We start from the raw sequence: 56,269 nt of genomic DNA, 5'->3' as shown, positions 1-56,269 counted from the left end.
CGCCGTGTCCTCCTGGGCATGGCCGCCACCGGTGCCGCCATCGCCGGCAGCACCCTGACCTGCCCGGCCATGGCGGCCGCCGCCGAGCAAGTCACCACCGCACCGCGCAGCGACAAGACCCAGGACCACCACGATTTTTTCGGCCAGCACCAGAGCGGCATCGTCACCCCACGCCCGGCCTGCGGCATGCTCGTGGCGTTCGATGTCCTGGCCAGCGACCGCGAAGACCTGGAGCGCCTGTTCCGCACCTTGAACGAGCGCATCGGCTTCCTGATGACCGGCGGCACCGTACCCCAGGTCGACCCGAAGCTGCCGCCCACCGATTCCGGCATCCTCGGCCCGGTGGTCACGCCGGATAACCTGACCATCACCGTGTCCGTCGGCGCATCGTTGTTCGATGAGCGCTTCGGCCTGGCCGCCGTCAAACCCAAGCGCCTGATCCGCATGGTGGGCTTCCCCAACGATGCGCTGGAACCGGCGCAGTGCCACGGCGACCTGAGCCTGCAATTCAGCTCCAACACCCCGGACACCAATATCCACGCCCTGCGCGACATCGTGAAAAACCTGCCCGACCTGCTGCTGGTGCGCTGGAAGCAGGAAGGCAGCGTGCCGCCCCAGGCACCGGCCAAGCCCGGCGAACCGGCACAAAGCGCGCGCAACTTCCTGGGTTTCCGCGACGGCTCGGCCAACCCCAACTCCAACGACAACAAGGCCATGGACCAAATTGTGTGGGTCCAACCCGGCAGCGACGAACCGAACTGGGCGGCCCATGGCAGCTATCAGGCGGTGCGCATCATCCGCAACTTCGTCGAACGCTGGGACCGCACGCCGCTGCAAGAGCAGGAAAGCATCATCGGCCGCGTGAAGACCAGCGGCGCGCCCATGGATGGCCAGAAAGAATCCCAGGTGCCCGACTACAGCAAGGACCCGGAAGGCAAGCTGACCAAGCTCGATGCCCATATCCGCCTGGCCAACCCGCGCACCCCGCAGACCCAGGCCAACCTGATCCTGCGTCGGCCGTTCAACTACTCCAACGGCGTCAATAAAAACGGTCAGCTGGACATGGGGCTGTTGTTCATCTGCTACCAGGCTGACCTGGAGAAAGGCTTTATCAGCGTGCAAACCCGGCTCAACGGCGAACCCTTGGAGGAATACCTCAAGCCGGTCGGCGGCGGGTATTTCTTCACCTTGCCGGGGGTCACGGGGCCCAAGGATTTCATCGGGCGCACGCTGCTCGCTGCAACGCCTTTTCAAACCACTGCCCACACCTAAAACAAACCAGAGCGGAACACGTCCCATGAAGAAGTCGACTATCGCGTTGTCGTTGTTAATGACCCTTTCGCCGCTGGCAGCGTTTGCCGCTACCGCGCCGTTGGACCTGGTAGGCCCGGTGTCGGACTACAAGATCTACGTCACCGAAGAAATCGGCGAACTGGTCACCCAGACCCAGGCGTTCACCGACGCCATCAACCAAGGCGACCTGGCCACCGCCAAGAAGCTCTACGCGCCGACCCGTGTGCACTATGAGTCCATCGAGCCGATCGCCGAGCTGTTCAGCGACCTGGATGCATCGATTGACTCCCGGGTCGATGACCACGAAAAAGGCGTGACCGCCGAAGACTTCACCGGTTTCCACCGCATCGAGTACGCGCTGTTCTCCCAGAACACCACCAAAGGCCTGGAAGCCCTGACGGCCAAGCTCAACACTGACGTCAACGACCTGAAAACCCGTGTCGACGGCCTGACCTTCCCGCCGGAGAAAGTCGTCGGCGGGGCCGCTGCGTTGCTGGAAGAAGTTGCCGCCACCAAGATCTCCGGTGAAGAAGACCGCTACAGCCACACCGACCTGTATGACTTCCAGGGCAACATCGACGGTGCGAAGAAAATCGTCGACCTGTTCCGTGGCCAGATCGAGAAACAGGACAAGGCTTTCCTGGCCAAGGTCGACAAGAACTTCGCCAGCGTGGACAAGATCCTGGCCAAGTACAAGACCAAGGACGGCGGCTTCCAGACCTACGACAAGGTCAAGGAAAACGACCGCAAGGCGCTGGTGGGCCCGGTCAACACCCTGGCCGAAGACCTGTCGACCCTGCGCGGCAAGCTGGGCCTGAACTGATACGACCTCCCGCGCCTGGCGCGGGAGGTCGTCGGCTCAACGGGTTGGCTGGAAGCCGTTCAGTGGCGTGCCAAAAGGCGCGCCGCTACGCGGGTCAATCGCATACCAGCGGCCGTTGTATGGCGTGGCGTGCATGTCGACCTCCCGATAACGCCCCGCCTTGCCCGCTGTCGGTGTCACCACGGGCGCCTCCGCGCCGCTCGCCTGCCCGGCTGCAACCAGCAGATACGCACGCAATTTCTCCTCGGCGGTCACCAGGTGTGGGACCGTCTTGCCCCACTTCATTGCCCCACCCGCCAGCAACGCCGGCAGTTTTACCAGTCCCTTGGTCGCGGCATTGATCATCTGCGGGTAACCATCCAGCGGGTTCAGCGCCGCACTGGTAAACAAACCGGACTGCTTGATGAAGTCAAATGCTCGATCGCTGAAACTCGCTCCAGCTTTCACCTGGGGCACTGCAATCGCCGATGGCTTGAGTCGTGTAACAAGCTGGGTCAGGCGGCTGGGCACCAGGGCCCTGGCAGAGCGGATCAGCGCCCGGGCCTGGCTACCCGCACCAATGGCCACGCCGACTACATCCAGTGCCAGGTTGGTCAGACCTGCGCTGATATTGCCTTGTTTGAACTCCTGATACGCCCCCACGAACGGCACGAACCCCAATAGAAAGGCATGATCGCGTGCCCGCGCCTCACGATGCTTCTCCAGCGGCAGTGACTCGCTTGCGCGTTGCAACATGCTTTCGGTGGGCTCGTAAAAGTTGTCCTGGGCGATCCTGTTGACGATGCTCGCTGTTTTTCGCGAACTGTAGGTGTCCGGGACGAACGATTCCGGCGTATGGCTGAGAGGTAATTCTCGCGCAGCAAATGCGCCGCCCAACGCCGACACGATCACCGCCTGGAACGCTGGGTTGGGATCAGGATGGGAGCCGTTGGCATAGGCGTCCAAATCAAGGTTCATCTGCGCGCCGCGCACCACCGGTAAATACACCAGGCCGTGGGGTGATGGAAAACCCTCGCGGTGAATGACGCCGTCGAGCTCCATCGCGTCGGTTAGATCCGTACGCTTGATGATCTTGCCGTTGGCGAACACCTCGAAATGCACGACCGTGGGTCCATGCTCAACGCGCATCAGGGTGCCGTGGCGCGCCCTGCTGGCGTCTTTGAGTGCGTCGGTCTCCTTGGCCTGGATCTCCCCGGTTTCCCGGCGCAAGGTGAAAAGTTCGACCTTGCCCAGTTCAAGCAACTTGCGATCCTCCAGAGGCAACTCGGCAAACATCAGCTTAAGCTTGGTGGCGTACGCGTCCTGGAGCTTTTTCCGGTGCTGGAGCACCGAGTTTTCCAGCAACTTATCCAGCTCGGGCAGACGGCGAATACGTGTATCGAGCCTGGCCCGCGCCGCCTCGGTTACCTGGGGGGGCCGCGCGTGCTGGTAAGGCGTTTTCGCCGCCGCCGGGAAAGCAGGCATGTCGTCACTGAGCACCCATTTGCCCGGTGCCAGGTCGCCGGTCATATAGGTCTCCACCAACGAGCGGGTGCGCGGTTCCGAGATCGGCAGGTTGCGACGATCCTCTGCACTGGCCACATGCACGGTCATGCCTTCCACTTCGGCCTGGGTGATACCAGGAAGCACGCGCAGCAATTCCTTGATCGCCAGCGCCTTGCGCGTCGGCAGTTCACTGCTCGCAGCCGTGAAGGCGGTGGCGACGTCTTCGCGCTGGCGGAAAAATACCCGCGCAGCCTCCTGGATATCCCCCGACGAGTATTCACCGTCACTGCGCTGCCTGATACAGCCGTTCAACACCCCCCAATCAGCGATGACTTTCAAGGCATTGAGTTGCATCAGCGTCGCCTGCGCGTCACTGACGGGTTCCAGGGTGGTCAAGTCGGTGACCTGCTGTTCATTCATCATCCTCGACGTCCCTGGCGCATTGTGATCGGCCAATGCGCAGCCCAGGCGCAGCTCCATCCAGGCCGGCGTGCCGATACTCACGGACTCGGGCACGTCGCGCACGAGCATTTCCGGCGCCGCCTGCGCCAGGCACACCTGGGCAGCCAACACCGCCAGCTTGGGTTCCAGGCCTTTGTTGTGCTGAAGGTGGCGCTCGATATCACGGCGTACCTGACTGAACGAGCGCCCCATGTTCGTTGGCTGGTAGATCGAATAGCCAGCCACTTCCCCGGGCTTGTCGGACATCGAGGGATCGACGTGCAGCTTGATCGCGGCGGTTACCAGTTGCTGGAGCAGCGTCCTGGGCAGCGTCGAGTTAGCGCCCTGGCCCACCTGCCAGCGCAGCGCGCCAGCCATTTGCTCGCCGAACGCCAAGGCATCCGGGCTGTCCAGCAGCCTGTCCAGGTGAGCCTGCGGGTCGGCCTGCAACGCCTGCAATGTGACCCCGGACAATGCGCTGAACCCACGAGCCAGGGGACCGCGCAGGCGGATGTCGGCCATGGTGCCCATGTGCTTTTGATCGTCTGCGGTCAAGGTGCCCGGCTTCCAGTCCCGGGGCAACAACGCGCCGTAGTCCCCCAATGGCGGCGGCGTTGGCAAGGCAGTGCGCAACCAGGCAACCAGGTTGCGCGTTTCACTCACGGTACGCGCCGAGCCCAAGCCCTTGAAATCCAGGAGCTGGCGCATGTCGTAGCGTGGCGTCGAGTACAGGGCGTTGCCCAAGGGCACGCTGAGCGCCGCCAGTGCCTCGAGCTCATCGTTCAGTTCCGGTACGGCTTCCACATAGCGGGTCAGATTCACCCAACCGCCTACCGGACTCAGGCGCTCAAGCCTGCCTTCAGACACCCTGAATGGCGCACCGGCCCAGGCAAAGCCCTCCTGCTCCAGCAGGCGAACCATTTGCGGGCACGTGACAAACCGCTGCAAACGCTCCACCGCAGCCTGGCTATGCCGGGGCAATGACGATGCCGGTGAAAGCTCGGTCTCATGATCCGACCAGTCCGTACGCGCAGTGTCCGGCAGTTCTTCAAGTTCTGCTTCAAGGCGATCGGCCAGGGCAAGGCGCTCCTCCAGTTCGCTGATCACTTGCCAGGTCTGCTCAAGGTTGCCGACAGTGATCTGGCCGAGCCCTTGGCGCGGCAGCCACAATGCGTCGTCTGACCCGATAAAAGGCAGCCCCTGGTCCGAGGGGTCCAGCAGTTCTCGAATCGGCCTCAGGGTGCGGGAAACTTCGTTCCAGCCGGAGTTATCGGTCAGGCTGAATCTGACGGCGCTGCGTACACCATTATGGTTGGCATAACCCTCGATATGATCGCGGTGAAAGGTCAGGGTCGCAGGTTCAAGGCGCTGCTCGGCAATCCACTGTTGCAACGCTGGTCGGTTCAGCAGGTGTTGGTACAAGCGCGTTGCCATGCCCGGACTGCTGTCCGGCGGCACCTCGACCATCGTGTAGCCGCTGCTTTCAGCGGCGGCAACGCGCTCAGCCAACTGAGTGTCGGCGGCGGCAGTGCGGGCCTGATCCCGGGGAGGCAGTCGCGTCCACGGGCCAGCCGCGGCCGGCGTTGCATCGGCAGTGGATCGCCGCCTGCGCAGGGCGGGTGGTTGAGTCGGTATGGGATCAGGCGCAGCAGGCACTGCGCTGGGTGGGGTGGGAAACTCCGGAACGGATGGGCGGCTGTGAGGCAGTAGCATCAACATAGTCATCGCTCTCTCGGATGAGTCCATTAAGAATGGATCCGTCCATCCGTGAACGGTGAGAGGCACTGTAAAGACGCTTATCCCAGGCTGGATATAGGAACTGTCCGATACCCTCTACGATTGCATTGCTGATGATTTCACAAGGCGGCTTAAAGGATTCGGTACAGCAATCGCTCAATCCTCACCCGGCTGACGCGACGCAGGAACTTGCCCACCGCCTGCGGATAATCCACCAGGGTTTGCAAGTCCTGGTAACGCTCGATCCGCGTGGTGTGCTGGAAGATCTGCGCCAGTTCCGTGCGTCGCGGCTCCAGCCACTGGCCTTGGGGGTCATCGACGAGCAAGGCGTTTTCCAGGTCGAGACGAAACGCCCGTGGGTTGAGGTTGTTGCCGGTGAGCAAGGTGTAGCGCTGATCGACCCACATGCCCTTGAGGTGGTAGGTGTTGTCGCCGTCGCGCCACAGGTGCAGGTTCAACTGGCCGCTGTCGATCACCGGTTGATGACGCTTGGCAAAGCGGCGCAGGCTGATTTCATACAGGTACGGCAGTGCCGAGATCACCTTGAAGGGTTCGCTGGGCGGGATGTAGAAATCGTTGGCGGTCTTGTCGCCGACGATGATGTCGACCTTCACCCCACGCGCCAGGGCGCGGTTGATCTCCCGGGTCACCGGCAGCGGCAGGTTGAAGTACGGCGTACAGATGGTCAGTTGGTGCTGGGCGCTGGCGATCAGCTCGAGGATCACGCGGTTCAACGGGTTGTTCTTGCCCACGCCGAGCAACGGGCTGACAGACAGGTGGCCGTTGGGCAACTGCCCTGCCGTGGTGTCGTAGGCCGCGTGCTTGAGACGGCTGCGCAGGTCGCCGATGTCGTTGCGCAGGCTGCGGGTGGTCGGCGGGTTGGGCAGGTCGAGGCGGTGCACGGCCTTGGAGGTCACCAGGCCGTGTTCCACCAAGTGCTGCATGGAATCCGCCAGGGGCTGGCTGTGGATCAGGTGGTAACGGTCGAAGCGGTATTTATCGAACTTGTGCAGGTACACGTTGTTCAGGCTGGCACCGCTGTACAACACGCTGTCATCGATCACAAAGCCCTTGAGGTGCAGCACACCGAACAGCTCGCGGGTTTGCACCGGTACGCCGTACACCGGCACTTCACTGGCATGGCGCTGCGTCATGGCCTGGTACCAGGCGCTGTTGCCCGGTTGCTTGCCGGCGCCGATCAGCCCGCGCTGGGCGCGCAGCCAGTCGACTACCACCACGATGTCCAGTTCCGGCCGTGCGGCCTTGGCGGCGTGCAGGGCGTCGTAGATCTCCTGCCCTGCCTCGTCCTGCTGCAGGTACAACGCGACGATGTAGATGCGGCGGGTGGCCGTGGCGATGTTCTCCAGCAGGCAGCGACGGAAAGCGTCAGCGCCGGACAGCACGTCAATGGCGTCGGGAGTCAGGGGAAAACCGCGCAGTTTGGGCAACAGGGAGCGTTTGAAGAACGACGGCATAAGGCTCGCAATGGGTCGAATCCGAAGAGGCCCCGAGCTTACACCATGGGGGTGCTCAGGTCTCGCAGTGGCAGAGAGTAAAATTCTTGTTGACCAAGAAGAACGATCGTTCTACTTTTGAAGCCATGAACGATATGACTCATAACGAAACACGCGACATTATCCTCGACGTCACCGAGAAGTTGATCTATCGCCACGGCATCGCCGCCACCGGCATGGACTTCCTGGTGAAAACCGCCGGCGTCTCGAGAAAAAGCATTTACCGTTACTTCGCCAATAAAGATGAGCTGGTGATCGCGGCCCTGCAGCGCCGTGACGAGCGCTGGATGCACTGGCTGCGCGGCGAAGTGGAGCGCGTCGATGGCAGCGGCGCACGCTTGCTGGCGCTGTTCGACGCGCTCAAGGCCTGGTTCGGCTCGGCGGATTTTCGCGGCTGCGCCTTTATCAACACCAGTGGCGAAACCGGCGACCCGCACGACCCGGTCCGCCTGCTGGCCAAGGCCCATAAACAGAAACTGTTCGAGTACGCATTCGAACTGTGCCAAGCACATGGTACCCCCGACCCCGAACGGCAGGCCGCGCAACTGCTGATCCTGATCGATGGCGCCATTACCGTTGCCCTGGTCATGGGTGATTCAACAGCTGCCGATAATGCGCAATGCATGGCGCGAACGTTATTGGGACTGTGAACGCACCCGCCTGGCAACTTTCGATAACGCTGTATGGTTTTAAGGAGCCGCCTGATGTCATCTACCGCAGAAACACGTCCGCCCTTGCCGCCGTTTACCCGTGAATCGGCGATTGAAAAAGTGCGCCTGGCCGAAGACGGCTGGAATTCCCGCGACCCGCACCGGGTGTCGCTGGCTTACACCCTGGACACGCAATGGCGTAACCGTGCCGAATTCGCCCATGACCGCGAAGAGGCCAAGGGTTTTCTCACGCGCAAATGGGCCAGGGAGCTGGATTATCGGCTGATCAAGGAGCTATGGGCCTTTACCGACAACCGCATCGCCGTGCGCTATGCCTACGAATGGCACGACGACTCGGGTAACTGGTTCCGCTCCTATGGCAATGAGAACTGGGAATTCGACGAGAACGGCCTGATGGCCAATCGTTTCGCGTGCATCAACGACCTGCCGATCAAGGAGAGCGAACGCAAGTTCCACTGGCCGCTGGGACGGCGCCCGGATGATCATCCGGGGTTGTCCGAACTCGGGCTTTGACTGAAGCCGCAAGCTTGAAACTTCAAGCTTGCGGCTCATTGCTCAATCCTGATTGAGGCCCACCCGATACAGCACGCCATCGTCCTCATCCGTCAGCACATACAGAAAGCCATCCGGCCCCTGCCGCACATCGCGAATGCGTGCCTTCAAGCCGCCCAGCAAGCGCTCCTCATGGATAACCTTGTCGCCATCGAACTGCAGACGAATCAGTTCCTGGCTGGCCAGCGCACCGATGAACACGTTGTGCTGCCACGCCTTGAACCGGTCGGCGTCGTAGAAGGCCATGCCACTGATGGCCGGTGATTTCTCCCACACATGGTGGGGCGCTACGGTGCCTTCTGCGGTCTTGCCCTTGGCCTCGGGAATCGGTGTCAGCGAATAGTTGATGCCGTGAGTCGCCAGCGGCCAGCCGTAGTTCTTGCCGCGCTCGATAATGTTGATTTCATCACCGCCGCGCGGCCCGTGTTCGTTTTCCCAGAGCGTGCCACTCCATGGGTTCAGCGCCAGCCCTTGCGGATTGCGCTGGCCGTAGGACCAGATCTCGGAACGTACCCCGGCTTGACCGACAAACGGGTTGTCATCGGGCACGCGGCCATCCGGGTAGATCCGTACGACTTTGCCCTGCAGCTTGTCCAGGTCCTGGGCGGTCGGGCGGTCGTTGTTTTCCCCCAGGGTCACGAACAGGTAGCCATCGCGGTCGAAGGCCAGGCGCGAACCGAAGTGGTTGCCGGTGGAGAGTTTCGGCTCCTGGCGCAGGATCACGTTGAAATCGGTCAAGCCACTCATGTCCTTAGCCAGGCGCCCGCGCCCCACTGCGGTGCCGGCCGTACCGCCCTTGCCACCGCCTTCGGCGTACGTCAGGTAGACCATGCGGTCCTGCTTGAAGTCCGGCGACAGCACCACATCGAGCAAACCGCCCTGCCCCTTGGCCCACACCTCAGGCACGCCGGTCAACGGCGCAGACAGCTTGCCGTCCGGACTGACAAGGCGCAGGCGCCCCGGACGCTCGGTCACCAGGAACCCTTGCTGGTCGGGTAGAAACGCCACGGCCCACGGGTGATCGAGGCCTTTGGCGATCGGGGTCGCGGTGATGCTGCCTTGTTCACTGGGGAACTGCTGCCCATCGGCGGCATAAACGGCCGTCTGCGCAAGCAGGGTGGTGGCGCACAGGGTGGCGAGCAGGGTTTTGCGTATAAACATAAGACAGCGTCCTTACCGGCGATTGCCGTTGGCATCATAGGTGGGGGCTTTGGAGTCGGTGGCTGGGCGGCTGGGGGCCGCATCGCGTTGCGGGTAGCGATTGCCGATACCACCGTTTTCCAGGGTCGGTGCGCGCGGCGTCGGCACGGTCTGAATACCACGCACCGCCGGCGTATTGGGCTGGGTGCCCTGCATGCTGTTGGGATTGGCCCGGTGGATCGGGCCGGTATTGGAATCGCTTCTGCCGGGCAGGTTTTGCGCGAGGGCAACTGGCCCAAGTGCCAGGCCCAACACCAGCACCGCGAGATGACGCACACAGCTGTTCATGACAAAGCCTCTCTGGGGCGAGGAGTACGTGCTTTCGATACCACGCTACGCCCTGGGTTCGGCTTTCGTAACTAAATAGTTTCTGATCAGGTGTAACGAGATCTGTCCGCGCATCTGCCCGGCGAAACTTTTCACGCAGCCTTCGAGTCACCAGAACACAGCTTCTTGTTAAGGAATCGCACGTATGCCACGGGCAATCTGGAAAGGCGCCATCAGTTTCGGCCTGGTTCATATTCCGGTATCGCTGGTCTCGGCCACGTCCGCACAGGGCGTGGATTTCGACTGGCTGGACAAGCGCAGCATGGACCCGGTGGGGTACAAGCGCATCAACAAGACCACCGGCAAGGAAGTCACCAAGGAGAATATCGTCAAGGGCGTGGCGTTTGAGAAAGGCCGCTATGTGGTGCTCAGTGAAGAGGAAATTCGCTCGGCCCACCCTAAATCGACCCAGACCATCGAGATCATCGCCTTCGTCGACAGTGACCAGATCCCGCTGCCGAACATCGACACCCCCTACTTCCTGGCCCCGGACAAACGCGGTGGCAAGGTCTACGCGCTGCTGCGCGAAACCCTGAACAAAACCCGCAAGGTCGCCCTGGCCAACGTGGTGCTGCATACCAAGCAGCACCTGGCGGCAGTGATGCCCCTGGAGTCGGCGCTGGTGCTGGTGATGCTGCGCTGGCCCGCCGAGGTGCGCGGCCTGGATGAACTGGAACTCCCCAGCGACGTGACCAAACCGAGCCTGGCCAAGGGCGAGCTGGACATGGCCAAGCGTCTGGTGCAAGACATGAGTGCAGACTGGCAGCCCGAGGACTATCGCGACAGTTTTCAGGAAAAAATCATGGCGCTGGTGGCGAAGAAGGCCAAGGCCGGCAAGATCGAAGACGTCGAATCCCAGGAAGGCAGTGAGGAGCGCAAGTCGGCCGATGTGATCGACCTGACCGAGTTGCTCAAACGCAGCCTGGCCGGCAAACCGACGACGAAAAAACCGGCGGCAAAAAAAGCCGGCAAAAAGGCCTCTTGAGCCTGCCATCTACAGGAGAACCCCATGGCAAAGCCCCTGAGCGAATACAACCGTAAACGCGATTTCGAGGTCACCGCCGAGCCATCAGGCAGCTCACCGGGCCGTAAACGCAAGGCATCGGCACTGAGCTTCGTGATCCAGAAGCACGATGCGCGCAACCTGCATTATGACTTTCGCCTGGAACTGGACGGCGTGCTGCTTAGTTGGGCGGTGCCCAAAGGCCCGAGTCTGGACCCGAGCCAGAAACGCTTGGCTGTCCATGTTGAAGATCATCCCATCAGCTATGGCGGATTCGAGGGCAGTATCCCGGCCGGCCAATACGGCGCCGGCGACGTGATCGTGTGGGACCGCGGTGTGTGGAAGCCCCACGACGACCCGCACAAGGCCTATGCCGCCGGCAAACTCAAATTCACCCTGGTCGGTGAGAAGCTCTCGGGTGACTGGGCGCTGGTGCGTACGCGCCTCAAGGGCAGCGGCGACAAGGAGCAGTGGCTGCTGATCAAGGAAAAAGACCAGCAGGCACGCCCCGCCGCCGACTACGACATTGTCCAGGCCCAACCCAAAAGCGTGCTCAGCGGCGCATCCGTGGGCAAAACCAAGCCCAAACCACGCGCAAAAACACAGAAAGCCACAGCCGCCTTACCCGATCAATTCGCGCCGCAATTGGCAACCCTGGTTGACCGCGCGCCCGAGGGCGATTGGCACTACGAAATCAAGTTCGACGGTTACCGCATGCTCGCCCGCATACGCGACGGCGAGGTTCGCCTGTTCACGCGTAACGGCCACGACTGGACCGAACGCCTGCCACGCCAGGCCAAGGCCTTGCACGCCCTCAAGCTCAAGGACAGCTGGCTCGATGGCGAGGTGGTCAGCCTCAATGGTGATGGCCTGCCGGACTTTCAGGCGCTGCAAAATGCCTTTGATATCGGCCGCAGCCTGGACATTGTCTACTACCTGTTCGACGCGCCGTTTTTAAACGGCAGCGATCAGCGCCAGGCGCCGCTGGAGGAGCGTCGCGCCGCGCTCAAAGACGCCTTGTCCGGCAGCCGCAGCAAACTGCTGCGCTTCTCCGAAGCGTTTGCCGCCAACCAGCAGGATATTTTCGAAAGCGCCTGCGACCTGGCCTTGGAAGGCGTGATCGGCAAGCGCAAGGGCAGCCCCTACGTCTCCACTCGAAATACCGATTGGATCAAGCTCAAATGCCGCCTGCGCCAGGAGTTCGTGATTGTCGGCTACACCCGCCCCCAGGGTTCGCGCAGTGGTTTCGGCGCGCTGCTGCTGGCAGTCAATGACGATGGCGGGCTGGTCTACGCCGGGCGGGTGGGCACCGGGTTCGACCAGGCCTCATTGAAAAACATCTACGCCCAACTCACCCCTCTGGAGCGCAAGGCATCGCCTCTGGAAAAACCCCTCACCGCCGCCCAGGCACGGGGTGTGCACTGGGTGGAACCGCGCCTGGTCGGCGAAGTGCAATTTGCCGAGTGGACCCGCGAAGGCGTGGTGCGCCAGGCGGTCTTCGTGGGGTTGCGCACCGACAAGCCCGCAGGGCAGATCATCCATGAACAGCCGCGCACGGCAAAATCCCTCAAAGCGCTGAAAAGCCAGAAGCCCAGCAGCGGCGTGAACATCACTCACCCCGAGCGCGTCATCGACCCGCAAAGCGGCACACAAAAACAGCAATTGGCGCAGTTCTACGAAGGCATCAGCGAATGGATCCTGCCCTTCCTGCGCCATCGCCCCGTGTCCCTGCTCAGGGCTCCGGAAGGCATCGAGGGCGAGCAGTTCTTCCAGAAGCACGCGGAGCGCCTGGCGATTCCGAACATCAAGCAACTGGACCCGGCACTGGATCCAGGCCATGCGCGCCTGATGGAGATCGACACGACGAAAGCGCTGATTGGGGCCGTGCAAATGGGCACCCTCGAACTGCATACCTGGGGCGCCACCTCGGACAAGATCGAAACCCCGGACCTGTTTGTGCTGGACCTTGACCCGGACCCGGCGCTGCCCTGGAAAACCATGCTGGAAGCCGCTCAGCTCACCTTGTCGGTACTCGACGAGCTGGGGTTGGAAGCCTTCGTCAAGACCAGCGGCGGCAAAGGCTTGCACCTGGTCATACCGTTGGCGCGGCGGGATGGCTGGGACAGCGTAAAGGCCTTTGCCAAGGCCATTGCCCATTTCATGACCGAGCAACTGCCCGAGCGCTTCACCGCCACCTCCGGGCCGAAAAACCGTGTAGGCAAGATCTTTATCGATTACCTGCGCAATGCACGAGGCGCGAGCACCGTGGCGGCTTATTCGGTGCGCGCACGCCCTGGGCTGCCGGTGTCGGTGCCGGTCAGTCGCGAGGAATTGAAGGGCTTGCGCGGCGCTCAGCAATGGACGGTGGCCAACCTGCACCAACGCTTGCACGGGCTGAAGGTTGATCCTTGGGCCGGCTACGCCAATCGGCAGAAGATCAATAAAAAAATGTGGGAAAAGTTGGGCGCAAAGCCACCGGAGTGACTAACGCCCGGGTCGACTTCAAATCAGTATGAAGATGAGTGCCAGTGCCGCGAAGATCGCCCATTTTTCCAGGTAGTAACGTGTGCGGTTGCGTTTTTTCAGCTCTTTACCACGCAAGCGAATCTTGTACAGCCGGTTAAACGCGCGATTGAGCCCGCCGGTCTTGTCGCCTGCATCGTTGGGCGAGCCTGCAGCGGCCATGACGTTACGACTGAACCAACGGTTGAACGTGGCAGCCCAGCGATATTTCATCGGCCGCTCGATATCGCAAAACAGGATGATGCGGTTCTGCTGCGTGGTGTTTTCGGCGTAGTGGATGTAGGTCTCGTCAAACATCACTGCCTCACCGTCACGCCAGTAATAGTTCTCGCCGTCCACATTGATATAGCAGCCCGGATCATTCGGGGTCACCAGACCCAAGTGATAACGGTACGAACCGGCGTAGGGGTCACGGTGGCGCACCAGCTTGGAACCCGGTGGCAACTCGGCGAACATTGCCGCCTTGATCGAGCCGATGCCCTGTAACAGCTCGGTGGTACGCGGGCACAGCTTCATCGCCGAAGGATGGCTTTCGCCGTACCATTTCAGGTAAAAGCGCTTCCAGCCAGACTTGAAGAACGAGTTGAAACCTACATCGTTGTACTGGTCCGAGCGCTTGATTTCACCCTTGTGCATGAGGTTCAAACCCTCCTCGCGAATCTCCTTCCAATGCGCCTCAAGGGGGCTCAAGTCAGGAAAGTCACTGGGTGACAGGTAGGGGCGGCCGGGTAGCCTGGAGCACAGGTACAGCAAGCAGTTGATCGGGGCCAGGAAGGTCGAATGATCACTGAGTTGGCGGCCCAGCTTATGCCGCACCCGACCACGCATGTGTACATACGCAATGGAGGCAACGTAGAGAACAACAATGATGAGTTTCAAGGAATTTCGTTCACATGTCAGAAGAAAACAGGCTGCTCCTGCGCGCCCACAACGGCTGAGGATGGATAGCAGCGTCTGAAATCACAATTCACACAATTGGCACGACCGGCTGAGTAATGACCCGATACGTGGTCCGTGGCAGTTATTTAGCCACAGTTTGTAACCAAAAGTTAATCAAGAATTGTGAAAACCTGTCTAGTGAATGTGCCAGGCAGACGCCTTGACGGGCAGGCCTTGGGGCACGGCAACCACCGATCATCGAACGGCGAAAGATGGTAAAAGGCTGCACCGCCGGCAACGTCCGGCAATTACCCCTCAGCAAAAAGGAATTTGTATGTCAGCCCTTTCAGATCCGGATAGTCAAGCCCTTCAAGGCGCCTGGGAGCAAACCTCACTCGAAGACAGTGGCGTACTCAATCCCATCGATGCCCACAGCGCTCCGGGTGCTTTAACCACCATCAGCGGCGACCGCTTCGAAGTGAAGACCGTCAGTGGCGAGGTGTTGTTGGCGGGCCGGTTTTTCCTCGACAGCAGCACGGTTCCCAAAAGCATTACCTGGGTGGACGCCCTGGGCGATGACGCCGGTAAGCACCTGCCCGCCAGCTATCGCCTTGAGGGGGATTCATTTGTGTTCATTGCTGCGGATGAAGGTATGCCCAGGCCCATCGTGTTCAGTACCGGCCCAGGCCAAACCATGCGCACTTTCGTGCGCCGCGCTTGATGCTGTGCGCCATCCGAACGCGCGACAGCATTTTCACAAAGCCTTCACTTTCAGCCCTATAGGGTGAAGCCTACCTACTCCAGTAAATCCCTTGGCCCGCCAGTGCGCGGGCTTTTTTTTGCCTGGTGCGAATCGGCTCAGGCGGGACGCCTGGTGGCGGCCAGCGTGAAGCACAGGGGCAACTGGGCAGGCTGGTGCTCGTACTGGTCGTAAAGTTCTTCGCGATTGGAGTGGGCATATTCCTGCAGATGGTCGATCTGCAATTGCGCAGCAATCGCCGCGCTCACCACATCCCCCAGGGTGTGCACATACCAATAGGAGGTCGGCCCCGCCACTTCGCCCTGCCCCTCATAGACAATCGACTCCTGCAGCACAAAAGGCTCACGCTGGAAGTACGAACTGGCCGGCAACAGTGGGTCTGGCGCGCGCGGGTCGAACATTTCCAGAAACGGGTGGGTTTCATACATCACCAGCGTGCCACCGGGTTTCAAGGTCCTCGCAACATGGCGCATGAACAGCGCCACATCCGGCATCCAGCCCAGCACGCCGATAGTCACCAAGGCAATGTCGAAGCGCTCGTGCAAGCGGGATGGCAACTGGTGGATATCGCTTTCGATGAATTCCGGGTTGTGGGGCGAAACGTCGGCAAGCTCACGGGCCTGCTGCAGGAACGCCCGGGATTGATCCACACCGACCACCGAGCACGCGCCCAGGCCAAACAGCGACAGGCTTTCGCGACCGTTATTGCAGCACACCTGCACCACCTCTTTGCCGGCAACGCCGATGTCTTGCAACAGCCCGGTAAGGGTGGGGTCCAGGCACGAAAACCCAGGGTCGCGGACCCCGTTAAGCAGGGCGCTCCAGGTCTCGGTGGTTTTATGCAGGTCGGCGGATTGATCCCAGGCGTCCTTGTTGCAGGCAATCGCCTGTTGAGCTGAGGGCATGTCCATTGCGTCTCCAGATAAGTCATACGGCGAGGCAAAGAAAATAAGCCACAAGCCCGCAGATTAAAACCCCAGCAGCAGGCGAAACTAAATGAACTGCGCGCAGGTCACTAGCGCAATGAGTGTTCAGCCTTTGAACGCCCCCTGCGAAGTCCTGATCGTGGCCAAACACGCCGACCTGCGTAATACCCTGTCCCTGGACAGCCTGAATTTTTTCCTGGCGGATGTGCGCGACGGCCTCGGCCCGTACCTGGCCATCTACTTGCTGGCGGTGCACAAGTGGGATCCGGCCAGTATCGGCGTAGTCATGACCCTGGCAGGTATCGCGGCGCTGATCACCCAGGGCCCGGCGGGTGCCCTGATCGACCGCACACGCAGCAAACGCGCTGTGATTGCCGTTGCCGCCCTGCTGGTGACCGGCAGTTGCCTGCTGCTGCCCTTCGTCAGTTCATTCAGCCTGGTTGCCTTGACCCAGGCGGCCAGTGCCATCGCCGCCTCGGTGTTCGCCCCGGCGATCTCCGCAATTTCCCTGGGCATTACCGGGCCACGTGCGTTCACCCGGCGCACCGGGCGCAACGAAACCTTCAACCATGCCGGCAACGCTGTGGCGGCGCTGTTGGCCGGTGGCCTGGCGTACCTGTTCGGACCCGTGGTGGTGTTCTACCTGATGGCCTTTATGGCAGTGGCCAGTGTCGTCGCGGTCAGTTGCGTCTCCGCCAAGGCGATCGACCATGAGGTGGCCCGGGGCTTCGACCCTGCCCACCACAGCGACCATGAGCAGCCGTCCGGCATTGCGGTCTTGCTGGCCAACCGGCCGTTATTGCTGTTTGCCGTCTGCTGCGCCCTCTTCCACCTGGCCAATGCGGCGATGCTGCCAATGGTCAGCCAGAAGCTCTCGCAGATCAACCTGCAGATGGCCACGCCGCTGACCTCGGCCTGTATTGTCGCCGCACAATTGGTGATGGTGCCGATGGCCTGGCTGGTGGGCAGCAAGGCCGACGTGTGGGGGCGCAAGCCGCTGTTGCTGTTCGGCTTCATGATCCTGCCGCTGCGTGGCGTGCTCTATACCCTGTCCAGCGATCCCTACTGGCTGGTGGCAGTGCAGATGCTCGACGGTATCGGCGCGGGGATCTTCGGTGCGCTGTTCCCGGTGATCGTCAAGGACCTGACCCAGGGCACCGGGCGTTTCAACGTCAGCCTGGGGGCGCTGTCCACCGTATTTGGGCTGGGCGCGGCCTTGAGCAGCAGCCTGGCCGGTTTTGTGGTGCAGCAGGCCGGCTACAATGCGGCCTTCCTCACCCTGGCCGGGGTGGCGGGCGTCGCGTTGGCGCTGTTATGGCTGGCGATGCCAGAGACGCTGGCCAAACCCTTCTTCGCGCCTCACGCAACTGCGGCCTGATATAAGCGACACTGTGCGCCGAACCCAAACAGCAAATGGAGTTGCCCCTATGAAGAAATACTTCCTGTATCCGCTACTGCTTCTGCTCGCAGGATGCAGCACGGGGCCCTATCTGCATCCGGAGTCGACGGTGGGCAGCAACGCCCTGCTTTCGCGCACCTGCCCCGGCCCGAAAGCGGCGATGAGCTATGCCCCACTGGCAGAAGAACTCAACTGGGTTCATGTGCTGGTCTATGTTGCGCCACCCGGCACATCCAGCTGGCCGGGTAACCAGCGCTCAACCGCTGCTGAACTGCGCCTGTTCGGACGGCTCTACCCATCCAATAACACAGCAGCCGTCAAACAGGCCGACCCGACGCTTTGGGTCAGTGCAGCGTCGCCCGTTGTCACGGTCACCCTGGCGAATGGGCAAAGCTATCCTGTCACCATTGAACAACTCAAAACCGGTTTCGACCCCAGGAAAACATTCCACAGCGGGTTCAAAGGGACAGCGTTGGGCCAAGGCGACATGGATGATTTCACGCTTACCTTCCCGGACATATTCGTCAACGGTGAAAAAGTCCCTATGGCACCGATTCACTTCAAGAAACGCGAAGAGCGTTATGCGCCTGTGTTTAATTGCTGACGGGCCGGGTTTCTGGCGCTCAGCCGACTCTGTTATCGTGCGTCCTTCGACCGCAATGGAAGCATCGAAGAATGAATTCCTGGAAGACGCTGGCAATCGCCCTCATGGCATCGATCAGCACCAACGCTATGGCATGGTATGTGGAGAACCCGGTCGAGAGAGCGCTGAGCGCCACCACCCTGTTCCCGACCATTGTCCTCGGCGGGACCACGGCATTTACGGTCTACTCGCCCTCAGTAATGAAAAAAGCGAAGGATGATGCCCTTACATTCATTGGCTCCGAGGGCGAAATTCGCGGCGCTCAGTTTGAGCAGGCATCTCTACACTACCGCTCGGCCCCTCACACGCGCCCCATGACCGACATGCAGCTCGCGCAGGCAATCGCAACAACTTACTGAGCGCGGCTTCGTCGAGAATGGCTTGCCACATTCAAAGCGCTGAACATCCGTCGTCGGCCGCCATACAACTGTCGCCTGACATATGCGATAATGCGCGCCAAATTCCAACACACATCCCCCATTTTTTGCTCAGCGACCGGGTTTCGCGCCTTGATGTCGCTGTTGATGCATGCCTGAAGGCTCCTGCCGCCACGCTCGCAACCCATTGATAGGTAAAGTAATTGATCTCCACAGCTAACATCACCATGCAGTTCGGCGCCAAGCCGCTCTTTGAGAACGTCTCGGTCAAGTTCGGCGCCGGCAACCGGTATGGTCTGATCGGTGCCAACGGTTGCGGCAAGTCGACCTTCATGAAAATCCTCGGCGGCGACCTCGATCCGTCCGGCGGCCAGGTCATGCTGGAGCCGAATGTGCGCCTGGGCAAGCTGCGCCAGGACCAGTTCGCCTACGAAGAATTCACCGTGCTCGACACCGTGATCATGGGGCACGAGGAGCTGTGGAAGGTCAAGGCCGAGCGCGACCGTATCTACTCGCTGCCGGAAATGAGCGAAGACGACGGCATGGCCGTGGCCGAGCTGGAAACCGAATTCGCCGAGATGGACGGCTACACCGCCGAATCCCGTGCCGGTGAACTGCTGCTGGGCCTGGGTATTCCCCTGGAACAGCATTTCGGCCCGATGAGCGAAGTGTCCCCCGGCTGGAAACTGCGTGTGTTGCTGGCCCAGGCGCTGTTCTCGGACCCGGAAGTGCTGTTGCTCGACGAACCGACCAACCACTTGGACATCAACACCATCCGCTGGCTGGAAAACATCCTGACCCAGCGCTCCAGCCTGATGATCATCATCTCTCACGACCGTCACTTCCTGAACAGCGTGTGCACCCACATGGCTGACCTGGACTACGGCGAGCTGCGCCTGTTCCCGGGCAACTACGACGAGTACATGACCGTGGCGACCCAGTCCCGCGAGCAACTGCTGTCGGACAACGCCAAGAAGAAAGCGCAGATCTCCGAGCTGCAGTCCTTCGTCAGCCGCTTCTCGGCCAACGCCTCGAAAGCCAAGCAGGCGACCTCCCGTGCCAAGGCGATCGACAAGATCCAGCTGGCCGAGGTCAAGCCTTCGAGCCGCGTGAGCCCGTTCATCCGTTTCGAACAAACCAAAAAGCTGCACCGCCAGGCGGTCATCGTCGAGCGCATGGCCAAAGGTTTCGACGGCAAGCCGCTGTTCAAGGACTTCAGCTTCCAGGTTGAAGCCGGCGAGCGCGTGGCGATCATCGGCCCGAACGGTATCGGCAAGACCACCCTGCTGCGCACCCTGGTCAACGAACTGACCCCGGATGCCGGCAGCATCAAGTGGACCGACGCCGCGGAGCTGGGCTACTACGCCCAGGACCACGCCAGCGACTTCGAAAACGACATGAGCCTGTTCGACTGGATGGGCCAGTGGACTCAAGGCGAGCAAGTGATCCGTGGCACCCTGGGGCGCATGCTGTTCTCCAACGACGAGATCCTCAAGTCGGTCAAGGTGATCTCCGGTGGTGAGCAAGGCCGCATGCTGTTCGGCAAGCTGATCCTGCAAAAACCGAATGTGCTGATCATGGACGAACCGACCAACCACTTGGACATGGAATCCATCGAGGCGCTGAACCTGGCGCTCGAGAACTACCCAGGCACGCTGATCTTCGTCAGCCACGACCGTGAGTTCGTATCGTCCCTGGCCACCCGCATCATCGAGTTGAGCGCCAACGGCGTGATCGACTTCAGCGGCACCTACGACGACTACCTGCGCAGCCAAGGCGTGGTGTTCTAACAGTAGCGACCTGAAACCCTGGGAGCATGCTTGTTGTGGCGAGGGAGCTTGTTGTGGTGAGCGGGCTTGCCCCGCTCACCACAAAAGCCCGCTCGCCACAGTAAGCCGGTTTCTCAGCCGAAGTAGTTAGCCTGCTTCCTTTTCCCCCAAGCCCTTGCCATGATGCGTTCACCGCCCGCCCGCGAACGAGTGCCCATGTCCAACGCCTCCTCCTCCCTGTCGATCACCCTGCAGATCGTCTCCATCGTCTTCTACACCTTCATCGCCTTTATCTGCATCGGCCTGCCGATTGCGGTAATCCCGGGCTATGTCCATGAGCAACTGGGCTTCAGCGCGGTGGTGGCCGGGATTACCATCGGCTCGCAGTACCTGGCAACTCTGCTCAGCCGTCCCATGGCCGGGCGCATGTCCGACAACGTCGGCACCAAGCGCGCGATTGTGCTGGGGCTGGCGGGCATCCTGGTCAGCGGTGTGTTGACGTTCTTCGCCACCCTGGTGGACAGCCTGCCCAGCCTGAGCCTGGGGATTCTGATACTCGGCCGGCTGTTGCTGGGCGTGGCCCAAGGCCTGATCGGCGTGGGCACCATCAGTTGGTGCATGGGCCAGGTCGGGGCGGAGCACACGGCGCGGTCGATTTCGTGGAATGGCATTGCCTCCTACGGCGCCATCGCCATCGGCGCGCCGCTCGGAGTGGTGATGGTCGCCGAATATGGCTACACCAGCCTGGGTATCGCGCTGTCGGTATTGGCGGCGCTGGGCCTGGTGCTGATCCGCAATAAACCCTCGGTGCCGGTGGTACGCGGCGAGCGCCTGCCGTTCTGGGCGGTGTTCGGGCGCATTGCACCCTTTGGTGCCAGCCTGTGCCTGGCGTCCATCGGCTACGGCACCCTGACCACCTTTATCACCCTGTATTACCTCAATCGCGGCTGGGCCGGCGCGGCGTACTGCCTCACGGTGTTTGGCGTGTGTTTTATCCTCTCGCGGCTGCTGTTCATCTCCGCGATCAGCCGGTTTGGCGGCTTCAGGGCGGCGATTGCCTGCATGATCATCGAGACCCTGGGCCTGACGCTGCTGTGGCTGGCACCCTCCACCGGCGTAGCCTTGATCGGTGCAGGGCTGACCGGCTTTGGCTTGTCGCTGGTGTACCCGGCGCTGGGCGTGGAGGCCATCAAGCAGGTGCCCAACAGCAGCCGCGGTGCGGGCCTGAGTGCCTATGCGGTGTTTTTCGACCTGGCCCTGGCGATTGCCGGGCCGTTGATGGGCGCCGTGGCGTTGAACCTGGGTTACAGCTGGATCTTCTTCTGCGCAGCGCTGTTATCGGTCACGGCGCTGGGCGTGACCTTGCTGCTCAAGCGCCGCGCTTACTGATCGGCGGTCTGCAAACCGGCGCGGGTAGCCTGGCCGAGGGTGTGGGTGAAAAAACGCCCGGCCTCGGAGATCAGGTCGCGGTGGATGCCTTCGCGGTCGACGCCATCGGCATCGGTGCAGATCGCCGGCATCGCGGCCAGTTGGTCGCTGTCACACGGCGCCATGAACACGAAGTGCCCTGCCCCCGCCAGCAGCTTGAAGTCCGGTGGCTCCGGCAGTTTGCGTGCCAGGGCGGCGGCGTTCTTGTCGACCGCCACCAGCTTGTCGCCGTCGCCGCTGTAGAGCAGCACCGGCACATGCACGTCGGCCAGGGTGTGGCGGCCGAACATCAGGCTCAACGGCGCCATCAACATCAAGGCATGAATGCGCGGGTCGGATTGCGGTTGCAGGTCGTCACGGTCCACCACCAGTTCGCCCTTGGTGGTGCAGGCATCACGGTCTTCGGGGCGTTCCTGGCAATAGCGACGCAGGCGGTCGAAGTCCGGCTTGGCCCCCGCCAGGATCAACGCGGTTTCGCCACCGGCCGAATAGCCGATAACGCCCACCTGATCGACGTTGACGAACGGCGACAGCATCGGGTCGCCCAGGGTCGCGGTGATTGCTTCGGAAATCTGGATCGGCCGGCCGTACAGGTTACTCACCGTGCCCAGGCGGCTGTGGTCCTTGTAGTTATCGCCGGGATGCAACACCGCGACCACCACAAAGCCTTTGCGCGCCAGGGAAGTGGCCAGGTCATGCAGGGCCAGCGGCGTACCGGTGTTGCCATGGGACAGCATCAGCATCGGAAAGCGGCCAATGGCGATCTTGGAATCTTCGCTGGCGGCGACGTGATAGGGACCCAGTTGCGTGCTGTGTTCATCGTCGGTGGACGGGTAGAAGGCCACGGCTTTCATCGGCTGCAGGTCCAGCGGGTCGAGAAAGGTCATGCGATGGAAGCCCACACTCCAATGGGGGTGCGGCGCGGGCGCGGCGTGCACTGAAATCAGGCCGCCCAGCAGGGAAAGAACCATAACGGCACAAAGACGCATCATGAGGATGTCCACCTTTGCTGCGTGACCACGTTCAACACCCGCGGCATGTCTATATGAAAAGTCCATGGTTCAAGGCACTCGCATCGGGTGATAAACCCATGCGTGCATAACCTGGGCCAACGTAATGACAGCGGGTAAACGAAAAAACTCCGTATTCCGGTCGTTTCAGGCGACAAGAATACAGAGTTTAGGCGCCCGGCTTCGGATTGAAACCGAGCAGAGGCGAAATTTACACAAGCCTTACGCAGCAGCGAACAATTGTTCGTTGATGAGCACGTTGGCGTCGCTCAAGGCCTTGCTGCGGAACTCATCGCCATAGGCCAGGCCATGGGCGCGGACGAATTCGATGTCGGTAATGCCGAGGAAGCCCAGCATCACTTTGAGGTATTCCTCGTGGGCCACACCGGTTGCCTGGCCAACATGCAGGCCGCCGGAGGTGGACACAATGATGACTTTCTTGTTACCGCACAGGCCTTCAGGGCCGGCTTCGGTGTAACGGAAGGTCTGTCCGGCAACGGCGATGCGGTCGATCCAGGCTTTCAACTGGGTTGGAATGGTGAAGTTGTACATCGGCGCACCGATCACCACGGCGTCGGCGGCGAGGAATTCGGCCAGGCTGTTGGCACTCAGGTCGGCCTCGTGCTGTTGTGCGGCGTCACGCAGTTCGGCGGCGGTGCCCAGGGCGCCCAGGGTCGCGCCGGAGAAGTGGTTGATGCCTTCGCTGGCGAGGTCACGGTAGGTCACTTCCACACCCGGCTCGGCCGCCTGCCAGGCCTTGACCACGCCAGTGCTGAGCTGACGGGAAGCCGAGTTGTCGCCGAGGATGCTGGAATCGATGTGCAACAGTTTCATGGTGGATCTCCGAGTGTGGGATCGACAGTGGCGATCAGATGGAGGGGATGCTACGCATGAAACCAATAGTCGATAAGACGCCTGAAATGCGATAGTTTGTCCCACTGACAGGACAATAGGCTGACCATGCAAGACCTCAACGACCTCTACTATTTTGCCAAAGTCGTCGAAGCCGGTGGCTTTGCGGCGGCCGGGCGGCTGTTGGGCATTCCCAAGTCGCGGCTGTCGCGGCGCATTGCCGAGCTGGAAGAGCGCCTCGGCGCGCGCCTGCTGCAACGCACCACGCGGCAACTGACCCTGACCGCCGTCGGCGAGCGCTACCTGCGCCATTGCCAGGCGATGCTGCTGGAAGCAGAGATGGCCGACGAGGCCGTCGCCAGCATGTCCAGTGAACCGCGCGGGCGGCTGAGGGTGACGTGCCCGGTGGGGCTGGCGCAAAACATAATGCCGGATGTGGTTGCGGGTTTTCTGGCTGCCCACCCCCAGGTGCAGCTGGAGATGACCCTGGTCAACCGCCGTGTCGACCTGGTAGCCGAAGGCATCGATGTGGCGCTGCGCGTGCGCGAACTGGGCGATGAAGACCCGCTGCTGGTCACCAAGCGCCTGCGCCCCGCCCAGACGGCCCTGGTCGCCAGCCCGAACTTTTTGCACGGTCGGCACATCAACACCCTCGACGACCTCAAGCAACTGCCGATACTCGGCGCGCTGGAAGCAGACCGCATGGTGCACCAACGCATCCTCGATCCTGAAGGCAACCCCCACGACCTGGTGATGGAAGCGCGCCTGGGCGTCGATGACTTCAACGTACGCAAGGCCAGCGCCATCATGGGCCTGGGCTTTACCGTGCTGCCGCTGATGTACTGCGAAGAAGAACTGGCCAGCGGCCGGCTCGTACAGTTGCTGCCGGAGTGGTCATTGCCGGGCGGCTGGCTGCAGGCCGTCTACCCGCATCGCCGCGGCGTGCTGCCGGCGATTCGCGCCTGGATCGATTACCTGGAAGAAGGCTTCAAAAGCTGCGGAGACCGCCTGCTATGAAAATGACCGAAGCACAGGTCGCGACGTTCTGCCTGAGCCTGCCCGGCGCGCGGGAAGACTACAAATGGGGCGGCGTGCGGGTGTTCTCGATCGCCGGCAACAAGATGTTCGCCCTGCAGAATCTGCGCGGCGACTCGCTGGCGTTCAAGGTCGACAAGGACTTGTTCCTCGGCCATGTGGACCGTCCCGGCATCCACCCGGCGCCGTACCTGGCACGCGCGCAGTGGATCATCATGAACACGCCCTACCCGCTGGGGGCCGAGGAACTGCGTAGCCTGTTGCAGCGCTCCCACCAGTTGGTGGTGAGCAAACTGCCCAAGCGCACACAGGTGGGGTTGCTGCTAGAGAACGGACAGTAGCGTGCCACCGAGGAACAACTGGTCCAGCCAGAACACCTGGTGCAACAGCACGATCACCCAGAACAGCACCTGGTAAGACACCTTGCGCGTCTTGTGCCGGAACACCTGCTGGGCAATCAGCGCCCCCGGCCAGCCGCCCGCCAGCTCCACGGCGTGGAGGATGTTCTCCGGGGTGCGCCAGCTGTCGGTGCGGGCCTTGCGCTTGTCGCTCCAATACAGGAAAAACGCGATGACGCTGACCACCCCATAGGCCACCAGCGGAATCACGGTTTCGCCGCGTTGCCACACCAATACTGCCCCCACCAGCGGCGCCGCGCACAGCAGCACAAAGATCGCCGCTTTCAGGCGCGGATGCTGAATCATCATGCCTTGGCCGCTGCCCAGTCGATCCAGCCGAATTGCCAGGTCGCCAGGATCAGCAGGCCGAACGCAATGCGGTACCAGGCGAACGCCGCGTAGCTATGGCTGGCGATGAACTTGAGCAGGCCCTTGACCGCGATCATCGCGAAGATGAACGAGGTGACGAAGCCGATGGCGAACACCGGCAGGTCCGCCGGCTGGAACAGGTCGCGGTATTTGTAGCCCGAGTACACCGCCGCACCGACCATGGTCGGCATGGCCAGGAAGAATGAAAACTCGGTGGCGGTCTTGCGCGACAGGCCGAACAGCAGGCCGCCGATGATAGTCGAGCCGGAGCGCGACGTACCCGGGATCATCGCCAGGCACTGGGCAAAACCGACCTTGAGCGCGTCTTTCCAGGTGATGTCATCGACGCTTTCGGCGTGCACTTCATGCTCGCGGCGCTCGGCCCACAGCATGACGATGCCGCCGATCACCAACGCGGTGGCCACGGTGATCGGATTGAACAGGTAATGGTGGATCAGGTCGGCAAAGATCACCCCCAGCACCACGGCCGGCAGGAACGCGATCAGCAGGTTGACCGTGAAGCGCTGGGCGTTGCGCTGGGTGGGCAAGCCGGTGACTACATCGAGGATCTTGCGCCGGAATTCCCAGACCACCGCGAGGATCGCACCCAGCTGGATGATGATGTTGAACGCCATGGCGCGTTCGCCGCCGAAGTCGAGCAAATCGGCGACAATAATCTGGTGTCCGGTGCTGGAGATCGGCAGGAACTCGGTAAGCCCCTCCACGACGCCAAGAATCAATGCCTGAATGGCGGTCCAAAAATCCATGCTTCCCCCAAAGGTCATGCGCTGTGGCATGCCTTATCAATCTTTTAATGGTTCACTGACGAGCGCACTCAAGTGCCCGGTGTTGACCATGGTCAATGCCGGCCTGCAAAAATTCTGTGAAAAATCAGGCAGTACTCAGGTTTTGCGATTTCAGGCCGAAAGCCTATCAGACGAGGCGTAAAAGTCGATGCGACGCCCACAATTATAAAAAGCCCGGAGTGACAGGACGATGAACAGTTTGCGCAATATGTCGATCAGCCGACGCCTCTGGATGATCCTGATCGTCGCCGTGCTGATGCTGATGGCCCTGGGTTTGCTGATGCTCAAGCAGATCCACGACGACCTGTACCAGGCCAAGCGCCAGCAGACCCAGCACGTGGTCCAGACCGCCAGCGGGATCCTGACGTTTTATCACAGCCTCGAAACCACCGGGGTGATGACCCGCGAAGCCGCGCAAAAACAAGCCCTGAGCGCGGTGCGCGGCTTGCGCTATGACCACGACGACTACTTCTGGATCAATGACCTCACCCCCGTGATGATCATGCACCCGGCCAACCCCAAGCTGGACGGCCAGAACCTCTCGGCCATCCGCGATCCCGACGGGTTTGCCGTGTTCAACGAGTTCGTGATCCTGGCCAAGGCCAAGGGTGCCGGCATCATCAACTACCGCTGGCCGAAACCGGGTGCGGAGGCGCCAGTGGCGAAAACCTCGTATATCCAGTTGTTCGAGCCGTGGGGCTGGATCATCGGCTCCGGCGTTTACGTGGACGATGTGCAGGCCGAGTTCAACAGCCAAGTGTGGAAGGCCTCGTTTATCGTCCTCGGCATCGCATTGGTGATGGCCCTGCTGGTCTCGCTGATTGCCCGCAGCATCGTGCGCCCCCTGCAGGATGCGGTGAACGCCATGGGCAACATCGCCAGCGGCGAAAGCGACCTGACCCGCAGCCTCGATACCCACGGCCGCGACGAAGTCACCCAACTGTCCCAGCACTTCAACACCTTCACGGCCAAGCTGCGCCAGGTCGTCAGCCAGTTGCAGGTGTGCGCCAACGCCCTGGGCCAGTCCTCCACGGAACTGGGCAACAACGCGACCCAAGCCCATGACCGCAGCCAGCAACAGTCCCAGCAGATGGAACTGGTGGCCACCGCCATCAATGAAGTCACCTACGGCGTGCAGGACGTGGCCAAGAACGCCGAACACGCCGCCAGCGAAATGCGCGATGCCCAGGCCCAGGCGCAGCAAGGCCAGGTCAATATCGACAGCAGCCTGCAGCAGATCGACCAGCTCTCCACCACCATCAGCCAGGCCGTCGAAGTGATCCGCACCTTGTCCAGCGAAAGCACGCAGATCGGTGGTGTGTTGGAAGTGATCCGCTCCATCGCCGACCAGACCAACCTGCTGGCCCTCAACGCCGCCATTGAAGCCGCACGCGCCGGGGAACAAGGCCGTGGTTTTGCCGTAGTGGCCGATGAAGTCCGCCTGCTGGCCCAGCGCACGCAAAAATCCACCGCCGAGATCCAGGCGATGATCGAGCGCCTGCAAGGTCACTCGGAAGCCGCGGTCAAGGTGATCAGCGACAGCCACAGCGCCTCGCAACTGACCATCGAACAAGCCGGCCAGGCCGGTGCCAGCCTCACCGCCATCGGCCAGGCGCTGCACAACCTCAACGGTTTGAATGCCTCGATTGCCAGCGCCACCCTGCAACAGGCCCATGTGGTGGAAGACATCAACCAGAACGTCACCCAGGCTGCAAGCCTGTCCCACAGCACCGCAATGGCGGCCGAGCAGTCCAACGTGGCCAGCGTGCATTTACGCGGGCTGAGCGAACAACTCGACGGCCTGCTGCGCCAATTCAAGGTCTGACGCCGCTCCAGATGTGGGAGGGGCAAGCCCCTCCCACATTTGCCCTCCGATGTTTTGAAGATCGCTCACCTCTGGTTACAATCCCCGCCCTCTCCCACTCTCCCAAGGAACCGCCATGTCCGGGCTTGAACTGTTCGCCGCCGCCCTGGGGGTGATCGCTGTCTGGCTGACGGTCAAGCAAAACCCCTGGTGCTGGCCCATCGGCCTGGTGATGGTGTTGCTGTACACCTGGGTGTTCTATGACGTGAAACTCTATTCCGACATGCTGCTGCAAGTGGTCTACGCCGCCCTGCAAGTCTACGGCTGGTGGCAGTGGACCCGCGCCGGCGAGGTCAAGCAAGGGCGCCAGGTCACCCGCCTGGGTTGGCCGGCAATCATGATCAGCATGGCCATCGGCGCGGTCGGCAGCCTGCTGCTGGGCGCTGCGATGGCGCACTGGACCGACGCCGCGCAACCCTGGCTGGATGCCGCCCTCACCGGTTTCAGCCTGGTGGCGCAAATGTGGATGGCGCAGAAACGCGTGCAATGCTGGCCGCTGTGGATCGCCGTGGACGTGATTTTTGTCGGGCTGTTCCTCTACAAGGGCTTGTACCTCACCGCTGCGCTCTACGCCCTGTTCACCGTGATCGCCGTGCAAGGCTGGCGTGAATGGCGCGCCGACCCGGCGTTGCAACCATGAAGGTGGTGGTCCTGGCCGGCCCCGAATCCAGCGGTAAAAGCTGGCTGGCCGCCGAGTTGCACGCGCATTTCGGCGGGCTGATGGTGCGTGAATACGTGCGCGATTTCATGGACCGCCACCAGCGCGACACCAGCCTGGCGGATATTCCGGCCATCGCCCACGGCCAACTGGCCTGGGAAGATGCCGCCCGCGCCCGGCAGCCGCGCCTGCTGGTCCTCGACACGCACCTGCTGACCAACAAACTCTGGAGCCAGACCTTGTTCGGCGACTACCCGGCGTGGCTCGACGATGAACTGCTGGCGCGGCATTACGACCTGCACCTGCTGCTGTCGCCGGATGATGTGGAATGGACCGCCGACGGCCAACGCTGCCAACCGGAACTGGCCGACCGCCAGGCGTTTTTCCAGGACAGCCTGGCGTGGATGCAGGCGCATCGACAGGCGGTGGTGGTCATCAGGGGGAGTTGGGAGGAGCGCCGCACCGCCGCCTTTGCTGCGGTAGAACAGCTGTTGTAGTGAGCGGGCTTGCCCCGCGCTGGGTGGCGAAGCCGCCCTAAAACCAAACACCGCGACCTGTCTGGCAGGCTGCGGTGTTTTTTATTGGGGCGGCTTCGCCACCCAGCGCGGGGCAAGCCCGCTCACTACAACACCGGGGTGGTTAGTAGCCCAGCGACAGGCCGGTGTTACGACGCGGGTCATTCGCCCCATAGAAGCGGTTGTTACCCACCGGCTTACCCTCCAGGGACGGTGCCCCCACCAGGATTGCCGCCAAGTGGTTCGCATCCTGCGGCCCGGCAAACTTGTGGCCCCAGCTTTCCAGAATCTTCTGGGTGTCCGGGCTGATCGCGAAGGTCTCCAGGTTGGTGGTTTCCGGCATCCATTGCTGGTGGAAACGCGGCGCGTCCACGGCTTCCTGGATGTTCATCTTATAGTCGATGACATTCAGGATGGTCAGCAGGGTCGCGGTAATGATGCGGCTGCCGCCCGGTGTACCCACCACCATCAAGGCCTTGCCGTCCTTGGTCACGATGGTCGGGCTCATCGACGACAGCGGCGCCTTGCCCGGTGCGATGGCGTTGGCTTCACCCTGGACCAGGCCGTACATGTTCGGCACCCCGACCTTGACGGTGAAGTCGTCCATTTCATCGTTGAGGATCACCCCGGTCTTGCTCGCCATCACGCCCGCACCGAACCAGTCGTTGAGGGTGTAGGTCACCGAGACCGCGTTGCCCCACTTGTCGACGATGGAATAGTGGGTGGTGTTGTTGCCTTCATGGGGCGACACACCGGGTTTGATCGCCTGGGAATCCCCGGCCTTCTGCGGCTCGATGGCGTCACGCAGCTTGGCCGCGTAGTTCTTGTCCAGCAGATGCTCGATCGGGTTCTTCACGAAATCCGGATCGCCCAGGTAGCTGTTACGGTCCACGTAGGCGTGGCGCATGGCTTCGATCTGGTAGTGCAGACCCTGGGCCGAGTGATAGCCCAGGTCGGCCATCGGGTAGCCTTCGAGGATGTTCATGATCTGGCAGATCACCACACCGCCCGAGCTTGGCGGCGGTGCCGAGACCACGTGGTAGCCACGGTAGTCACACTCGATGGGCGCCAGTTCGCGGGTCTTGTACTTGTCCAAGTCGGCCTGGGTGATGATGCCCTTGCCGGCCTGGCTGGAATCCACCAGGGCCTTGGCGACCCACCCTTTATAGAAACCGTCGCTGCCCTTGGCGGAGATTTCCTTCAGGGTTTTCGCCAGGTCTTTCTGCACCAGCTTCTGGCCGACCTGCATCGGCTGGCCGTTGTGCAGGAAAATCCCGCGCATATCCTTGTCTTTTTCGAACTCGCCGGTGGCGGTGTGCAGCAGATCGATATCACCCTGCTCCAGGGCAAAACCGTTTTCCGCCAGCTTGATCGCCGGGGCAATCACCTGGGCGCGCTTGAGGGTGCCGTACTTGCTCAGGGCCAGCTCCATGCCGGAGACGGTGCCGGGCACGCCGACGGCCAGGTGACCCTTGGCACTCAGGCCTTCAACGACATTGCCGGCCTTGTCCAGGTACATATCGGCGGTGGCCGCCAACGGGGCCTTTTCGCGGAAGTCGAGGAAGGTCTTGCGCCCATCCGCCAGTTGCACGGTCATGAACCCGCCGCCGCCCAGGTTACCCGCCGCCGGGTACACCACCGCCAGCGCATAGCCGACCGCCACGGCGGCATCCACCGCGTTACCGCCGGCCTTGAGTACATCCACGCCGACATGCGTGGCCAAATGCTGGGCGGTCACCACCATGCCATTTTCACCGGCCACCGGGGCCTGGGACGCGGCTTGTACGCCGCTGACCGTCAACACCAAGGCGGTGGCAATCAGTGTGCGGCTGAAGGGTTGGTATTTCATCCATGGCTACTCTAGTTATTGAGATGCACCAAAATAGCCCGTCCCGAATTTAATCCCCAGCGCAATGGCGTTTTTATTACAGAACCTGTCGGTCACAGAACGGCACGTACAAAGCCGCGTTGCAGATCCTCAATCAACGCCGCCATATCTTCCAGACCGATATGCAGGCGCACCACCGGGTTCAGCCCACGGTCGGCCGCACTGTCGCGGTCGCCGGTGTCGGCCACGGTGACCAGGCTTTCATAGCCGCCCCACGAAGCGCCCAGGCCGAACAGCTGCAAGCCGTCGATAAACCGCTCGACGTAAGCGGCGTCTGCATTCATCAGTTCAAACGACAACAACCCATTGCTGCCGGTGAAGTCCCGGCGCCACAACCCATGCCCAGGATGCCCGGGCAAGGCCGGATGGAACACGCGCTTGACCTGCGGTTGCGCCTGCAACCACAGGGCGATGTCCACGGCCTGGCGTTCGTGCACATCCAGGCGTGATGCCAGGGTGCGTGCGCCGCGCAGGATCAGGTAGGCGTCGTCGGCACTCACCGCGTTGCCGAAGGTGTCGCTCATCCTGCCCAGCGCAGGCCAGGCCGCTGGTGTGGTGCACACGCTGCCCATCATCACGTCGCTGTGGCCGCCGAGGTATTTGGTCAGGGCCATGATCGAAATATCCGCGCCCAACGCCAGTGGCCGGTACAGGTAGCCCGAGCCCCAGGTGTTGTCGACGGCGAGCAGGATGTCGCGTGGCTTGCACAACGCGGCAATCGCCGGCAGATCGCACAGCTCATACAACAGTGAGCCCGGCACTTCGGCGTAGACCAGCCGGGTGTTGGCTTGCAGTTGCGCTTCCAGCCCCTTGCCATCGGGTGCGAAGTAGCTGACCTCGATGCCGAACGGCTGGAGGAATTCACGTGCCAGCTTGCGCACCGGGGAATACACCGCGTCGGTGATCAGCACATGATCGCCGGGGCGCAGGTAGGCCAGGAACACCTGGGCCGCCGCCGCCAGGCCCGTGCCGTAGAGCCGCGTGCGAAAGCCGCCCTCCAGCTCGGTGACCAGGTCTTCCAGCGCATGGGAGGTCGGGTTGCCACGCGCGCCGTAGCTGAGCACCCGCTCGCTGTCGCGGCGGGCACGGGCGTCGCGCATCTGCGCCAGGTTGTCGAACAGCACGGTGCTCAGGCGCGTAATCGGCACATTGACTGCGCGGCCGCCATGACCTTTTTCGGTACGCGCGGCATGGATCAAGCGCGTGCGCACCCGCGACACAGGTGCCAACGGCTGGAGGCTGGCGATTTCCGCTTCGCTCATTTGCGCGAGCAGGCCGATTTCCCAGGCCAGGTACTGGCGCGCGGCGTCCTTGTTGCCGTTGTGACGGTCGTGGGTGAAAAACAGGAAGTCGATGCACTCGGCGTCGGGCGGTGTCTGCGGATCCTGGTTGACCGGCAGGCCGGCCGAGGCCCAGGCAGCGAAGCCACCGTCGAGCAACCGGGCCGACAGGCCTTCGGCAGCAAAGGCCGCCAATGCCGGGTCATCCGCCACCAGCACCAAGGGACGATGGTCGGTCTTGAGCCGCGCACGAATCGACCAGCGGGACCCGGCAATATGGCCCTTGCGGTAGGCCATGCTCGGGCGCAGGTCGATCAGGTTCACATCGCTCAATTCCAGCGCCAGGGCCTGGGCGCTGATCAGCGGCAACGGCTCATACGCCACCGTCGGCAACACCGGCAGCGCCAGACTGCTGTCGATACCACCGCTGAGCACATAGGCTTGGTGCCCGAGTTGACGCAGCCAACTGGCGACAATCGGCGCACGCACGCCATCGCTGTCCACCAGCACGATGCGCGCCTGGCGCACGCCGATATACAGGTCGGTGGCCTGGATCAACTGCCCGCCCGGCGTATGTTGCGCGCCTGGCAACGAGCCGAGGGCAAATTCCTCAGCAGTGCGCACATCACACAGGAACAGGCTGCGTTGCGCGTCCTCGGCCCACAGCCGGACTTGATCCGCTGACACCTCGACCACCCCTGCCCGCCCCGCCAACTGCCGTGCCGCCAGACGCTGCGAGGCGAGGTCGCCTTTGACCTGATCGGCATAGCGCCGAGTACTGCCATGTTCCAGCTGGAAATCTTCCAGGTACCAGCCCTGGGTACCGTTTTCCAAGGCATAGACAGGGTTTTTAAGGCCCAGGTTGATCAGCGTCTGGGCGCCGATAATGCTGCGGGTGCGTCCTGCACAGTTGATAACGATGGGCGTGCGTTCATCCGGCACCAGATCCTGTACGCGGTAGCCCAGCTCACCGTTGGGGCAGCAGATGGAACCGGGGATGGTCATCTTGCGGTACTCCTCGAACGGTCGCCCGTCCAGCACCACCAGCGGCTCGCCACTGGCTTGCCAATCGGCCAGTTGCCGGGCGGTGACGTGAGGCGTATGGCTGGCCTCTTCGACCAATTCGCCAAAGGCCTTGGACGGCACATGCACACCGGCAAACAGCTGCAACCCCGCCGCCTGCCAACCCTCGGCACCGCCCTCCAGCACATGCGCGCGGCGGTAGCCCAGCGCCTGCAAACGCGCGGCAACCAGCGCCGCCACCTCGCCGCCATCCTGGTCATAGATCACCAGCCTCACCTGCGGGTTGGGCGCCAGGCGGCGTACCTCCAGCTCCAGGCGGCTATAGGGCAGGTTCACCCCATGGAACAGGTGGGCTTCGCCGTATTGCCCGTGTTCGCGCACGTCGAACACGGCGATTTCCTGCCCATCGAACAGCCATTGCTGCAGTTGACGTGGGGTGATGGTCTGGCTCATGGAAGTCCCAACAATTAAGAGAAAAGTGACGGCAACGCGTCAGGCATAGGCCTTGATCGACGGCGCCATCTGCGAGGCGTTGTAGTTGAGGATGCGGCCGTCCGCGTCCACACCGTAGCGGCCGTTCAGGGATTCCAGCGGCAAGCCATACAGGTGGAAATGCAACGTTGCCTGCTCACCTTCAACCTTGATGCCATGCAGGTCTTCACCGAGGAACGAGATCGACGTGCCCGGCTGCACAATCACTTCCTTCTCCAGGCTCAGAGTGGTGAAGCCCGGCTCGTGGCCTTGGTCATTGCGTACATAGACGTAGTTGATCTCCTGGCCTTCCACCGCGCTGATGATCGCCCAGGTCTCATGGTTGTGCGGCAGCGTGCTTTTGCCCGGCAACAGCGAGTTGAGGTACAGGGTCGGCGTATCGCCGTCGTCGTTGAGACGATAGCGGAATGCGGTGCTGCCCTGCCCTGGCACAGGCGCGGGGAATTCTTCGAAGTTGAACAGGTCGCGGCGCTCGGCCAATTGTTCCAGCAGGCCGACGATGTCCACCAGGGCTGCGCGGTCTACGCCGCGCTGGTTGATGACGCGGATCTGCTGCAAAAACGCCTCGATCACGGCGGCACGGTTTGCGTTGCTCATCACGGTTTTCCTCTTATCAGACTGACAGGCTGTAACGGCTCAAATGGGTCAACAGGTACGGGTCATGGTGGATGGGGCCACGGCGCCCCGAATCGCCCAAGGCATGGCGCAGGAACGTCCGGGTGCGTTCGTTGCCAGGGTTCTGGAAGATCTGCGTGGCGCTGCCATGCTCGACAATCACGCCGTTTTCGGTGAAGTACACGACGTCGCTGATCTCTTCGGCGAAGCGCATTTCATGGGTGACCAGCACGCAGGTCATGCCCTCTTCGGTCAATTCGCGAATCACCGTCAGCACTTCGCCGACGGTTTCCGGGTCGAGCGCCGAGGTCACTTCGTCAAACAGGATCAGCTCCGGGCGCATCGCCAGGGCGCGGGCAATCGCCACGCGCTGCTGCTGGCCGCCGGACAACTGGCCGGGGTACGCATCGGCCTTGTGCTCCATGCGCACCTTGGCCAGCAGCGCCCGCGCGTCTTTTTCCGCATCGGCACGGCTGCGACCGAGCACCTTGCGCGGGGCGATCACCAGGTTTTCCAGCACCGACAAGTGCGGGAACAGGTTGTATTGCTGGAACACAAAGCCGACGCGCTTGCGCAACTCGATGCGCTGGGCTTCCTGGACCAGGCTGTCGACCTGGGTCTGGCCCACGCGAATACTGCCGCGCTGGGGCTGCAACAGCCCGGTGATGCAGCGCAGGATCGTGGATTTGCCCGAGCCGGACGGGCCGATAATCGACACGGCCTGGCCACGCAGCACGTCGAGGTCGATGCCCTTGAGCACCGGGTTGGCGCCGAACGACAAGTGCACATCCCGCAGGCTCACCAGGGGTTCAGTAGAAGGCATAACGGCGCTCCAGGTGTTGGGTCAGGCGGGAAATCGGGTAGCAATAGGCAAAGAACAGCACCAGCAGGCTCAGGTAGATCACCACGGTAAAGCCGGTCATGTTCACGGTGTTGCTGGCGATCTGCGCGGTGTCGATCACGTCATGCACACCCACCAGCGAGGCCAGCGCGGTGCCCATGGTGACTACCGCGTAGAGGTTCATCCACGGCGGCAACATGCGCTTGAAGCACTGCGGCAGGATGATCGAGCGAAACAGCTGGCCACGGGTGAATGCCAGGGACCGCGCGGCTTCCCATTGGGTGCTGGGGATCGAACCGATGGCGCCCCGGAAGATTTCCGCCACGTTGGCGCTGGCCGGTAACGCCAGGCCGATAGTGACCTTGACCCAATCGGGGAACGACACATAGCTGCTGCCGATACGAATCTCGAACGGGAACACGTAGGTAGTGAAATAGATCAGCACCAGCCACGGCGCATTGCGAAACACCTGCACCCACAGCCGCGCCACAAAGCCCAGGGGCGACAACGCCAACGCACCGATCACCAGGCCCAGCACCGACCCCATGCCGATCGCCAGCAGGCTGATCAGGATATTCTGGCCAAAGCCTGCGACCAGCGCCGGCGACCACTGCCACAACGCCGACAGCACGGGAAATGAATCAATGGCCATAGCCGGGCATCCTCAGGCGCGCTTCAAGCCAGCGCCCCACACAATTGACGATAAAACTCAGCAGGCCGAAAAAGCTCAGGATCAGGAGCATCAGCTCCAGTACGTTGTCACTCTGGGTCCAGATCATGATCGCCGCGTAGGTGATGTCGCCCACCGCAATCGCGGAGGCCACGGCGGTCATCTTCACCAGGTCAATCAGGTTGTTGATCAACGACGGCAAGGCAAAGCGCAGCGCCAGGGGCAACTGCACATTCCACAGCAACTGGCGGCGGCTGAAGGCCAGGGAGCTGGCGGCCTCCAGCGTGACGGCAGGCACCGCTTCGATGCCGGCGCGCAAGGCCTCGGCATGAAACGCGCCCTTGTGCAGCGAGATCACGATCACCACCCAGGCGAACGGCGTCAGCGGGTTGGCCGCGCCGACCGCCTGGGTCAACAGCATGTTCAACACCAGGAACGCGCAGTAGAGCTGCACCAGCGTCGGCGTGTTGCGCGTGACTTCCACAAACACCCGCGCCGGCTTGGCCAGCCACGGGTTGCCTGAAGTCAGCATCGCCGCCAGCGTGATCCCCGCCAGCAGACTGCCGAGGATCGTGAACAGGCACAGCAGGCCGGTGGTCAGCGCGCCCTGGACCAGGCTGCCGCGCTGATAGGCGTCGAGCAGGAAGGTGTAGTTCAGGCCGATACGCGCGGCCCAATCGACGCACAGCTCAAGCAGATGGCTCATCTCCATTGCCGGCTCAAGCACCCTTGAACTGTTTCTGCAACTCCACCAGGGCCGGTGATGCCGGACTGATGCGGTTGCGGGTCTGGGCCTCGATCAGCCAGCCGCTGCGGTGTAGTTCCTTGACGATCGGATCGAGCCTGGCCTGGGTGTCGCCTTCGCCACGACGGGTCCAGATCACCGACGGTGCCGGGTTGAGCTCCGGACCAAGGACGCGGTAGTCCTTCCATTCGGCACTGTCGTTGATCAATGGGTTGATCAGGGTAGAGTCGTGCACCGCCGCGACGCAGTTGTTGCCCCGCAGGGCCAGCAGCGATTCGGACGAGCTCTTGAACGCCTTGAGCTGCGCGCCGAACTCGGTCAGCGGCTTGACGTAGCTGCTGCCCTGGGAGGTGCACACGGGTTGGTCCTTGAGGTCTTCCCAGCGGGAGAACTGGCTGTCTTTGAGCACCGCAGCCGCACCGCCGACGCGGTAGAACGGCGTCGGCACGAAGCCGAGGATTTCACCGCGTTCGGCGGTCCATTCCATATTGGCGATGAGCAGGTCGACCTTGCCCTGTTGCAGGAACTGCACGCGATTGGCTGGCAATACCGGCACCAGCTGCACCTCGGCCTTGAGTTGACGGCCCAGCTCATTGGCCAGGTCGACGTTCAAGCCCTTGGGCTGTTGCGTCGCCGGATCGATGCTGCCAAACGGCCCGCCGGACAACAACACGCCCACCACCAGCACATGGCGCTGCTCGATCTTGTCCAGGGTCGCATCGGCCTGCGCCGCCACACTTCCGCCCAGGGCGATCATCGACCCCAGGGCCACCGGCAACCATTTCTTGAACATCATTGGACTTCCCCCTGGCGAATGATCGGCGTACCCCGACCTGATGGAGGGGCATGCTAGGGAGAGTGCGCGGGCAACGGAAATGCAAATATCTCATATCGTTATAACTTGCCGTATCTGCCCCGCCTTCGTTTTTGGCATAACCCTTTATTTATTGGACCACGAAAAAATAATCTTCAGAAAAGCATAAATATCTGTAATGTTTAACTTCACGTCCTTGATATAAAACCGCCCCTGGAAATGGCCATGTCGACCCTCGACCTTGAACTCCTGCGCACCTTTATCGCCGTGGTCGACCACCACAGTTTCGCCGAAGCCGGCACGCACCTGGCGCGCACCCAGTCGTCCGTGACCCAGCATATGCAGCGCCTGGAGCAGCAAGTGGGGGTCAGCCTGTTCGAGAAGCGCGGCCGGCAAAAACAACTGACCGAGCCCGGCCTGCAACTGCTGCGTCATGCGCGGCAGATGCTCGCGCTGAATGACGATGCATTGAATTCCCTGCGCGAGAGCAGCCTGAGCGGTGTGCTGCGCATCGGCTCGCCCCACGATATTGCCGACACCATCCTGCCGCCGATCCTCAGCCATATTGCCCGCTCGGCGCCGCGCCTGCGCCTGGAGATCGACGTGGGCCGCAGTCCGTTCCTGATGGACGACCTGCACCGGGGCAAGGTGGACATGGTGATCTCCACCCGCGCCGACCCGAACCTGGAAGGCTTTGCGCTGCGTACGTCGCCGGTGTGGTGGATCTGTTCGGCGCAGTACATCCACCAGCCGAGCGAGCCGCTGCCGCTGATCCTGGTGGATGAGCCGAGCATCTACCGGCGCTACGCGCTGGAGGCGCTGGAACGGGCGAACATTCCCTGGCGCCAGGCGTACCTGGCGTCGAACCTGATCGGGATTAAAGCGGCCACTCGCGCGGGCCTGGGGGTGACGCCGCGCAGCATGGAAATGCTCGGCCCGGACATGCGCGTGCTGGGCGAAACGGATGGGTTGCCGAGGTTGCCGGAGGTCACGTATTACCTGTGGATTCGGCCGAATACGGCGAACCCCATTGCGCGCAAGGCGTATGACTTGATTCGGGGCAGCCAGGGCCTGTAAAGACGGGGCTGGCATCTGGATTTTATCCCGTTAGAATCATCGCCATTCCCGCCTGCCCCCCCCCCCTGACACGAGCCCCTTCATGAGCTTTGATTTCGATACGATCCACCCCCGCCTCGGCACTGGCAGCACCAAATGGAATCGCTACCCCGCCGATGTGTTGCCGATGTGGATCGCCGACATGGACATCGCCGCGCCGCCCGCCGTGCTGCAAGCCCTGCACGCGCGCCTCGACCAGCAGATTCTCGGCTACAGCGTGGCCGGCCCGGATGTACGCGAGGCCATCGTGGCCGACCTGTGGGCCAAGTACGCCTGGCGCGTGCAGCCCGACGACCTGCTGTTCCTGCCTGGCGTTGAGCCTGGCTTCAATATGGCGCTGCACGCCTTCGTCCAACCGGGCCAGCCGGTGGTGCTGCAAACCCCCAACTACCGGCCGATTCGCCTGGCGCCCGGCCACTGGAACCTGCCGCGCATCGAAGTACCGTTCGAGTTGAACAACGCCGAATACATCACCCCCATGCCCGCCCTGCGCAAGGCCCTGACCGGCGCCGGCGCACTGCTGCTGAGCAACCCGCACAACCCCATCGGCAAGGTCTTCCCCCGCGAAGAACTGCTGGCCCTGGCCACTGCCTGCCTGGAAAACGGCGCGCTGATCATCAGCGACGAAATCCACGCCGAACTGTGCTTCGACGGCCGCCGCCACATCCCCACCGCCAGCCTTAGCCCTGAGATTGCCCAGCGCACCATCACGCTGATGTCGGCGAGCAAGGCCTACAACGTGGCCGGCCTGAAGACCTGCTTTGCGGTGATCCAGAACGCCGGGATCCGCGAGCGCTTCAACCAGGCCCGCTGCGGCATGGTCGACAGCGTCAGCCCCCTGGGCCTGGAAGCCACCCGCGCCGCCTACAGCCAGTGCGGTGAATGGCTCGACGCGCTGAAGCACTACCTGCAAGCCAACCGCGATTACCTGCTCGACGCCGTGCAAACCCGCTTGCCCGGCGTGGTGATGCATGCGCCGCAAGGCACCTTCCTCGCCTGGCTGGACTGCAGCGCCCTGGGCCTGGACGACCCACAGCAGTTCTTCCTGGAGCAGGTCAAGGTCGGGCTGAGTGCGGGGATCGAATTCGGTGACGACAGCCAGCAGTTCGTGCGCCTGAACTTCGGCTGCCCACGGGCTTTGCTGGAAGAGGGTCTGCAACGTATGGAGCGTGCGCTGCAGCAGCGCTGAGGCAGACTTTATGAATGTGGGAGCAGCGCTCCCACATCCGGTGGGCTTCACAGCTTGGCGATGGACACTTCGGTGGACTTCACGAAGGCAATCACTTCGCTGCCTACCTTCAATTCCAGGTCACGCACCGAGCGGGTGGTGATCACCGAGGTGACGATGCCGGACGCGGTTTGCACGTCGATTTCGGACACCACCTCCCCCAGCAGGATTTCCTTGATCACGCCCTTGAACTGGTTGCGCACGTTGATCGCTTTAATAGTCATGTCGGCTTTCCTTTTGGCTGTTGGGTCAATCCGCACGAATGCGCAGGCCCTCAAAGTGCGCTATCACGCAGAATATTAAAAGGAATATATAACTCTTTATTTATTCCATAAACGCATATGAACACTGTTGCCTTACCAACATCTGATCAACAATTTGCTCCCCTGGTAGCAGCTGCCGAGCCCCGGCGAGGCTGCGTCGGCCGCGACTCGAGCCTGAATCGGCAGCGCGCCTGACGCAGCCTCGCTTGCGCTCGGCAGCTGCTACGGATGTGGATAAGGCGATATTTACGGTTAAGACGTTATCTACGCGGGGGAGCGCTGGCCTTGGCATAGAGACTGCATATTCCTGGAAAGCATGATGGAACATGCCGAATCAGTTTTCTGAATATAAGAAAAGCCTTCTCTCAACGCCTTGTCCGGAGCTGTTCCATGAAACCCTTCACCCAGCGTGTACTCGGCGCCTGCGCCCTCGTCCTGAGCCTGCAGGCGCAGGCATATGCCGCCGAAACCGATCCCGCCGAAGTCAACCTCGACTACGCCTACTACTCGCCGGTCAGCCTGGTGCTCAAGCACTTCGGCTGGCTGGAACAGGCCCTGCCCCACAGCAAGGTCGGCTGGGTACTCAGCCAGGGCAGCAACCGCTCCCTGGAATACCTCAACAGCGGCGGCGTGGATTTCGCTTCGTCCGCCAGCTTGTCCGCCGTGTTGAGCCGCGCCAATGGCAGCCCGATCAAATCGGTGTACGTCTACAGCCGCGCCGAGTGGACCGCCCTGGTGGTGCGCAAGGACTCACCACTCAACAGCGTCAGCGACCTGAAGGGCAAGAAAATCGCCGCCACCAAAGGCACCGATCCGTACCTGTTCACCCTGCGCAGCCTGCAACAGGCCGGGCTGAAAAAAGACGACGTGGAGCTGGTGCACCTGCAACATCCCGACGGTCGCACCGCCCTGGAAAAAGGTGACGTGGACGCCTGGGCCGGCCTCGACCCGCACATGGCCGCGAGTGAAATCCAGGCCGGTTCGCGCCTGCTGTACCGCAACAAGGACTTCAACAGCTACGGCGTGGTGAGCGTCACCGAGCAGTTCGCCAAGGCGCACCCACAGACCATCACCAAGGTGCTCGGGGCGTATGAAAAAGCCCGGGATTGGGCGGTGAAGCACCCCGATGAATTCGCCAGGTTGCTGGCGGATGAATCCGGCCTGCCGCTGGAAGTGGCCAAGCTGCAATTGTCGCGTACCGATCTGAGCACGCCGTTGTTGAGCGCCAAGGATGTGCAGTCGTCGAAGGCGGCGGCGCCGATCCTGGTGTCCGAGGAATTGGTGCGTCGTGGGGTGAATGTGGACCAGGTGATCGATCAACTGATCGACCCTTCGTTTGGCCAAACCCTGTCGAAGCAATAAGGGGCGCGCGATGACCAGCAAAAGCCAGGCATTGCCCCTTCCGGCCCCCGCAGTCAGCCAGCGCAGCGCCTGGCCACGACGGTTCAAAGGCCTGGTCTTGCCGGTGCTGATCCTGATGATCCTGGAAGGGGTCGTGCGGGTGGGCTGGCTGCCGTCCTACCAGATGCCGGCGCCCAGCGAGATCGCCGTGACCCTCACCGACCTGGCCGAGGGCGCCTTGTGGAAACACATCAGCGCCAGCCTCGCCCGCGTGCTGCTGGGCTTTGCCATCGGCGCCGGCCTGGCCCTGGTGTTCGCCGCCTGGGTCGGTTTGAGCCGTGAAGCCGAAGCCTATCTGGAACCGACCTTCGCCGGCCTGCGTTCGATCCCGAGCCTGGCCTGGGTGCCCTTGCTGCTGCTTTGGCTGGGCATCGATGAAACCTCGAAGATTGTGCTGATCGCCATTGGCGCGTTTTTCCCGGTGTACCTCAATGGCGTCGCGGCGATTCGCGATATTGATCGCAAGCTGGTGGAAGTCGGGCAAATGTACGGGTTCAGTCGCCGCCGCCTGGTGCGCCGGATCCTGCTGCCCGCCGCCCTGCCCGGCCTGTTTACCGGGTTGCGCAGTGGCTTGAGCCTGGCGTGGATGTTCCTCGTGGCGGCCGAACTGATCGCGGCGACCAAGGGCCTGGGTTACCTGCTCAGCGATGGGCGGGAAACCTCTCGGCCCGACATCGTGCTGGCCGCCATTATCGTATTGGCGCTACTGGGCAAGGTCAGCGACGGCCTGCTGGCGGCGTTGGAGAAACGCTGCCTGGCCTGGCGCGACACCTTCACCGGCCAAGGAGCGGAACAATGAGTACGCAGCCGTTATTGGACATTCGGGTGGAGCGTAAAAGCTTTGCCAGCACCACCGTATTGAAAGATGTACGCCTGGCCTTGCAGCCGCGCGAAGCGGTCAGCCTGCTGGGCCCCAGCGGCTGTGGCAAAAGTACCCTGCTGCGGATCGTCGCCGGGTTGGAAAAGGACTTCCAGGGCGAACTGCGCAGCCCTGACGGCAACGTGGCGTTCGTGTTCCAGGAACCGCGCCTGATGCCCTGGCTCACGGTGGAGCAGAACATTGGTTTCAGCGATGACAACCGCTACGACAGGGCCTGGGTCACACAATTGATCGAGGAAGTCGGCCTCAAGGGCTTCGCCCAGGCGCTGCCCAAGGCATTGTCCGGCGGCATGGCACAGCGGGTGGCGATCGCACGCGGCCTGTATTCACGTCCGCAGGTGCTGTTGCTGGATGAACCGTTCAGTGCGGTGGATGCCTTCACCCGCATGAAGCTCCAGGACTTGCTGCTGCAACTGGCCGCGCACCACGCCATCGCCCTGTTGCTGGTGACCCATGATGTGGACGAAGCGCTGTACCTGAGTGACCGGGTACTGGTGATGGACAACCGGCCCAGCAGCATTCGCCAGGAGCTGACGGTCGACCTGCCGCATCCGAGGGATCGGCGTGACCCGCTGCTGGCCCGGCTCAAGGCGCTGGCCTTGACCGAGTTGCAGCGTGCCCACGTGATCTGAGGACTACTCCTAACCTGTGGCAAGCCCACTCACCACAATAAGCTTGCGCAGGCTCACCCAATAACCCATTCGAGAGTGCACCTCCACACCCCACGTGATCTGAGGACTACTCGTAACCTGTGGTGAGCAGGCTTGCCCCGCGTTGGGCTGCGCAGCAGACCCAAAACCAGGCGCTGCGGTTTACCTGACAGAACACAGGCATCCTGATTGGGGCTGCTTCGCAGCCCAGCGCGGGGCAAGCCCGCTCACCACAGCAAGCCCGCTCACCACAGCAAGCCCGCTCACCACAATAAGCCCGCTCACCACAGCACGCAGGCTGGCCACAAACCCGCATCATGCCGCCTTGCGCAGGCTCACCCAATAACGGGTCCGAGATTGCATCTCCAACCCCAGGGTCGAGGCCAGCAGGCTGAGGATGCGGTCGGTGTCATCCAGGCGAAAACTGCCGGTCACCCGCAGCGTTTCCAGGCTGGGATCCCAACGCAATACGCCCGGACGATAGCGTTCCAGCTCGCGCAGAAAATCCCCCAGCAACTGGTTCTGTGCGGTCAACACGCCGTCGCGCCAGCCTAATTGCAGCACATCGAAGGGCACTGAGGCGCCAAGCCCGGCGGCTTTCAACGGCGCTTGCTGGCCCCCCTGCAATGTCGCCAGGTTTGCGCGCAAATCACGCACCTGCACCGCGCCCTTGAGCACCGACACCAGGCAGCCGGAAGGCAGTTGCCGCACGCACACCTCGGCCTGGCTGACGAGCAATTGGCCGTAGCGGGTTTGCACCGTCATCGCCGCCTTACCCGGAACGTTCAGCGCCAGCTCACCGTCGACCAGGGTGATGCGCCGTTGTGCCAGGTCCACGTCTACGGCTGTAGCGGTATTGAGTTGCAGGCTGCCCCCTTCGGCCAACGGCAGGCGTTTGCGTTCGCCGGTAGCGGTGTGCAAATCGGCACGCCAGGCTTCGATGGGCAACTGGCGGCTGATCAGCCAGGCCGCCGGCACCAGCGCCGCCACCCCCAGGGCGCGCTTGAGCACGGCACGTCGCCCCGGTTGCGGGCGGTCGAGGCTGGCCATGGCGAGCGCCTGGGGCAAATCGCTGAAACGCTGGCGCAGGGTTTGGGCTCTTTGCCAGGTCTGTTCATGCTGGGGATGGCTGTCGCGCCAGTGCTGCAAGGCGGCGTGATCACGCTCGGTGGCCGCGCCGGATTCGAGCAGCGCCAGCCACTGGGCGGCGGCGCGCGCGACGTCGCGGCTCACAGCTCCACCAGCAGGCAATGCTCGTAGGCCTGGGCCATGTAGCGCTTCACCGTACGTTCGGACACGTCAAGGCGCTCGGCAATCTCGCGGTAACCCAGGCCTTCCAGCTGGCTCCATAGAAACGCACGGCGCACCAGCACGGGCAAGCCGTCGAGCAATTCATCCAGGGCTTGCAGGGTTTCCAGCACCAGCCAGCGCTGTTCGGGCGACGGCACACAGGTGTCGGGCAAGGTAGCCAGGGCATTCAGATACGCCTGTTCGAGGCTGCGGCGCTGATGGAAATTCACCAGCAGGCGCTTGCCCACTGTCACCAGGTACGCCCGGGGTTCCTGCATCTGCGCAATCGGCTGCGCACTGGCAAGCACCCGCAGGAACGTATCCTGGCTCAGGTCGGCCGCATCCCAGGCATTGCCCAGGCGTCGCCGCAGCCAGCTTTCCAGCCAACTGCGATGGTCACGGTACAAGCTCGATAGCGTCAGTTCAGGAGCGTGCGTGGGGACAACAGCATCATTCATGGCAACAACCTGCACGGCGCGATTGAGTCTCAAATGAGATTCATTCTATTTAATATCGTGCCGGGACACCATGATCTTTTCAACTTCGCGTTTACAGCATCGCCGCCTTCTGCCGCAGCAGGTCAATAAACAAGCCCAATTCGCGGCTCACCCCCTCGCCCTTGCGCAACAAGATGCCAAACGGCGCCAGCCGCACGTCCAGGGCCACCGGCAGCGCGACCACCAGGCCCATTTTCAGATAATCACGCAAGGCACTTTCCGACAGCACCATCACCGCGTCGGTCAGTTGGATCAACTGCTGCATGGAGTACACCGAGCTGCATTCGATGATATCCGCCGGGCTTGGCAGCGCCAGGTCTTGCAGGGCCTGGTCGAAACCGATACGCGCCGGGCTGGTTTGCGGTTGCAGGATCCACGGCCAGTCGCGCACCAGCTCTGCCAGGGATAGCAGACCGCGTCGGACCAATGGGTGGCCGGCGTGCACCACCACCAGCAGACGCTCGTTGCCCAGGGGTTCGAAGCTGTAGTGCTCGCTGTCGGTGGCGGCGTTGCGCCGGGAGATGGCCAGGTCGATGCGCCCCTGCTCCAGCAGTTGGATCACCTGGTCGCTGGTGTCGCCCATGATGCGGATACGCAGTTGCGGGTTGAGCGCCTTGATCTGCGCAATGCAGTCCATCACCAGGTCCGGCGCGGCGCCCATGATGGTGCCGATAGACAAGTAGCCATACCCGCCCTGCTGGCGCGCCATCAGGTCTTCGGCGCAACGGTCGAGACCGCTCAGTGCCGATTCGGCAAAATTGATCAGTTGCTGGCCGAGTGCCGTAGGACGCATCCCCCGTGGCAGGCGCTCGAACAGGTCACAGCCGAACATGTCCTCGATCTCGCGCAGCATGCGCGTGGCCGCCGGTTGCGACATGTTCAGGGCCTGGGAGGCGCGGTGCAGGTTCTGGCTGGAACTCAGCGCCACCAGCATATGCAAGTGCTTGTAGCGCAGGCGGTTGAACAGGCTGGGGGAGATCGTGGAACTACGCATTTTTTTCCTTATTATCGATACCCTGAGGTTATCGGTTGTAAGCGAGATTCGATTTGTAGCGCATTGCTCGGCCGCCGTACAGTCCGGTCCATAAGAACAAAACAACGGACCTCCTCATGAAAACCCTGCCCGCGCACCTGCTCGCCAAGATTTCCTGGCGGCTGCTGCCCTTCCTGCTGTTGATGTACATCATGGCGTTTCTCGACCGCGCCAACGTCGGGTTCGCCAAGCAAGCCTTCCAGGCCGACACCGGTTTGAGCGCTGCCGCCTTTGCCTTTGGCGCTGGTGTGTTTTTCGTCGGCTACGCGCTGCTGGAAGTGCCGAGCAACCTGATCCTGCACCGTGTCGGCGCCCGTCTGTGGATGTGCCGGATCATGGTCAGTTGGGGCCTGATTTCGGCGGCGATGGTGTTCGCCCATGACGAAACCAGCTTCTACGTACTGCGCTTCCTGCTGGGCGTGGCCGAAGCCGGGTTCTTCCCCGGCGTGATCCTGTACCTCACCTACTGGTTCCCCCAGGCCGTGCGCGGCAAGGCCATGGGCTTCTTTTACTTTGGCGCGCCCCTGGCCTTTATCTTCGGCAGCCCATTGTCCGGTTTGCTCTTGGAGATGGATGGCTTCGGTGGGATTCACGGCTGGCAGTGGCTGTTCGCCGTGGAAGGTTTGATGGCCAGCGCGGTAGGCATCTGGGCCTACTGGTACCTGGACAATCGCCCCGCCGACGCCAAGTGGCTGAGCGTGGACGAGCGCCAGCAAATCCAGAGCCTGCTCGACCTGGAAGACCAACACAAAACCTCCCATGGCCGCAGCCTGCTGACCGTGTTGTGCCAACCCTCGGTGCTGTACCTGTGCCTGGTGTACCTGCTGATCCAGGCCAGTGTGTATGGCGTGGTGTTTTACCTGCCCACCCAGGTGGGCGGCCTGCTCGGCACCAAGGTCGGCTTGATGGTCGGGCTGGTTTCGGCGGTTCCCTGGGTCTGCGCGCTGTTCGCTGCCTGGTGGATCCCCGGTTATTCCGACCGCACCGGCGAACGCCGCCGCACCGCCTGCCTGACGTTATTGATGGCGGCCGCCGGCATCGCCTGCTCGGTGACCTTCGCCAACCCACTGCTGGGCATGCTCGCGCTGTGCTTTGCCGCCTCGGGTTTTATCGCGGTGCAGCCGGTGTTCTGGACCTTCCCCTCCAGCTACCTTGCCGGCAGCGCCGCCGCAGCCGGCATTGCGTTGATCAATTCCTTCGGTGCCCTCGGCGGCTTTATCGCCCCTGTGATCAAGCAGTGGGCCGAAGGCGCCTTCGATTCCCCGGCGGCCGGTTTGTACTTGCTGTCCGCCACCACGGTACTCGCTGCATTGCTGGTACTGGGCATCCATTCACCCGGCCGCACCGCGTCGAACACGCCGGCCACTGTTTAATTCCAGGAGTCATACCATGGGTCATCTCACCATCAAACACGTGCGCGCCTTTGTCCTGCGAGGCGGCGGCGCCGATTACCACGACCAGGGCGACGGCCATTGGATTGACGACCATATCTGCACGCCCATGAGCAAATACCCGGAGTATCGCCAGAGCCGCCGCAGCTTCGGCATCAACGTGCTCGGCACCCTGGTGGTGGAAATCGAAGCCAGCGACGGCACCGTCGGTTTTGCGGTGACTACCGGCGGCGAACCGGCGGCGTATATCGTCGAAAAACACCTGGCACGCTTTATCGAAGGCGCACGTGTCACGGACCTCGAGAAGATCTGGGACCAGATGTACCAGTCAACCCTCTACTACGGTCGCAAGGGTTTGGTGATCAACACCATTTCCGGGGTTGACCTCGCGCTGTGGGACCTGCTCGGCAAGATCCGCCAGGAGCCGGTGCACCAGTTGCTCGGCGGCGCGGTGCGTGACGAGTTGCAGTTCTACGCCACCGGCGCGCGCCCGGACCTGGCGCAGAAGATGGGTTTTATCGGCGGCAAGATGCCCCTGCACCACGGGCCCAGCGAAGGCGAAGAAGGCCTGCGCAAAAACCTCGAAGCCCTGGCGACCATGCGCGAACGGGTCGGCCCGGAGTTCTGGTTGATGCTCGATTGCTGGATGAGCCTGGATGTGAACTACGCCACCAAACTGGCGATAGGCGCCCATGAACACGGGCTCAAGTGGATCGAGGAAGCGCTGTCTCCCGACGACTACTGGGGCTACGCCGCCCTGCGCAACAACGTGCCAAAAGGCATGTTGGTGACCACCGGCGAACATGAAGCCACGCGCTGGGGCTTCCGCATGCTCCTGGAAATGGGCTGCTGCGACATTATCCAGCCGGATGTCGGTTGGTGCGGCGGCCTCACCGAGCTGGTGAAAATCTCCGCCCTGGCCGATGCCCACAACGCAATGGTCGTGCCCCACGGCTCGTCGGTGTACAGCTACCACTTTGTTGCCACCCGCCATAACAGCCCGTTCGCCGAATTTCTGATGATGGCACCCAAGGCCGATGAAGTGGTGCCGATGTTCCACCCGCAACTGCTCGGCGAGCCGGTCCCGGTGAATGGCCGCATGCGCTTGTCGGTGCTCGACAAGCCCGGTTTCGGCGTAGACCTGAACCCGGATTGCCAGTTGCACCGTCCGTACAATCGCTGAGGAAAACGCCATGAATATGCCCCGTAATGGTTTCAAGGCCGCCCTGGCCAAGGACGCCACCCAATATGGCATCTGGGCCGGTTTTGCCACCGGCTACGCCGCCGAGATCGTCGCCGGCCTCGGCTACGACTGGATGCTGATCGACGGCGAACACGCGCCCAATACCGTGCCCAGCGTGCTCAACCAATTGCAGACCGTGGCCCCGTACGCCACCGCACCGGTGGTGCGTGCGGTCAACAGTGACGCCAGCCTGATCAAGCAACTGCTCGACGTCGGCGCCCAGACCCTGATGATCCCCATGGTGGAAACCGCCGAACAGGCCCAGGCCCTGGTGCGTGCCATGCGCTATCCGCCCCATGGCATTCGCGGCGTCGGTGGCGGCCTGACCCGCGCCACCCGTTGGGATGGCGTGGCCAACTACCTCAATACCGCCCATGAAGAGCTGTGCCTGATCGTGCAAGTGGAGTCGCGCCTGGGCGTGGAAAACGTCGCGGCGATTGCTGCCGTGGAAGGCGTGGATGCGGTGTTTATCGGCCCCGCCGACCTGTCCATCGGACTCGGCCACGCCGGCAACCCCGGCCACCCCGAAGTGCAGGAGCGCATCAAGCATGCGGTGGAGGCCACCCTCGCCGCCGGCAAGGCCAGCGGCATCCTGGCGCCCAACGAAGACGACGCACGCCGCTACCAGGCCTGGGGTTGCCGCTTTATCGCGGTGGCCATCGACATCAGCCTGCTGCGCCAGAGCGCCCTGGCCACCCTGGCCCGCTACCGCCCTGCGGCTGAAACGAACGCGCCATCGCGCACTTACTGAGGAGCTGCCCATGTCATCCGTTCCCGTGTACCAGAACTTTATCAACGGCCGCTTTACCCCAAGCCAGGCGCACATCGATGTGCTCAACCCGGCGACCGGGGTCTTGTTGTCCAAGGTCCCGGCGTCCACCGCCGACGACGTCGACCAGGCCCTCGCCGCGGCCCGCAGTGCGCAAAAAGACTGGGCGCGCAAACCCGCGATCGAACGCGCCGGGCACCTGCGCCGCATCGCCGCCAAGCTGCGGGAAAACGTCGCCCACCTGGCCCGCACCATTACCCTGGAGCAAGGCAAGGTCAGCGGCCTGGCCGAGGTCGAAGTGAACTTCACCGCCGACTACCTCGACTACATGGCCGAATGGGCGCGGCGCATCGAAGGCGAGATCATCACCAGCGACCGCCCCAACGAAAACATCTTCCTGTTCCGCAAACCGTTGGGCGTGGTGGCCGGGATCCTGCCGTGGAACTTCCCGTTCTTCCTGATCGCCCGCAAGCTGGCCCCGGCGCTGCTCACCGGCAACACCATCGTGATCAAGCCCAGCGAAGAAACCCCGAACAACTGCTTTGAATTCGCCAAACTGGTGGCCCAGACCGACTTGCCCGCCGGCGTGTTCAATGTGGTGTGCGGCGATGGCCAGGTCGGCGGTGCTCTGACTGCCCACAAGGGCGTGGACATGATCAGCTTCACCGGCAGCGTCGCCACCGGTTCACGCATCATGGCCGCCGCCGCGCCGAACATCACCAAGCTCAACCTGGAGCTGGGCGGCAAGGCGCCGGCCATCGTGCTGGCAGATGCCGACCTGGACCTGGCGGTCAAAGCCATCCGTGATTCGCGCATCATCAACACCGGCCAGGTGTGCAACTGCGCCGAGCGCGTGTACGTGGAGCGCAAGGTTGCCGACCCATTCATCGAGCGTATCAGCGCGGCCATGTCCGCGACCCGCTACGGCGATCCGCTGGCCATGGCCGATGCGGAAATGGGTCCGTTGATCAATCGCCAGGGCCTGGACAGCGTCAACCGCAAAGTGCGCACCGCCCTGAGCCAGGGCGCCACGTTGGTCAGCGGCGGGCAGATCGCCGACCTGGGTGCCGGCTTTCACTTCCAGCCGACGGTATTGGCCGGGTGCCGGGCCGATATGGAGATCATGCGCGAAGAGATCTTCGGCCCGGTGCTGCCGATCCAGATTGTCGACGACCTCGACGAAGCCATCGCCCTGGCCAATGACTGCGACTACGGCCTGACCTCGTCGATCTACACCCGCGACCTCGGCAAGGCCATGCACGCGGTGCGCGAGATCGACTTCGGCGAAACCTACGTCAACCGCGAAAACTTCGAAGCCATGCAAGGCTTCCATGCCGGCGTGCGCAAATCCGGGATCGGCGGCGCCGACGGTAAGCACGGCCTCTACGAGTACACCCATACCCATGCGGTGTACCTGCAGAGCTGAGGTGGTGAAACGGGTCGGCGCGCGGTAGCGTGCGGGCCTTTCCTGACAAAATCCCACAAGGATTGCGCGATGCCCCTGACGCCTTATAGCGGCCCCATCATCGACAGCCACCTGCACCTGTTCGACCCACGTCGCCCTCAGGGCATCCCGTGGCCCGAGCCGGGCAATCGGCTGTACGCCGCCCATTTACCTGCCGACTACTGGGCCCTGGCCGGCCCACACAATGTGATCGGCGCAATTGCCGTGGAAGCCAGCCCGTGGCGCGACGACAACCGCTGGCTGCTGCACACCCTACGCCGCGAGCCGCGCATGCTCGGTTTTGTCGGCAACCTGGACCCGCTGCACGCCGACTTCGCCACCGACCTCGAGGCCGTGGCGGATGAGCCGCTGTTCCTCGGCCTGCGCTACGGCAACCTGTGGGACCGCGACCTGCTGCACGACCAGACCCGCCCGGGGTTTATCGACGGCCTGCGCCAACTCGCCGCCACCGGCCGCAGCCTGGACAGCGCCAACCCGAACCCGCGCCTGCTCAAGGGCCTGCTGCAGCTGAGCGAGGCATTGCCGCAGCTGCGCATCATCGTCGACCACCTGCCCAACGCCCAGGTACCCCTGGGTGAGGAGGCGGCGTACCACGCCGACCTGCTGCGCTTGGCCGAGCGCCCGAATGTGTTCGCCAAGCTGGCGGAAATTCCCCAGGTCGGGGCGCTGGGCTTGATCACCGACACTGCGTTCTACCACGACCGCCTGGCCGTGCTGTGGGAGGCCTTTGGCGAAGAGCGCTGCTTCTTCGGCAGCGACTGGCCCAACAGCGATCACCTGGCGGATTTCGCCACCACCCTGGGGCTCGTCAAACGCTGCATGGCCGACAAACCTGAAACCGTGCAGGCCAAGTTTTTCCTGCATAACGCCGTGCGTATCTACTCGCCTACGCCCCCCCATGGAGCGCTGTGATGCAGACCCGCGCTTTTCGCATGCACCTCAATCCGGGCCAGGCCGATGAATATCGTCGGCGTCACGACGAGATCTGGCCGGAACTGGCCCAAGCCCTGCTCGACGCGGGCGTGGTGGATTACCGGATTTTCCTCGATGAGCCGGCCAATGCGCTGTTCGCCGTGCTCACCCACGAAGACGCCCACGGCCTGGATGAACTGCCCCGCACCGCACTGATGCAACGCTGGTGGCGCCATATGCAGGACATCATGCCCAGCCATGGAGACGGCTCGCCGGTCAGTGTCGACCTGCTGCCGATGTTCCAGCTGAGCCGCCCTTGAATTAACCGACCCACAACAACAATAAAAAGGATTCGACCACGTGGAAATCATTCTCCTCGGTGTGATTCTGCACTTTATCGGCGGCTTCGCTTCCGGCAGTTTCTACATCCCCTACAAGAAGGTGCGCGGCTGGGCCTGGGAAAGCTACTGGATCACCGGCGGCCTGGTGTCCTGGCTGATCGTGCCGCTGATCGCCGCCCAACTGACGGTGCCAGGCTGGGTGGAAATCCTGCGCAATGCCGACACCGGCACCCTGCTCTGGACCTACCTGTTCGGTGTGTTGTGGGGCATCGGCGGCCTGACCTTCGGCCTGACCATGCGTTACCTGGGCCTGTCCTTGGGCATGTCGCTGATCATGGGCCTCACCTCGGCCCTCGGCGCCTTGATGCCGGCGCTGTACCGCGACCTGTTCACCCAGGACACCGAAGGTACCCTGACCTCGATGCTGGCCTCACAAGGCGGGCATTGGGTGCTCTGGGGCGTGGCGGTATCGCTGATCGGCATCGCGGTGTGCGGCAAGGCCGGGCTGATCAAGGAACGGGAAGTGTCCGCAGCGGTGAAGTTCGCCAGCGTCAGCGAATTCGCCCTGGGCAAGGGCATGCTGGTGGCGGTGATTTCCGGCGTGCTGAGTGCCTGTTTCAGCTACGGCATTTCCGCCGGTCGCCCACTGGCGGCGGCAGCGGTGGAACATGGCGCCAACAGCCTGTTCCAGAACAACGTGACCTTCATGGTGATCATGTGGGGCGGCCTGACCACCAACGGCATCTGGTGCCTGTGGCTGAACTGGCGCAACCGCACCTTCCATAACTACACCGACCGCAGCACCCCGCTGCTGGGCAACTACCTGTTGGTGGCCATTGCCGGCACGCTGTGGTTCCTGCAGTTCTTTTTCTACGGCATGGGCGAAAGCCGCCTGCAGAACGACGCCAGTTCCTGGGTGCTGCACATGTCATTCATCATCATCGTGTCCAACTGCTGGGGCCTGTATTTCCGCGAATGGCACGGCACCAGCGCGGCCAACAAGGGCGTGCTGGTGGCGGGCATTGCGGTGATCCTCGGCGCTATCGCCATGGTCGGCTACGGCAATTACCTCGGCTGACGCCGCTTGATTTTCTAGGAGTATTTTTATGTTGCTTGCAGACAAAACCGTGATCATCACCGGCGCCTCCCGTGGCATCGGCCGCGCCGCCGCCCGTGAGTGTGCCCGCCAGGGTGCCCGCGTGGTGATCGGCCACAGCGGCAGCGGCCAAGGCACCGAGGCTGCGCATTCATTGATCGAAGAGATCAAGGCCTTTGGCGGCCACGCCATCGAAGTGGGCGGCGATGCGGCCAACCCGGACACCGGCGACACGCTGGTGGCCGGCGCAGTGCAGGCCTTCGGCAGCGTCGACGTGTTCGTCAACAATGCCGGCATCTGCCCCTTCCACTCGTTCCTCGACATGCCCCGCGAGGTCTACCTGAAAACCGTCAACACCAACCTCAACGGCGCCTACTTCGCCGTGCAGGCGGCGGCCAACCAGATGAAAAACCAGGGCCGTGGCGGCGCGATCATCGCCGTCAGTTCCATAAGTGCGCTGGTGGGCGGCGGCATGCAAACCCACTACACGCCGACCAAGGCCGGCCTGCATTCGTTGATGCAATCCTGCGCGATTGCCTTGGGCCCGTATGGGATCCGCTGCAACTCGGTGCTGCCGGGCACCATCGCCACCGACATCAACAAGGAAGACCTGGCCGACGAAGAAAAACTCGCCTACATGACCTCGCGCACGCCCCTGGGCCGCCTGGGCGAGCCGGACGATGTGGCCGGGCCGATCGTGTTCCTCGCCTCGGACATGGCGCGCTATGTGACCGGTGCGTCGTTGCTCGTCGATGGCGGCCTCTACGTAAACCTGCAGTAACCCCGCGCCCTAACAAACACCACACTTCCACTGTGGGAGGGGGCTTACCCCGATAGCGCAGTGTCAGTCGGTACATTAGTGACTGATACACCGCCATCGGGGCAAGCCCTCTCCCACAAGGGATCTCTGTGTGCCTGAAGTTTGTGTTGTACCTAATAAAAACAACAATTCCAGGAGTACTTCCATGCGCACCACCCTCCCCCTGGCCCTGCTCTGCAGCGCCATGTCCACCTGTGCCTTCAGTGCGGGCCTGCTCGACCCCAACTCCCCGGCCATGCTCGGCGATTGGAACGGCCTGCGCCCGCAACTGGCCGAACAAGGCTACGACTTCACCCTCAAGTATGTCGGCGAAGTCGGTGCCAACCTCAGCGGCGGCTACAACTCGCACACCACCGCGCGCTGGAGCGACCAGTTGATCCTGGGCGTCAACATGGACCTGCAAAAACTCCTCGGTTGGCAGGATGCGACCTTTCGCATCGGCATCGGTGAGCGCCATGGCAAGGACATCACCAACGACCGCGTGCACCAGCCCAACGCCACCGGCCTGACCTCCACCATGGAAGTCTTCGGCGGCGGCAATGCCTGGCGGCTCTCGCAGTTCTGGTACGAGCAGAAGTTCTTCGAGCGCAAGTTTGCCCTGAAACTGGGGCGCTTCGGCCATGGCGAAGACTTCGACCAGTTCCCCTGCGAGTTCCAGAACGTCACCCTGTGCGGTTCCCAGGAGGGCAACTGGAACGGCGTGTGGAACAGCTTTCCGATCAGCCAGTGGGCGGTGCGGGCCAAGTACCAGTTCACCGATGAGTTCGCCATGCAGGTCGGCGCCTACGACAAGAACCCCGGCAACGCCGAAGCCAGCAATGGTTTCAAGCCGTTTATCAGCGGTTCCCAGGGCACCAGCTTCCCCATCGAGGCCATCTGGAAAGGCCAGCTCGCCGGGCTGAATTCCGAGTACCACGCCGGTTACTACTACGCCAACGCCGACACCAAGGACATGCTCAAGGACGCCGACGGCAACTACGCCGCCAGCTCACGAAAGCCCTACCGGATGTATTCCAGCAACAGCGGCTGGTGGCTGTCGGGCCAGCAGCAATTAACCACGGTCGACGGCAACGCCAGGCGCGGGCTCAACGTGTTCGCGAACCTGACGGTGAATGACCCGGACAAAAGCGTGATCAAGCACCTGATCCAGGTCGGCCTGATCTACCGTGGCCCCTTCGATTCACGCCCGGACGACACCTTCGGCCTCGGCGCATCGAAGTTGCAGGTCAGCGACCGCTATACCCGCAATACGCAGATGCTCAACGGCGCCAATGGCGTGACCGACATCGATGACCCGCTGTACGTGCCCGAGCAGCGCCGCGAGTACAGCTACGAGATCAACTATGGCGTGCAGGCGACGAAATGGCTGATGGTGCGGCCTAACCTGCAATACGTGAAATACCCCGGCGGGCTTACGCAAACCACGGGCGCAGTGGTCGGCGGCGTGCAATTTATCGCCGACTTCTAGCCGTTCTCTGCATCAAACACCTGTCCGCGTCCCACGACGCTGGCAGGTGCCAGAACCGCCCCCGGCGCCAATACCGCATTAGCGCCAACCCGGCATTGATCCCCCAGCAACGCGCCAAACTTGTCGCAGCCGCTGCGCTGCAATACCCCGTCAACCCGTACCAGCACTTCCTTGTCGTCCCGCTCGTTGCGGTAGTTGGCGACGATACTTCCCGCTTCGAGGTTGACCCCATGGCCCAGCACTGAATCACCGACAAAGTTGAAGTGGGCCAGCTTGCTGCCACTGAACATGAAGGTGGTTTTCAGTTCGGCGCCGGGGCCGATGATGCAGTACTCATCCACCCAGCAACCACCGCGCAGCAGCGAGCCGCTGGCGATAAAGCAATGGGCGCCGATGATCAGGGGCGGCTTGAGCAAGGCACCGGGTTCGACGATGGCGGTACGGTGGATGGCGACTTCGTCCTTCACGCTGTACTCGTCGACCGGCAGTTCGGCGAGCATCTGGCGAACAACGGCCGGCGCCTGGGCGACCAGGGCCCAGGGCGCCAGGCCGGCCCACGGGGCCAGGGGGGATTGAGCAAGGTTGGCGATGTAGTCGGTGAGTCGAATCAAGGTCGAGCCCTCACGTGGTCAGAGACAGTCAAGAAAACCCACATTGGCGATCATTCGACCTCGAGTACAGCACTTCCAGGCCCTCGCCTCTCATAGACCGCGCTTGCGCAGCCACTGCAAAAAGCCCTTCTTCACCGGCACCACCGGCGCGTCCTGGGTCAGGACCTGGG

General features: G+C 62.5%; 54 protein-coding genes (2 of these 54 only partly in view). 31 read left to right on the top strand and 23 right to left on the bottom strand.

Annotated features, from left to right (window positions below; all coding sequences use genetic code 11):
• A protein-coding gene (efeB, locus tag F6S08_RS16435) for an iron uptake transporter deferrochelatase/peroxidase subunit (RefSeq protein WP_315871907.1) crosses the window boundary here: on the top strand, positions 1 to 1,272 show its 3' portion. Its footprint begins 33 nt before the window's first position; only the last 1,272 of its 1,305 coding nucleotides appear in the window; its start codon lies off the left edge, out of view; it ends in the stop codon at positions 1,270 to 1,272.
• 25 nt (positions 1,273 to 1,297) lie between these two features.
• A complete protein-coding gene (gene efeO / locus F6S08_RS16430) occupies positions 1,298 to 2,116 on the top strand; it encodes an iron uptake system protein EfeO (RefSeq protein ID WP_027607887.1) in 819 nt (272 codons plus the stop codon).
• A 36-nt stretch (positions 2,117 to 2,152) separates the two neighbouring features.
• Here the strand turns inward: efeO and F6S08_RS16425 are convergent, their stop codons facing one another.
• On the bottom strand, positions 2,153 to 5,551 hold the full coding sequence (locus F6S08_RS16425) for a hypothetical protein (protein ID WP_315871906.1): 3,399 nt from the start codon (positions 5,549 to 5,551) through the stop codon (positions 2,153 to 2,155).
• Positions 5,552 to 5,910: 359 nt separating this feature from the next.
• Positions 5,911 to 7,254, bottom strand: coding sequence for a CDP-diacylglycerol--serine O-phosphatidyltransferase (pssA, locus tag F6S08_RS16420; RefSeq protein WP_074846587.1), 1,344 nt, complete (start codon positions 7,252 to 7,254; stop codon positions 5,911 to 5,913).
• A 125-nt stretch (positions 7,255 to 7,379) separates the two neighbouring features.
• On the opposite strand from pssA, the gene F6S08_RS16415 reads away from it, so the two are divergent.
• Together F6S08_RS16415 and F6S08_RS16410 are read left to right on the top strand one after the other, a co-directional pair.
• Entirely contained in the window at positions 7,380 to 7,943 is a 564-nt protein-coding gene (locus tag F6S08_RS16415; RefSeq protein ID WP_065927744.1) for a TetR/AcrR family transcriptional regulator, read from the top strand.
• A 54-nt stretch (positions 7,944 to 7,997) separates the two neighbouring features.
• Positions 7,998 to 8,477, top strand: a complete 480-nt coding sequence (locus tag F6S08_RS16410; protein WP_065948682.1) for a DUF1348 family protein — start codon at positions 7,998 to 8,000, stop codon at positions 8,475 to 8,477.
• Between the two features lie 42 nt (positions 8,478 to 8,519).
• On the opposite strand, the gene F6S08_RS16405 is transcribed toward F6S08_RS16410, so the two are convergent.
• Together F6S08_RS16405 and F6S08_RS16400 are read right to left on the bottom strand one after the other, a co-directional pair.
• Positions 8,520 to 9,677 (bottom strand): PQQ-dependent sugar dehydrogenase, encoded by a 1,158-nt coding sequence (locus F6S08_RS16405; RefSeq protein WP_065927746.1) that lies wholly within the window; start codon positions 9,675 to 9,677, stop codon positions 8,520 to 8,522.
• Between the two features lie 12 nt (positions 9,678 to 9,689).
• Positions 9,690 to 10,004, bottom strand: a complete 315-nt coding sequence (locus tag F6S08_RS16400) for a hypothetical protein (RefSeq protein WP_065927747.1) — start codon at positions 10,002 to 10,004, stop codon at positions 9,690 to 9,692.
• A 184-nt stretch (positions 10,005 to 10,188) separates the two neighbouring features.
• On the opposite strand from F6S08_RS16400, the gene F6S08_RS16395 reads away from it, so the two are divergent.
• Positions 10,189 to 11,028 carry a Ku protein gene (locus F6S08_RS16395; protein WP_315871905.1) on the top strand — a complete coding sequence of 280 codons (840 nt, stop codon included), beginning with the start codon at positions 10,189 to 10,191 and terminating at the stop codon, positions 11,026 to 11,028.
• 24 nt (positions 11,029 to 11,052) lie between these two features.
• Positions 11,053 to 13,530, top strand: a complete 2,478-nt coding sequence (gene ligD / locus F6S08_RS16390) for a DNA ligase D (protein WP_074846578.1) — start codon at positions 11,053 to 11,055, stop codon at positions 13,528 to 13,530.
• Between the two features lie 18 nt (positions 13,531 to 13,548).
• Here the strand turns inward: ligD and lpxO are convergent, their stop codons facing one another.
• Positions 13,549 to 14,448, bottom strand: a complete 900-nt coding sequence (lpxO, locus tag F6S08_RS16385; protein ID WP_315871904.1) for a lipid A hydroxylase LpxO — start codon at positions 14,446 to 14,448, stop codon at positions 13,549 to 13,551.
• Between the two features lie 334 nt (positions 14,449 to 14,782).
• Here lpxO and F6S08_RS16380 point away from each other — a divergent pair, with 334 nt between their 5' ends.
• Positions 14,783 to 15,169, top strand: coding sequence for a TIGR03067 domain-containing protein (locus F6S08_RS16380; RefSeq protein ID WP_065927751.1), 387 nt, complete (start codon positions 14,783 to 14,785; stop codon positions 15,167 to 15,169).
• Positions 15,170 to 15,306: 137 nt separating this feature from the next.
• Here F6S08_RS16380 and F6S08_RS16375 read toward each other — a convergent pair whose 3' ends face one another.
• Complete coding sequence (locus tag F6S08_RS16375; protein ID WP_065927752.1) at positions 15,307 to 16,119, bottom strand: class I SAM-dependent methyltransferase; 813 nt, start codon at positions 16,117 to 16,119, stop codon at positions 15,307 to 15,309.
• 154 nt (positions 16,120 to 16,273) lie between these two features.
• On the opposite strand from F6S08_RS16375, the gene F6S08_RS16370 reads away from it, so the two are divergent.
• From F6S08_RS16370 to F6S08_RS16350, 5 genes are all read left to right on the top strand, one after another.
• A complete protein-coding gene (locus F6S08_RS16370; RefSeq protein WP_315871918.1) occupies positions 16,274 to 17,512 on the top strand; it encodes an MFS transporter in 1,239 nt (412 codons plus the stop codon).
• Between the two features lie 49 nt (positions 17,513 to 17,561).
• The gene (locus F6S08_RS16365; RefSeq protein WP_065927754.1) at positions 17,562 to 18,137 is read left to right on the top strand and encodes a hypothetical protein; all 576 of its coding nucleotides are present in this window, start codon (positions 17,562 to 17,564) and stop codon (positions 18,135 to 18,137) included.
• Between the two features lie 71 nt (positions 18,138 to 18,208).
• Complete coding sequence (locus tag F6S08_RS16360; RefSeq protein ID WP_065948677.1) at positions 18,209 to 18,535, top strand: DUF2388 domain-containing protein; 327 nt, start codon at positions 18,209 to 18,211, stop codon at positions 18,533 to 18,535.
• Between the two features lie 221 nt (positions 18,536 to 18,756).
• On the top strand, positions 18,757 to 20,343 hold the full coding sequence (locus tag F6S08_RS16355; RefSeq protein WP_074846575.1) for an ABC-F family ATPase: 1,587 nt from the start codon (positions 18,757 to 18,759) through the stop codon (positions 20,341 to 20,343).
• A 195-nt stretch (positions 20,344 to 20,538) separates the two neighbouring features.
• Positions 20,539 to 21,711: an MFS transporter gene (locus F6S08_RS16350; RefSeq protein WP_065927756.1), complete on the top strand. Its 1,173-nt coding sequence runs from the start codon at positions 20,539 to 20,541 to the stop codon at positions 21,709 to 21,711.
• Here F6S08_RS16350 and F6S08_RS16345 read toward each other — a convergent pair.
• Together F6S08_RS16345 and F6S08_RS16340 are read right to left on the bottom strand one after the other, a co-directional pair.
• Positions 21,705 to 22,742, bottom strand: coding sequence for an alpha/beta hydrolase family protein (locus F6S08_RS16345; protein ID WP_065927757.1), 1,038 nt, complete (start codon positions 22,740 to 22,742; stop codon positions 21,705 to 21,707). The genes F6S08_RS16350 and F6S08_RS16345 overlap by 7 nt on opposite strands.
• A gap of 240 nt (positions 22,743 to 22,982) precedes the next feature.
• A complete protein-coding gene (locus F6S08_RS16340; protein ID WP_065927758.1) occupies positions 22,983 to 23,594 on the bottom strand; it encodes an FMN-dependent NADH-azoreductase in 612 nt (203 codons plus the stop codon).
• A gap of 126 nt (positions 23,595 to 23,720) precedes the next feature.
• Between F6S08_RS16340 and F6S08_RS16335 the strand changes: the two genes are divergently transcribed.
• Positions 23,721 to 24,629, top strand: a complete 909-nt coding sequence (locus F6S08_RS16335) for a LysR substrate-binding domain-containing protein (protein WP_065927759.1) — start codon at positions 23,721 to 23,723, stop codon at positions 24,627 to 24,629.
• On the top strand, positions 24,626 to 24,988 hold the full coding sequence (locus F6S08_RS16330; RefSeq protein WP_065941321.1) for an MmcQ/YjbR family DNA-binding protein: 363 nt from the start codon (positions 24,626 to 24,628) through the stop codon (positions 24,986 to 24,988). Before F6S08_RS16335 ends, F6S08_RS16330 begins: the two co-directional genes overlap by 4 nt.
• On the opposite strand, the gene F6S08_RS16325 is transcribed toward F6S08_RS16330, so the two are convergent.
• Positions 24,971 to 25,354, bottom strand: a complete 384-nt coding sequence (locus F6S08_RS16325; RefSeq protein WP_065927760.1) for a DUF1294 domain-containing protein — start codon at positions 25,352 to 25,354, stop codon at positions 24,971 to 24,973. The genes F6S08_RS16330 and F6S08_RS16325 overlap by 18 nt on opposite strands.
• Positions 25,351 to 26,181, bottom strand: coding sequence for an undecaprenyl-diphosphate phosphatase (locus tag F6S08_RS16320; protein ID WP_065941752.1), 831 nt, complete (start codon positions 26,179 to 26,181; stop codon positions 25,351 to 25,353). Before F6S08_RS16320 ends, F6S08_RS16325 begins: the two co-directional genes overlap by 4 nt.
• 229 nt (positions 26,182 to 26,410) lie before the next feature.
• On the opposite strand from F6S08_RS16320, the gene F6S08_RS16315 reads away from it, so the two are divergent.
• The 3 genes from F6S08_RS16315 (at position 26,411) to F6S08_RS16305 (ending at position 29,239) form a co-directional block, all read left to right on the top strand.
• Complete coding sequence (locus tag F6S08_RS16315; protein ID WP_065927761.1) at positions 26,411 to 28,045, top strand: methyl-accepting chemotaxis protein; 1,635 nt, start codon at positions 26,411 to 26,413, stop codon at positions 28,043 to 28,045.
• 115 nt (positions 28,046 to 28,160) lie between these two features.
• The gene (pnuC, locus tag F6S08_RS16310) at positions 28,161 to 28,724 is read left to right on the top strand and encodes a nicotinamide riboside transporter PnuC (protein ID WP_065927762.1); all 564 of its coding nucleotides are present in this window, start codon (positions 28,161 to 28,163) and stop codon (positions 28,722 to 28,724) included.
• A complete protein-coding gene (locus F6S08_RS16305) occupies positions 28,721 to 29,239 on the top strand; it encodes an AAA family ATPase (protein WP_065927763.1) in 519 nt (172 codons plus the stop codon). Before pnuC ends, F6S08_RS16305 begins: the two co-directional genes overlap by 4 nt.
• 142 nt (positions 29,240 to 29,381) lie before the next feature.
• Here the strand turns inward: F6S08_RS16305 and ggt are convergent, their stop codons facing one another.
• The 7 genes from ggt to F6S08_RS16270 all read right to left on the bottom strand — a co-directional run bounded on the left by ggt (position 29,382) and on the right by F6S08_RS16270 (position 37,607).
• A complete protein-coding gene (ggt, locus tag F6S08_RS16300; protein WP_315871903.1) occupies positions 29,382 to 31,106 on the bottom strand; it encodes a gamma-glutamyltransferase in 1,725 nt (574 codons plus the stop codon).
• A 92-nt stretch (positions 31,107 to 31,198) separates the two neighbouring features.
• Positions 31,199 to 33,901 carry a cystathionine beta-lyase gene (gene metC, locus F6S08_RS16295; protein WP_315871902.1) on the bottom strand — a complete coding sequence of 901 codons (2,703 nt, stop codon included), beginning with the start codon at positions 33,899 to 33,901 and terminating at the stop codon, positions 31,199 to 31,201.
• 39 nt (positions 33,902 to 33,940) lie between these two features.
• Positions 33,941 to 34,537, bottom strand: coding sequence for a cysteine dioxygenase (locus F6S08_RS16290; RefSeq protein ID WP_065948674.1), 597 nt, complete (start codon positions 34,535 to 34,537; stop codon positions 33,941 to 33,943).
• Positions 34,538 to 34,553: 16 nt separating this feature from the next.
• A complete protein-coding gene (locus tag F6S08_RS16285) occupies positions 34,554 to 35,378 on the bottom strand; it encodes an amino acid ABC transporter ATP-binding protein (RefSeq protein WP_065948673.1) in 825 nt (274 codons plus the stop codon).
• A complete protein-coding gene (locus F6S08_RS16280; protein ID WP_065927768.1) occupies positions 35,365 to 36,048 on the bottom strand; it encodes an amino acid ABC transporter permease in 684 nt (227 codons plus the stop codon). Before F6S08_RS16280 ends, F6S08_RS16285 begins: the two co-directional genes overlap by 14 nt.
• The gene (locus F6S08_RS16275) at positions 36,038 to 36,772 is read right to left on the bottom strand and encodes an amino acid ABC transporter permease (protein WP_065927801.1); all 735 of its coding nucleotides are present in this window, start codon (positions 36,770 to 36,772) and stop codon (positions 36,038 to 36,040) included. The genes F6S08_RS16280 and F6S08_RS16275 overlap by 11 nt, the downstream gene beginning before the upstream one ends.
• 13 nt (positions 36,773 to 36,785) lie before the next feature.
• Positions 36,786 to 37,607, bottom strand: coding sequence for a transporter substrate-binding domain-containing protein (locus tag F6S08_RS16270; RefSeq protein WP_137213062.1), 822 nt, complete (start codon positions 37,605 to 37,607; stop codon positions 36,786 to 36,788).
• 243 nt (positions 37,608 to 37,850) lie between these two features.
• On the opposite strand from F6S08_RS16270, the gene F6S08_RS16265 reads away from it, so the two are divergent.
• The gene (locus F6S08_RS16265) at positions 37,851 to 38,702 is read left to right on the top strand and encodes a LysR substrate-binding domain-containing protein (protein ID WP_370671275.1); all 852 of its coding nucleotides are present in this window, start codon (positions 37,851 to 37,853) and stop codon (positions 38,700 to 38,702) included.
• 82 nt (positions 38,703 to 38,784) lie between these two features.
• Positions 38,785 to 39,930 carry a PatB family C-S lyase gene (locus F6S08_RS16260; RefSeq protein ID WP_315871901.1) on the top strand — a complete coding sequence of 382 codons (1,146 nt, stop codon included), beginning with the start codon at positions 38,785 to 38,787 and terminating at the stop codon, positions 39,928 to 39,930.
• A gap of 47 nt (positions 39,931 to 39,977) precedes the next feature.
• Here F6S08_RS16260 and F6S08_RS16255 read toward each other — a convergent pair whose 3' ends face one another.
• On the bottom strand, positions 39,978 to 40,193 hold the full coding sequence (locus F6S08_RS16255; protein WP_003173733.1) for a molybdopterin-binding protein: 216 nt from the start codon (positions 40,191 to 40,193) through the stop codon (positions 39,978 to 39,980).
• 429 nt (positions 40,194 to 40,622) lie between these two features.
• On the opposite strand from F6S08_RS16255, the gene F6S08_RS16250 reads away from it, so the two are divergent.
• Genes F6S08_RS16250 through F6S08_RS16240 form a run of 3 tightly spaced genes read left to right on the top strand, consistent with a single transcriptional unit; the run spans position 40,623 to position 43,145 of the window.
• Positions 40,623 to 41,594 (top strand): aliphatic sulfonate ABC transporter substrate-binding protein, encoded by a 972-nt coding sequence (locus F6S08_RS16250; protein ID WP_065927771.1) that lies wholly within the window; start codon positions 40,623 to 40,625, stop codon positions 41,592 to 41,594.
• Between the two features lie 10 nt (positions 41,595 to 41,604).
• Complete coding sequence (locus F6S08_RS16245; protein ID WP_065948672.1) at positions 41,605 to 42,432, top strand: ABC transporter permease; 828 nt, start codon at positions 41,605 to 41,607, stop codon at positions 42,430 to 42,432.
• A complete protein-coding gene (locus F6S08_RS16240) occupies positions 42,429 to 43,145 on the top strand; it encodes an ABC transporter ATP-binding protein (protein ID WP_315871900.1) in 717 nt (238 codons plus the stop codon). The genes F6S08_RS16245 and F6S08_RS16240 overlap by 4 nt, the downstream gene beginning before the upstream one ends.
• Before the next feature lie 333 nt (positions 43,146 to 43,478).
• Here F6S08_RS16240 and F6S08_RS16235 read toward each other — a convergent pair whose 3' ends face one another.
• The 3 genes from F6S08_RS16235 to F6S08_RS16225 form a co-directional block, all read right to left on the bottom strand.
• The gene (locus F6S08_RS16235) at positions 43,479 to 44,396 is read right to left on the bottom strand and encodes a FecR domain-containing protein (protein WP_065927774.1); all 918 of its coding nucleotides are present in this window, start codon (positions 44,394 to 44,396) and stop codon (positions 43,479 to 43,481) included.
• The gene (locus F6S08_RS16230; RefSeq protein ID WP_027607930.1) at positions 44,393 to 44,911 is read right to left on the bottom strand and encodes a sigma-70 family RNA polymerase sigma factor; all 519 of its coding nucleotides are present in this window, start codon (positions 44,909 to 44,911) and stop codon (positions 44,393 to 44,395) included. The genes F6S08_RS16235 and F6S08_RS16230 overlap by 4 nt, the downstream gene beginning before the upstream one ends.
• A gap of 91 nt (positions 44,912 to 45,002) precedes the next feature.
• Positions 45,003 to 45,944 carry a LysR family transcriptional regulator gene (locus F6S08_RS16225; RefSeq protein WP_092489217.1) on the bottom strand — a complete coding sequence of 314 codons (942 nt, stop codon included), beginning with the start codon at positions 45,942 to 45,944 and terminating at the stop codon, positions 45,003 to 45,005.
• A 116-nt stretch (positions 45,945 to 46,060) separates the two neighbouring features.
• Between F6S08_RS16225 and F6S08_RS16220 the strand changes: the two genes are divergently transcribed.
• The 9 genes from F6S08_RS16220 (at position 46,061) to F6S08_RS16180 (ending at position 55,488) form a co-directional block, all read left to right on the top strand.
• Positions 46,061 to 47,356 carry an MFS transporter gene (locus F6S08_RS16220; RefSeq protein ID WP_315871899.1) on the top strand — a complete coding sequence of 432 codons (1,296 nt, stop codon included), beginning with the start codon at positions 46,061 to 46,063 and terminating at the stop codon, positions 47,354 to 47,356.
• Between the two features lie 16 nt (positions 47,357 to 47,372).
• Positions 47,373 to 48,557, top strand: coding sequence for an L-rhamnonate dehydratase (gene rhmD / locus F6S08_RS16215; RefSeq protein WP_092489219.1), 1,185 nt, complete (start codon positions 47,373 to 47,375; stop codon positions 48,555 to 48,557).
• A gap of 10 nt (positions 48,558 to 48,567) precedes the next feature.
• The gene (locus F6S08_RS16210) at positions 48,568 to 49,368 is read left to right on the top strand and encodes an aldolase/citrate lyase family protein (RefSeq protein WP_092489220.1); all 801 of its coding nucleotides are present in this window, start codon (positions 48,568 to 48,570) and stop codon (positions 49,366 to 49,368) included.
• A 10-nt stretch (positions 49,369 to 49,378) separates the two neighbouring features.
• The gene (gene aldA, locus F6S08_RS16205) at positions 49,379 to 50,812 is read left to right on the top strand and encodes an aldehyde dehydrogenase (protein WP_315871898.1); all 1,434 of its coding nucleotides are present in this window, start codon (positions 49,379 to 49,381) and stop codon (positions 50,810 to 50,812) included.
• Between the two features lie 69 nt (positions 50,813 to 50,881).
• Positions 50,882 to 51,763, top strand: a complete 882-nt coding sequence (locus F6S08_RS16200; RefSeq protein ID WP_315871897.1) for an amidohydrolase family protein — start codon at positions 50,882 to 50,884, stop codon at positions 51,761 to 51,763.
• The gene (gene rhaM, locus F6S08_RS16195; RefSeq protein ID WP_175539084.1) at positions 51,763 to 52,083 is read left to right on the top strand and encodes an L-rhamnose mutarotase; all 321 of its coding nucleotides are present in this window, start codon (positions 51,763 to 51,765) and stop codon (positions 52,081 to 52,083) included. The genes F6S08_RS16200 and rhaM overlap by 1 nt, the downstream gene beginning before the upstream one ends.
• Positions 52,084 to 52,123: 40 nt before the next feature.
• The gene (gene rhaT, locus F6S08_RS16190; protein WP_090404933.1) at positions 52,124 to 53,182 is read left to right on the top strand and encodes an L-rhamnose/proton symporter RhaT; all 1,059 of its coding nucleotides are present in this window, start codon (positions 52,124 to 52,126) and stop codon (positions 53,180 to 53,182) included.
• A gap of 28 nt (positions 53,183 to 53,210) precedes the next feature.
• A complete protein-coding gene (locus F6S08_RS16185) occupies positions 53,211 to 53,981 on the top strand; it encodes an SDR family NAD(P)-dependent oxidoreductase (protein WP_315871896.1) in 771 nt (256 codons plus the stop codon).
• Positions 53,982 to 54,165: 184 nt separating this feature from the next.
• Positions 54,166 to 55,488: a carbohydrate porin gene (locus F6S08_RS16180; RefSeq protein WP_315871895.1), complete on the top strand. Its 1,323-nt coding sequence runs from the start codon at positions 54,166 to 54,168 to the stop codon at positions 55,486 to 55,488.
• On the opposite strand, the gene F6S08_RS16175 is transcribed toward F6S08_RS16180, so the two are convergent.
• Positions 55,485 to 56,099 carry an LpxA family transferase gene (locus F6S08_RS16175; RefSeq protein WP_315871894.1) on the bottom strand — a complete coding sequence of 205 codons (615 nt, stop codon included), beginning with the start codon at positions 56,097 to 56,099 and terminating at the stop codon, positions 55,485 to 55,487. The two genes, F6S08_RS16180 and F6S08_RS16175, sit on opposite strands and share 4 nt — an antisense overlap.
• A 90-nt stretch (positions 56,100 to 56,189) precedes the next feature.
• Positions 56,190 to 56,269 carry the end of a mechanosensitive ion channel domain-containing protein gene (locus tag F6S08_RS16170; RefSeq protein ID WP_315871893.1) on the bottom strand. The gene runs 1,366 nt beyond the window's last position, so only the last 80 of its 1,446 coding nucleotides appear in the window; the start codon falls outside the window, past its right edge — the gene reads right to left on this strand; the stop codon is at positions 56,190 to 56,192.

Origin of the sequence: Pseudomonas sp. JV449 (assembly GCF_032424295.1) — a bacterium.
GTDB lineage: Bacteria > Pseudomonadota > Gammaproteobacteria > Pseudomonadales > Pseudomonadaceae > Aquipseudomonas > Aquipseudomonas marginalis.
This window is presented reverse-complemented; position numbering and strand designations above follow the sequence as displayed.

Excerpts from the sequence above, each read along its gene's own strand:
- F6S08_RS16330 (WP_065941321.1), top strand. The coding sequence starts at position 24,626 with ATGAAAATGACCGAAGCACAGGTCGCGACGTTCTGCCTGAGCCTGCCC.
- F6S08_RS16225 (WP_092489217.1), bottom strand. The coding sequence starts at position 45,944 with ATGCGTAGTTCCACGATCTCCCCCAGCCTGTTCAACCGCCTGCGCTAC.
- F6S08_RS16405 (WP_065927746.1), bottom strand. The coding sequence starts at position 9,677 with ATGTTTATACGCAAAACCCTGCTCGCCACCCTGTGCGCCACCACCCTG.
- F6S08_RS16245 (WP_065948672.1), top strand. The coding sequence starts at position 41,605 with ATGACCAGCAAAAGCCAGGCATTGCCCCTTCCGGCCCCCGCAGTCAGC.
- F6S08_RS16275 (WP_065927801.1), bottom strand. The coding sequence starts at position 36,772 with ATGAGCCATCTGCTTGAGCTGTGCGTCGATTGGGCCGCGCGTATCGGC.
- efeO (WP_027607887.1), top strand. The coding sequence starts at position 1,298 with ATGAAGAAGTCGACTATCGCGTTGTCGTTGTTAATGACCCTTTCGCCG.
- F6S08_RS16265 (WP_370671275.1), top strand. The coding sequence starts at position 37,851 with ATGTCGACCCTCGACCTTGAACTCCTGCGCACCTTTATCGCCGTGGTC.
- aldA (WP_315871898.1), top strand. The coding sequence starts at position 49,379 with ATGTCATCCGTTCCCGTGTACCAGAACTTTATCAACGGCCGCTTTACC.
- F6S08_RS16335 (WP_065927759.1), top strand. The coding sequence starts at position 23,721 with ATGCAAGACCTCAACGACCTCTACTATTTTGCCAAAGTCGTCGAAGCC.
- rhaM (WP_175539084.1), top strand. The coding sequence starts at position 51,763 with ATGCAGACCCGCGCTTTTCGCATGCACCTCAATCCGGGCCAGGCCGAT.
- F6S08_RS16240 (WP_315871900.1), top strand. The coding sequence starts at position 42,429 with ATGAGTACGCAGCCGTTATTGGACATTCGGGTGGAGCGTAAAAGCTTT.
- F6S08_RS16220 (WP_315871899.1), top strand. The coding sequence starts at position 46,061 with ATGAAAACCCTGCCCGCGCACCTGCTCGCCAAGATTTCCTGGCGGCTG.
- F6S08_RS16285 (WP_065948673.1), bottom strand. The coding sequence starts at position 35,378 with ATGCCTTCTACTGAACCCCTGGTGAGCCTGCGGGATGTGCACTTGTCG.
- F6S08_RS16340 (WP_065927758.1), bottom strand. The coding sequence starts at position 23,594 with ATGAAACTGTTGCACATCGATTCCAGCATCCTCGGCGACAACTCGGCT.
- F6S08_RS16230 (WP_027607930.1), bottom strand. The coding sequence starts at position 44,911 with ATGAATGATGCTGTTGTCCCCACGCACGCTCCTGAACTGACGCTATCG.
- F6S08_RS16325 (WP_065927760.1), bottom strand. The coding sequence starts at position 25,354 with ATGATGATTCAGCATCCGCGCCTGAAAGCGGCGATCTTTGTGCTGCTG.
- pnuC (WP_065927762.1), top strand. The coding sequence starts at position 28,161 with ATGTCCGGGCTTGAACTGTTCGCCGCCGCCCTGGGGGTGATCGCTGTC.
- F6S08_RS16185 (WP_315871896.1), top strand. The coding sequence starts at position 53,211 with ATGTTGCTTGCAGACAAAACCGTGATCATCACCGGCGCCTCCCGTGGC.
- F6S08_RS16415 (WP_065927744.1), top strand. The coding sequence starts at position 7,380 with ATGAACGATATGACTCATAACGAAACACGCGACATTATCCTCGACGTC.
- F6S08_RS16350 (WP_065927756.1), top strand. The coding sequence starts at position 20,539 with ATGTCCAACGCCTCCTCCTCCCTGTCGATCACCCTGCAGATCGTCTCC.
- F6S08_RS16375 (WP_065927752.1), bottom strand. The coding sequence starts at position 16,119 with ATGGACATGCCCTCAGCTCAACAGGCGATTGCCTGCAACAAGGACGCC.
- ggt (WP_315871903.1), bottom strand. The coding sequence starts at position 31,106 with ATGAAATACCAACCCTTCAGCCGCACACTGATTGCCACCGCCTTGGTG.
- F6S08_RS16210 (WP_092489220.1), top strand. The coding sequence starts at position 48,568 with ATGAATATGCCCCGTAATGGTTTCAAGGCCGCCCTGGCCAAGGACGCC.
- F6S08_RS16290 (WP_065948674.1), bottom strand. The coding sequence starts at position 34,537 with ATGAGCAACGCAAACCGTGCCGCCGTGATCGAGGCGTTTTTGCAGCAG.
- ligD (WP_074846578.1), top strand. The coding sequence starts at position 11,053 with ATGGCAAAGCCCCTGAGCGAATACAACCGTAAACGCGATTTCGAGGTC.
- F6S08_RS16395 (WP_315871905.1), top strand. The coding sequence starts at position 10,189 with ATGCCACGGGCAATCTGGAAAGGCGCCATCAGTTTCGGCCTGGTTCAT.
- rhmD (WP_092489219.1), top strand. The coding sequence starts at position 47,373 with ATGGGTCATCTCACCATCAAACACGTGCGCGCCTTTGTCCTGCGAGGC.
- F6S08_RS16315 (WP_065927761.1), top strand. The coding sequence starts at position 26,411 with ATGAACAGTTTGCGCAATATGTCGATCAGCCGACGCCTCTGGATGATC.
- F6S08_RS16365 (WP_065927754.1), top strand. The coding sequence starts at position 17,562 with ATGAAGAAATACTTCCTGTATCCGCTACTGCTTCTGCTCGCAGGATGC.
- F6S08_RS16280 (WP_065927768.1), bottom strand. The coding sequence starts at position 36,048 with ATGGCCATTGATTCATTTCCCGTGCTGTCGGCGTTGTGGCAGTGGTCG.
- F6S08_RS16320 (WP_065941752.1), bottom strand. The coding sequence starts at position 26,181 with ATGGATTTTTGGACCGCCATTCAGGCATTGATTCTTGGCGTCGTGGAG.
- F6S08_RS16400 (WP_065927747.1), bottom strand. The coding sequence starts at position 10,004 with ATGAACAGCTGTGTGCGTCATCTCGCGGTGCTGGTGTTGGGCCTGGCA.
- F6S08_RS16250 (WP_065927771.1), top strand. The coding sequence starts at position 40,623 with ATGAAACCCTTCACCCAGCGTGTACTCGGCGCCTGCGCCCTCGTCCTG.
- pssA (WP_074846587.1), bottom strand. The coding sequence starts at position 7,254 with ATGCCGTCGTTCTTCAAACGCTCCCTGTTGCCCAAACTGCGCGGTTTT.
- F6S08_RS16345 (WP_065927757.1), bottom strand. The coding sequence starts at position 22,742 with ATGATGCGTCTTTGTGCCGTTATGGTTCTTTCCCTGCTGGGCGGCCTG.
- F6S08_RS16305 (WP_065927763.1), top strand. The coding sequence starts at position 28,721 with ATGAAGGTGGTGGTCCTGGCCGGCCCCGAATCCAGCGGTAAAAGCTGG.
- F6S08_RS16360 (WP_065948677.1), top strand. The coding sequence starts at position 18,209 with ATGAATTCCTGGAAGACGCTGGCAATCGCCCTCATGGCATCGATCAGC.
- metC (WP_315871902.1), bottom strand. The coding sequence starts at position 33,901 with ATGAGCCAGACCATCACCCCACGTCAACTGCAGCAATGGCTGTTCGAT.
- F6S08_RS16260 (WP_315871901.1), top strand. The coding sequence starts at position 38,785 with ATGAGCTTTGATTTCGATACGATCCACCCCCGCCTCGGCACTGGCAGC.
- F6S08_RS16380 (WP_065927751.1), top strand. The coding sequence starts at position 14,783 with ATGTCAGCCCTTTCAGATCCGGATAGTCAAGCCCTTCAAGGCGCCTGG.
- F6S08_RS16255 (WP_003173733.1), bottom strand. The coding sequence starts at position 40,193 with ATGACTATTAAAGCGATCAACGTGCGCAACCAGTTCAAGGGCGTGATC.
- F6S08_RS16410 (WP_065948682.1), top strand. The coding sequence starts at position 7,998 with ATGTCATCTACCGCAGAAACACGTCCGCCCTTGCCGCCGTTTACCCGT.
- F6S08_RS16270 (WP_137213062.1), bottom strand. The coding sequence starts at position 37,607 with ATGATGTTCAAGAAATGGTTGCCGGTGGCCCTGGGGTCGATGATCGCC.
- F6S08_RS16200 (WP_315871897.1), top strand. The coding sequence starts at position 50,882 with ATGCCCCTGACGCCTTATAGCGGCCCCATCATCGACAGCCACCTGCAC.
- F6S08_RS16180 (WP_315871895.1), top strand. The coding sequence starts at position 54,166 with ATGCGCACCACCCTCCCCCTGGCCCTGCTCTGCAGCGCCATGTCCACC.